This window comes from Paraburkholderia antibiotica, assembly GCF_012927125.1.
GTDB lineage: Bacteria > Pseudomonadota > Gammaproteobacteria > Burkholderiales > Burkholderiaceae > Paraburkholderia > Paraburkholderia antibiotica.
In genome coordinates this window covers 1-57,257 of sequence record NZ_JABBFZ010000017.1, presented here as the reverse complement: position 1 = coordinate 57,257, position 57,257 = coordinate 1, and the positions used below count along the sequence as shown (strand labels likewise).

At 65.1% G+C, this 57,257-nt stretch carries 49 protein-coding genes and 3 tRNA genes (1 of these 52 running past the window's edge); 28 read left to right on the top strand and 24 right to left on the bottom strand.

Translation table 11 applies throughout. The features are described 5' to 3' along the window. Together ssuC and ssuD are read right to left on the bottom strand one after the other, a co-directional pair. Nucleotides 1–348 carry the 5' end (the start) of an aliphatic sulfonate ABC transporter permease SsuC gene (gene ssuC, locus HHL14_RS24255; RefSeq protein ID WP_169500123.1) on the bottom strand. 501 nt of this gene lie to the left of the window's left edge, so only the first 348 of its 849 coding nucleotides appear in the window; its start codon is at nt 346–348; its stop codon lies off the left edge, out of view. Between the two features lie 72 nt (nt 349–420). After that, nucleotides 421–1,581, bottom strand: a complete 1,161-nt coding sequence (gene ssuD / locus HHL14_RS24250) for an FMNH2-dependent alkanesulfonate monooxygenase (RefSeq protein WP_169500122.1) — start codon at nt 1,579–1,581, stop codon at nt 421–423. A gap of 564 nt (nt 1,582–2,145) precedes the next feature. On the opposite strand from ssuD, the gene HHL14_RS24245 reads away from it, so the two are divergent. Next, on the top strand, nt 2,146–2,571 hold the full coding sequence (locus HHL14_RS24245; protein WP_169500121.1) for a hypothetical protein: 426 nt from the start codon (nt 2,146–2,148) through the stop codon (nt 2,569–2,571). A gap of 82 nt (nt 2,572–2,653) precedes the next feature. Here HHL14_RS24245 and HHL14_RS24240 read toward each other — a convergent pair whose 3' ends face one another. Both HHL14_RS24240 and HHL14_RS24235 read right to left on the bottom strand, forming a co-directional pair. Continuing rightward, the gene (locus tag HHL14_RS24240) at nt 2,654–3,790 is read right to left on the bottom strand and encodes an enoyl-CoA hydratase/isomerase family protein (RefSeq protein ID WP_169500120.1); all 1,137 of its coding nucleotides are present in this window, start codon (nt 3,788–3,790) and stop codon (nt 2,654–2,656) included. A 46-nt stretch (nt 3,791–3,836) separates the two neighbouring features. Then, nucleotides 3,837–4,889, bottom strand: a complete 1,053-nt coding sequence (locus HHL14_RS24235; protein WP_169500119.1) for a TetR/AcrR family transcriptional regulator — start codon at nt 4,887–4,889, stop codon at nt 3,837–3,839. Nucleotides 4,890–5,030: 141 nt separating this feature from the next. Here HHL14_RS24235 and HHL14_RS24230 point away from each other — a divergent pair, with 141 nt between their 5' ends. Continuing rightward, nucleotides 5,031–5,996, top strand: coding sequence for an NAD-dependent epimerase/dehydratase family protein (locus HHL14_RS24230; protein ID WP_169500118.1), 966 nt, complete (start codon nt 5,031–5,033; stop codon nt 5,994–5,996). Nucleotides 5,997–6,157: 161 nt separating this feature from the next. Here the strand turns inward: HHL14_RS24230 and HHL14_RS24225 are convergent, their stop codons facing one another. Further along, nucleotides 6,158–6,442: a DUF1488 family protein gene (locus HHL14_RS24225; RefSeq protein ID WP_169500117.1), complete on the bottom strand. Its 285-nt coding sequence runs from the start codon at nt 6,440–6,442 to the stop codon at nt 6,158–6,160. Nucleotides 6,443–6,585: 143 nt separating this feature from the next. Further along, nucleotides 6,586–6,891 carry a hypothetical protein gene (locus tag HHL14_RS24220; RefSeq protein WP_169500116.1) on the bottom strand — a complete coding sequence of 102 codons (306 nt, stop codon included), beginning with the start codon at nt 6,889–6,891 and terminating at the stop codon, nt 6,586–6,588. A gap of 362 nt (nt 6,892–7,253) precedes the next feature. Here HHL14_RS24220 and HHL14_RS24215 point away from each other — a divergent pair, with 362 nt between their 5' ends. Then, complete coding sequence (locus HHL14_RS24215) at nt 7,254–7,445, top strand: hypothetical protein (RefSeq protein WP_169500222.1); 192 nt, start codon at nt 7,254–7,256, stop codon at nt 7,443–7,445. A 92-nt stretch (nt 7,446–7,537) separates the two neighbouring features. Further along, entirely contained in the window at nt 7,538–7,915 is a 378-nt protein-coding gene (locus HHL14_RS24210; protein ID WP_169500221.1) for a hypothetical protein, read from the top strand. A 49-nt stretch (nt 7,916–7,964) separates the two neighbouring features. On the opposite strand, the gene HHL14_RS24205 is transcribed toward HHL14_RS24210, so the two are convergent. After that, nucleotides 7,965–8,297, bottom strand: a complete 333-nt coding sequence (locus HHL14_RS24205) for a DMT family transporter (RefSeq protein ID WP_407945302.1) — start codon at nt 8,295–8,297, stop codon at nt 7,965–7,967. 10 nt (nt 8,298–8,307) lie between these two features. Beyond that, nucleotides 8,308–8,805, bottom strand: a complete 498-nt coding sequence (locus tag HHL14_RS24200) for a heme-degrading domain-containing protein (protein WP_169500114.1) — start codon at nt 8,803–8,805, stop codon at nt 8,308–8,310. A gap of 219 nt (nt 8,806–9,024) precedes the next feature. Between HHL14_RS24200 and HHL14_RS24195 the strand changes: the two genes are divergently transcribed. From HHL14_RS24195 to HHL14_RS24165, 7 genes are all read left to right on the top strand, one after another. After that, nucleotides 9,025–9,101, top strand: a tRNA-Met gene (locus tag HHL14_RS24195). Between the two features lie 675 nt (nt 9,102–9,776). Further along, entirely contained in the window at nt 9,777–10,322 is a 546-nt protein-coding gene (locus tag HHL14_RS24190) for an NUDIX hydrolase (RefSeq protein ID WP_074284429.1), read from the top strand. 9 nt (nt 10,323–10,331) lie between these two features. Then, on the top strand, nt 10,332–11,069 hold the full coding sequence (gene aat, locus HHL14_RS24185; RefSeq protein WP_169500113.1) for a leucyl/phenylalanyl-tRNA--protein transferase: 738 nt from the start codon (nt 10,332–10,334) through the stop codon (nt 11,067–11,069). Nucleotides 11,070–11,172: 103 nt separating this feature from the next. Beyond that, a complete protein-coding gene (locus HHL14_RS24180) occupies nt 11,173–12,018 on the top strand; it encodes an arginyltransferase (RefSeq protein ID WP_169500112.1) in 846 nt (281 codons plus the stop codon). A 91-nt stretch (nt 12,019–12,109) separates the two neighbouring features. Then, entirely contained in the window at nt 12,110–13,132 is a 1,023-nt protein-coding gene (locus HHL14_RS24175) for a quinone-dependent dihydroorotate dehydrogenase (RefSeq protein WP_169500111.1), read from the top strand. A 126-nt stretch (nt 13,133–13,258) separates the two neighbouring features. Beyond that, entirely contained in the window at nt 13,259–14,053 is a 795-nt protein-coding gene (locus HHL14_RS24170) for a cystine ABC transporter substrate-binding protein (protein ID WP_169500110.1), read from the top strand. Between the two features lie 262 nt (nt 14,054–14,315). After that, entirely contained in the window at nt 14,316–14,975 is a 660-nt protein-coding gene (locus HHL14_RS24165; RefSeq protein ID WP_169500109.1) for an amino acid ABC transporter permease, read from the top strand. An 83-nt stretch (nt 14,976–15,058) separates the two neighbouring features. On the opposite strand, the gene HHL14_RS24160 is transcribed toward HHL14_RS24165, so the two are convergent. The 6 genes from HHL14_RS24160 to HHL14_RS24135 form a co-directional block, all read right to left on the bottom strand. After that, a complete protein-coding gene (locus HHL14_RS24160) occupies nt 15,059–16,114 on the bottom strand; it encodes a Gfo/Idh/MocA family protein (RefSeq protein WP_169500108.1) in 1,056 nt (351 codons plus the stop codon). 221 nt (nt 16,115–16,335) lie between these two features. Continuing rightward, nucleotides 16,336–17,055 carry a FadR/GntR family transcriptional regulator gene (locus HHL14_RS24155; RefSeq protein ID WP_169500107.1) on the bottom strand — a complete coding sequence of 240 codons (720 nt, stop codon included), beginning with the start codon at nt 17,053–17,055 and terminating at the stop codon, nt 16,336–16,338. 708 nt (nt 17,056–17,763) lie between these two features. Then, nucleotides 17,764–19,350 carry a mannose-1-phosphate guanylyltransferase/mannose-6-phosphate isomerase gene (locus tag HHL14_RS24150; protein WP_169500106.1) on the bottom strand — a complete coding sequence of 529 codons (1,587 nt, stop codon included), beginning with the start codon at nt 19,348–19,350 and terminating at the stop codon, nt 17,764–17,766. A 118-nt stretch (nt 19,351–19,468) separates the two neighbouring features. Then, nucleotides 19,469–19,735, bottom strand: coding sequence for a hypothetical protein (locus HHL14_RS24145; RefSeq protein WP_169500105.1), 267 nt, complete (start codon nt 19,733–19,735; stop codon nt 19,469–19,471). Then, nucleotides 19,735–21,618, bottom strand: a complete 1,884-nt coding sequence (locus HHL14_RS24140; protein ID WP_169500104.1) for an alpha/beta fold hydrolase — start codon at nt 21,616–21,618, stop codon at nt 19,735–19,737. The genes HHL14_RS24145 and HHL14_RS24140 overlap by 1 nt, the downstream gene beginning before the upstream one ends. Nucleotides 21,619–21,853: 235 nt before the next feature. Further along, nucleotides 21,854–22,864 carry a glycosyltransferase family 2 protein gene (locus HHL14_RS24135; RefSeq protein ID WP_169500103.1) on the bottom strand — a complete coding sequence of 337 codons (1,011 nt, stop codon included), beginning with the start codon at nt 22,862–22,864 and terminating at the stop codon, nt 21,854–21,856. A gap of 244 nt (nt 22,865–23,108) precedes the next feature. Between HHL14_RS24135 and HHL14_RS24130 the strand changes: the two genes are divergently transcribed. After that, on the top strand, nt 23,109–24,578 hold the full coding sequence (locus tag HHL14_RS24130) for an oligosaccharide flippase family protein (protein WP_169500102.1): 1,470 nt from the start codon (nt 23,109–23,111) through the stop codon (nt 24,576–24,578). A gap of 165 nt (nt 24,579–24,743) precedes the next feature. On the opposite strand, the gene HHL14_RS24125 is transcribed toward HHL14_RS24130, so the two are convergent. From HHL14_RS24125 to HHL14_RS24105, 5 genes are all read right to left on the bottom strand, one after another. After that, complete coding sequence (locus tag HHL14_RS24125) at nt 24,744–27,101, bottom strand: NHL repeat-containing protein (RefSeq protein ID WP_169500101.1); 2,358 nt, start codon at nt 27,099–27,101, stop codon at nt 24,744–24,746. A gap of 13 nt (nt 27,102–27,114) precedes the next feature. After that, nucleotides 27,115–28,236 carry a glycosyltransferase family 4 protein gene (locus HHL14_RS24120; protein ID WP_169500100.1) on the bottom strand — a complete coding sequence of 374 codons (1,122 nt, stop codon included), beginning with the start codon at nt 28,234–28,236 and terminating at the stop codon, nt 27,115–27,117. Between the two features lie 272 nt (nt 28,237–28,508). After that, on the bottom strand, nt 28,509–29,684 hold the full coding sequence (locus HHL14_RS24115) for a glycosyltransferase family 4 protein (protein WP_169500220.1): 1,176 nt from the start codon (nt 29,682–29,684) through the stop codon (nt 28,509–28,511). Between the two features lie 11 nt (nt 29,685–29,695). Further along, nucleotides 29,696–31,294, bottom strand: coding sequence for an O-antigen ligase family protein (locus HHL14_RS24110; protein ID WP_169500099.1), 1,599 nt, complete (start codon nt 31,292–31,294; stop codon nt 29,696–29,698). Then, a complete protein-coding gene (locus HHL14_RS24105; RefSeq protein ID WP_169500098.1) occupies nt 31,294–31,827 on the bottom strand; it encodes a GNAT family N-acetyltransferase in 534 nt (177 codons plus the stop codon). The genes HHL14_RS24110 and HHL14_RS24105 overlap by 1 nt, the downstream gene beginning before the upstream one ends. A 388-nt stretch (nt 31,828–32,215) precedes the next feature. Here HHL14_RS24105 and HHL14_RS24100 point away from each other — a divergent pair, with 388 nt between their 5' ends. The 10 genes from HHL14_RS24100 (at nt 32,216) to HHL14_RS24055 (ending at nt 46,159) form a co-directional block, all read left to right on the top strand. Beyond that, nucleotides 32,216–32,467, top strand: coding sequence for an acyl carrier protein (locus HHL14_RS24100; protein ID WP_169500097.1), 252 nt, complete (start codon nt 32,216–32,218; stop codon nt 32,465–32,467). After that, nucleotides 32,464–33,765, top strand: coding sequence for an acyl-CoA dehydrogenase family protein (locus HHL14_RS24095; protein ID WP_169500096.1), 1,302 nt, complete (start codon nt 32,464–32,466; stop codon nt 33,763–33,765). The genes HHL14_RS24100 and HHL14_RS24095 overlap by 4 nt, the downstream gene beginning before the upstream one ends. Then, on the top strand, nt 33,766–34,821 hold the full coding sequence (locus tag HHL14_RS24090; RefSeq protein ID WP_169500095.1) for an amino acid--[acyl-carrier-protein] ligase: 1,056 nt from the start codon (nt 33,766–33,768) through the stop codon (nt 34,819–34,821). It abuts the gene before it with no gap. Next, entirely contained in the window at nt 34,818–35,912 is a 1,095-nt protein-coding gene (locus tag HHL14_RS24085) for a DUF1839 family protein (protein WP_230413173.1), read from the top strand. The genes HHL14_RS24090 and HHL14_RS24085 overlap by 4 nt, the downstream gene beginning before the upstream one ends. Before the next feature lie 53 nt (nt 35,913–35,965). Then, on the top strand, nt 35,966–38,638 hold the full coding sequence (locus HHL14_RS24080; RefSeq protein ID WP_169500094.1) for a glycosyl hydrolase 2 galactose-binding domain-containing protein: 2,673 nt from the start codon (nt 35,966–35,968) through the stop codon (nt 38,636–38,638). 633 nt (nt 38,639–39,271) lie between these two features. After that, complete coding sequence (locus HHL14_RS24075) at nt 39,272–40,006, top strand: Crp/Fnr family transcriptional regulator (protein WP_169500093.1); 735 nt, start codon at nt 39,272–39,274, stop codon at nt 40,004–40,006. Between the two features lie 102 nt (nt 40,007–40,108). After that, entirely contained in the window at nt 40,109–41,494 is a 1,386-nt protein-coding gene (locus HHL14_RS24070) for an undecaprenyl-phosphate glucose phosphotransferase (protein WP_169500092.1), read from the top strand. Between the two features lie 2 nt (nt 41,495–41,496). Then, nucleotides 41,497–42,450, top strand: coding sequence for a glycosyltransferase family 2 protein (locus HHL14_RS24065; protein ID WP_169500091.1), 954 nt, complete (start codon nt 41,497–41,499; stop codon nt 42,448–42,450). 47 nt (nt 42,451–42,497) lie between these two features. Then, nucleotides 42,498–43,691 (top strand): polysaccharide biosynthesis/export family protein, encoded by a 1,194-nt coding sequence (locus tag HHL14_RS24060; RefSeq protein WP_169500090.1) that lies wholly within the window; start codon nt 42,498–42,500, stop codon nt 43,689–43,691. A gap of 26 nt (nt 43,692–43,717) precedes the next feature. Next, nucleotides 43,718–46,159: a polysaccharide biosynthesis tyrosine autokinase gene (locus HHL14_RS24055; RefSeq protein WP_169500089.1), complete on the top strand. Its 2,442-nt coding sequence runs from the start codon at nt 43,718–43,720 to the stop codon at nt 46,157–46,159. Between the two features lie 281 nt (nt 46,160–46,440). Here HHL14_RS24055 and HHL14_RS24050 read toward each other — a convergent pair whose 3' ends face one another. Both HHL14_RS24050 and HHL14_RS24045 read right to left on the bottom strand, forming a co-directional pair. Further along, complete coding sequence (locus HHL14_RS24050; RefSeq protein ID WP_169500088.1) at nt 46,441–46,863, bottom strand: helix-turn-helix domain-containing protein; 423 nt, start codon at nt 46,861–46,863, stop codon at nt 46,441–46,443. 491 nt (nt 46,864–47,354) lie between these two features. Further along, nucleotides 47,355–48,581: a glycosyltransferase family 4 protein gene (locus HHL14_RS24045; RefSeq protein ID WP_230413172.1), complete on the bottom strand. Its 1,227-nt coding sequence runs from the start codon at nt 48,579–48,581 to the stop codon at nt 47,355–47,357. 167 nt (nt 48,582–48,748) lie between these two features. On the opposite strand from HHL14_RS24045, the gene HHL14_RS24040 reads away from it, so the two are divergent. Continuing rightward, a complete protein-coding gene (locus HHL14_RS24040; protein ID WP_169500087.1) occupies nt 48,749–50,011 on the top strand; it encodes a glycosyltransferase in 1,263 nt (420 codons plus the stop codon). 143 nt (nt 50,012–50,154) lie between these two features. On the opposite strand, the gene rpiA is transcribed toward HHL14_RS24040, so the two are convergent. Next, nucleotides 50,155–50,850: a ribose-5-phosphate isomerase RpiA gene (gene rpiA, locus HHL14_RS24035; protein WP_169500086.1), complete on the bottom strand. Its 696-nt coding sequence runs from the start codon at nt 50,848–50,850 to the stop codon at nt 50,155–50,157. A gap of 193 nt (nt 50,851–51,043) precedes the next feature. Between rpiA and HHL14_RS24030 the strand changes: the two genes are divergently transcribed. Beyond that, nucleotides 51,044–51,340, top strand: coding sequence for an RNase A-like domain-containing protein (locus tag HHL14_RS24030; protein ID WP_169500085.1), 297 nt, complete (start codon nt 51,044–51,046; stop codon nt 51,338–51,340). After that, nucleotides 51,337–51,630: a contact-dependent growth inhibition system immunity protein gene (locus tag HHL14_RS24025; RefSeq protein ID WP_169500084.1), complete on the top strand. Its 294-nt coding sequence runs from the start codon at nt 51,337–51,339 to the stop codon at nt 51,628–51,630. The genes HHL14_RS24030 and HHL14_RS24025 overlap by 4 nt, the downstream gene beginning before the upstream one ends. Before the next feature lie 184 nt (nt 51,631–51,814). Here the strand turns inward: HHL14_RS24025 and rlmB are convergent, their stop codons facing one another. After that, complete coding sequence (rlmB, locus tag HHL14_RS24020) at nt 51,815–52,558, bottom strand: 23S rRNA (guanosine(2251)-2'-O)-methyltransferase RlmB (protein WP_169500083.1); 744 nt, start codon at nt 52,556–52,558, stop codon at nt 51,815–51,817. Between the two features lie 208 nt (nt 52,559–52,766). Further along, nucleotides 52,767–55,271, bottom strand: a complete 2,505-nt coding sequence (gene rnr / locus HHL14_RS24015; RefSeq protein ID WP_169500082.1) for a ribonuclease R — start codon at nt 55,269–55,271, stop codon at nt 52,767–52,769. Nucleotides 55,272–55,655: 384 nt separating this feature from the next. Between rnr and HHL14_RS24010 the strand changes: the two genes are divergently transcribed. The 3 genes from HHL14_RS24010 (at nt 55,656) to HHL14_RS24000 (ending at nt 57,131) form a co-directional block, all read left to right on the top strand. After that, nucleotides 55,656–55,742 (top strand) — tRNA-Leu (locus tag HHL14_RS24010). Between the two features lie 230 nt (nt 55,743–55,972). Beyond that, a tRNA-Leu gene (locus tag HHL14_RS24005) sits at nt 55,973–56,059 on the top strand. Nucleotides 56,060–56,249: 190 nt separating this feature from the next. Then, the gene (locus HHL14_RS24000; protein WP_169500081.1) at nt 56,250–57,131 is read left to right on the top strand and encodes a tyrosine-type recombinase/integrase; all 882 of its coding nucleotides are present in this window, start codon (nt 56,250–56,252) and stop codon (nt 57,129–57,131) included. The last annotated feature ends 126 nt before the right edge of the window (nt 57,132–57,257 follow it).

Sequence of the window (57,257 nt, the reverse complement as noted above, 5' to 3'; positions counted from 1 at the left end):
CACGATTTCGGCGGGCTTGAAGAGCCCGGTCGCGAGTCCGAGCACGAGGCCGATGCCGCCACCGATCGCGAAACCCGACACCGCGCGCCAGGTGCTGACCCGCACGTCCGCCCACATTTGGCCCGACTGGATCAGCGCCCATGCGGCCTTCACGACCGCGAGCGGCTCGGGCAGCACGCGCGTCGACAACGCGCCGCTACGCGCGGCGACTTCCCACGCGAGCAGGATCGCGAGCGGCGCGAGCCACGGCAGCAGATGCGCGCCGAAACGACGCAGCGCATCGGTACGCGCGCCGCGCACGGCCAGCGCGTGCGGCTGCGCGCCCGCGCGCAAAGTGGTTTGACTCATGATGCGGTTCTCCTTGCCTGTCGAACGTCGTGCGATGCTGGTGTCACCGCACGACGCACGCGCCGCGCGTGCTCAGCTCGCGCTCGCCGCCTTCGGCAGATAGTTGTTACCGACGATCTCGCCGAACGGTCCCGACAACGGCCCATTCGCGACCTTGGTAAGACGCTCGGGCAGCAACGGGAACACGAGTTCGGCGAATCGGTAGGATTCCTCCAGATGCGGATAGCCGGACAGAATGAACGTATCGACGCCGAGCGCCGCGTACTCTTTCATCAGCGCGGCCACCTGCCCGGGATTGCCGACCAGCGCGGTGCCCGCGCCGCCGCGCACGAGGCCGACGCCTGCCCACAGGTTCGGATAGACCTCGAGCTGTTCGCGCCCGCCGCGTTTGCCACCGTGCAGCGCGGCCATGCGGCGTTGCCCCTCCGAATCCATCTTCGCGAACGACGCCTGGGCCCGCGCGATCGTGTCGTCGTCGAGCTTGCTGATCAGCTTGTCGGCGGCGGCCCATGCTTCTTCCTCGGTCTCGCGCACGATCACGTGCAGGCGGATCCCGAAGCGGATCTGCCGGCCGCGCGCCGCGGCGCGCGCGCGAATGTCGGCGACCTTCTTCGCGACGGCTTCGGGCGGCTCGCCCCAGGTCAGATAGGTGTCGATGTGCTCGGCCGCGATGTCGTGCGCGGCCGCCGACGAACCGCCGAACCACAGCGGCGGATGCGGCTTCTGCACCGGCGGATACAGCGCCTTGCCGCCCTTCGATTGCAGATGCTTGCCGTCGAAATCGATCGCGTCGTTGGTGTGCGACGCGGTGAGCAGCTGGCGCCAGATGTGCAGGAATTCGTCGGTGATTTCGTAGCGCGTGTCGTGATCGACGAACACGCCGTCGCCGGCCAGCTCGGCCGCATCGCCGCCCGTCACGACGTTGATCAGCAGACGGCCGTTCGACAGCCGGTCGAAGGTCGCCGCCATGCGCGCGGCCAGCCCCGGCGACGACAGCCCCGGACGCAGCGCGACCAGGAACTTCAGGCGCTGGGTCGCGGCGATCAGGCTCGATGCGACGACCCACGCGTCCTCGCACGAACGCCCGGTCGGCAGCAACACGCCTTCGTAGCCGAGCGTATCGGCGGCGACGGCGATCTGGCGGAAGTAGTCGTAATCGGCTGCGCGTGCGCCTTGGGACGTACCGAGATAGCGGCTGTCGCCGTGAGTCGGAATGAACCAGAACACATTCATGTTATTTGCTCCTGCCTGTTCTAAACGGAATGGAAACGATGCGCGCGAGCGCCGGCCGCACGCGTCGAACCGGCATCCGGCAACGCGTTGCGACGCAATCAGGGAAACGGAAAAAGGTCGACGGCGTTATGCCGCCCGCAATGGCTCGCGGCTAACGGCTATGCGCCGGACCGACGACAGCACGGCTCACCGCACGCGCCGGCACTGCGGCAACAGGAATTCGGCATCAGGCTCGACATCGCGGCGGCATTCCTCGACCAACGTGCGCGTGACGCGCTCGATTAACGGATGACGGCGGCAGTCGCTGCCGTCTGCATGAGGAAACAGTCTATGGAGCGGTCCCTGGCTTTTGAACGATTTTTTTGAGCTTAGGATTTCCGCTTTCGTGATTAGCCCGGCGCTCGGGCATACGGATGTTGCGCGGAATGTTGCACTCCGGGTGTTGCACTTTATGCACGCGGTGACGGGCAACACCACCCCTGTCGATATAATGGCGCACGTTTCCAATCATCCGGTACGGGTTTTGCGAAGAATTGCGCCACCTGTACTTTGCGGGTGCAATGCATGCAAAAAATTATTCTGCCGTTTGTCGCCGGTTTTCTGGCTTCCCTGTTCTTTCGCGAATCGACGCTGGCGCTGATGCACGCGGCCGGCACCATCGATCCCAGCGGTTTTTCCACCGCCCCCTTCCTGCCGCTCGGATTGCCTGAGTTCATCGCCAACGCGATCTGGAGCGCGTGCTGGGCCGTGCTGATGGCATGGCTGCTGCGCGTCGCGCCGCACCGTCGCGCGCCATGGGTGCAGGCCTTCGTGTTCGGCGGCATCGTGCTGACGGCGGCGAGCGTGTTCGTCGTCGATCCGCTACGCGGTATCTGGCCGAGCGGCAACATGCTGCCGCGCCTCGCGGTCGGCTTCGCGGCAAACGCAATGTGGGGCTGGGGCGCGCTCGTGTTCATGCGCGCCTTCATGGCGAGCGAAGAGGAAGAGTAAGCGCGAGGCACGTGGCGAGCTGCTTCAATCAGCCGGCTTCAGTCAACCGCTTCGATCAAGCCCCTCACGCGCCCCAACCCCATCACCCGCGCAGATCGCGCAACGGATGCTCGTTCGCGGCCCACGGGCTGTCGAACATCTTCGCGACATCGGCGGCGCTCACGTCTTCGATGCGCGCGACACGCCAGCGCGGCGCGTTGTCTTTATCGATGATGCGCGCGCGAATCCCCTCCACCGTGTCGCCGAGCAGAAAGCTCGAACGCGTCAGATCGAGGTCGGTGCGCAGCACGTCGGCCATCGACGCATCGGCGCGCGTCACCACCTCCAGCGAGACCGCCATCGACAGCGGCGAGCGTTCGCGCAACACCGCGATCGTCTGCGCGGCCCACTCGGCCGCCTCGCCGCCGCGCTCGCGCTCCTGCTCGAGCGACGCGAGAATCCGCGCGACATCGGGCAACGCGAAATGCCGGTCGATCCATGGACGCATCTTCGCAAGCGCCGACTCCTCCGGCTGCGGCGTCACCCGATACGCGGCCGCCTCGCGCTCGATGCACTCGACCACATCCGCGCCGCGCTCGAACGACGCGCCACGTAGCGTATCGAGCAGCGCGGGCAACGCGTCTTCGTCGAGATAGGTGTCGGCGAGACCTGCGTAGAGCGCATCGGCCGCGCCGAACGTCTCGCCGGTCACCGCCAGATAGCGGCCGATCGCACCCGGCGTGCGCGCCAGAAACCAGCTCGCGCCGACGTCGGGAAAGAGACCGATACGGGTTTCGGGCATCGCCAGCTTCGTCGTCTGGGTGACCACGCGCAGGCCGCCGGTGCGATGCGCGCCCTGCGAAATGCCCATCCCGCCGCCCATCACGATGCCGTTCATCAGCGCGATGTAGGGCTTCGGATAGGTGAAAATCGCGTGATTGAGGCGGTATTCCTCGGTGAAAAACGTATCGCGCGCCTGCTGGTCGCCGCGTTGCGCGGCTTCGTACATGAAGCGGATGTCGCCGCCCGCGCACAACGCGCGCGCATGCTGGCTGCGCACCACGACCGCCAGCACCTCGGGATCTTCGCGCCATTGATCGAGCGCCGCGTGCATCGCGCGGATCATGCCGGTCGACAGCGCGTTCAGCGCCTTGGGTCTTTCCAGTTCGATGAAGCCGATGCGCTGGATGACGTGGGTCGCGATTTCGTCGCTGACGGCAGGCGAGGCAGACGTGGACATGGAGAGCTGGGCGCGGCGGCGCAAGGTGGAGTGGAACTGAACGTTATCACGCGCTTGCGGCTTTGCGCCGGGTGGGCCGCTTGGGGTGGGGGTCGGCGGGTTCGTCGGTGGACTTTGCAACGGGTTGAGCGGAGGGTTCGTTTGATGCGCTCGCGGCGGATTTCCGCGCGCGCGGCGCCGCTTTACCGGATGGGCGGGGTGGAATTGCCGCGCCCGTCAGCTGCGCGGGTTCGGTCGGCTGCGCTGGCTGTACTGACTGCAGCACGCCGAGCCACGCATCGAGCGTCACGCCGACGATCGTATCGAGCGGCGCGCCCGGAAATATCGGGCACGTGAGGTTCAACGCGACGATGCCGTGCAGGCTTGCCCACAACGCCTCGGCCCATATCGCCGGCTCCAGCGCGGCAATCGATGCCGACAGACGCCCCGCCGCCCGCAACTCGTCGAGCGCGTCGATCATCAGGCGGAGTGCGGCGGCGCCGGGGTCGTCGCCGGTTTCAGCGGCTGGCTTGTCTGCCGTGCCGGTCGGGTCGTCGGGTGAGGTTTGAGCGGGAATGCCGGTCGGTGCTCCGGCTTCGATTGAGGCTTCGATTACGGCTTCGGTCCCCGCTGCAGCCTCGGTTTGGGCCTGCACGCCCGCGCCGCCAGCATCGCTGCCGCCCGCGCCGCGCCCAGCTTCCGCGGCCGCCGCACCCTGCCCCCGCCCATCGGCCGCCGCGCCGGCCGGCCGTCCCAGCGCCGCGCCGGTATAGCTCGGATCCTCCATGAAGATCAGCCGATAGGTCTGCGGATGCTCGACGCCAAACGCGACATACGCGCGGCCGAACGCCTGCAGCCGCTCGGCCGGATCCGCGATTTGCGCAAGCGGCACCAACCTCTCGAGCAACTGCGCGAAACCCTCTTCGCACAAGGCCCGCGCGATCTCGTCGCGGCTCTCGAAATGCAGATACAGCGTGGCCGGCGAATATTCGATCGCGTCGGCAATCTTGCGCATCGACAGCGCGGCGAAGCCTTCGCGCATCACGATGCGCCGCGCGGCATCGAGGATGCGTTCGCGCAGTGCCTGTTTCTGGCGGTTTTTTCGTTCAGCGATTCCCATGTGCGCAATTTTCAGATTGACAAACTGAAAAGTCAAATTAAACTGAACAGCGTTTATTGAACACTGTTCAGTAAATATTCATCTATCATTCGAAACCACTCACATGCGGCAGAAAGTTCGGGCCGCCAGCACGGAGCCGTCATGCAGGCGATGGGAAAAGTCGGTTTATTCGGGGCCGCGGGCGCGGCCGGGCAAAGCATTGCGGCGGCGCTGAGCGCGGCGGGCCGCGACTATCGGGTGGTCGGCCGCTCGCGCGAAGCGCTGCAACGCGCGTTCGGCCACGACCCGCACGCGGAGATCGTCACCTGGAATCCCGACGACCCAGCGTCGATCCGCGCCGCCGCGGCCGGGCTGCAAACCGTGGTCTACCTCGTCGGTGTGCCCTACGACCAGTTCGCCCAGCATCCGCCGCTGATGGAAAAGACGCTGGCCGGCGTGACGTCGGCGGGTGTCGAGCGTCTGATTCTGATCGGCACCGTGTATCCGTATGGCCGCGCGCGCGGCAACCCGATCCGCGAGGATCATCCGCGTGAGCCGCATACGTTCAAGGGTCGCATGCGGCTCGAACAGGAAAAGCTCGTGCTCGCGGCGCACGGCCAGCGGGGTCTCGACACGCTGGTGCTGCGGCTGCCCGACTTTTATGGGCTCGGCATCGAGCGCAGCCTGCTGAACGGGGTCTTCGTCGGCGCGGCGAGCGGCAAGCGCGCGCAGGTGATCGGCCCCATCGACGTGCCGCACGAATTCATTTTTCTGCCGGACGTGGGTCCGGTGGTCGAAAAGCTCACGCGAACGCCGCAGGCCTATGGACGCTGGTGGCATCTGGCAGGCGTCGGCACGATCACGCAGCGCGAAGTCGCGCGACAGGCCTACGCGCTCGCGGGCCGCGAGCCGAAGCTGATGGTGGCGGGCAAAGGCATGCTGCGCATGCTCGGCCTGTTCAATCCATTGATGCGCGAGCTTGTTGAGATGAACTATCTGATGACGGAGCCCGTCGTGCTCGACGATTCCGCGCTAACCGCGCTGCTCGGGCCGATCGAGAAAACCTCGTATCAGGAAGGGATCAGGCAATCTTTTGAGGCGGCGCGTAACGGGCATGTAGCGCAATAGATCGGGCGGCACGTTAGACGGTGCGATGGCAACGTGGGGCGTATAGAACGAACCGAACGACGGGAAGGCGCTGGAAATGCGGTATCGGAGGAAGCGTTGAACCACCGAGGGAACGTCAGGCCACTCGAGCTGGTGATTGATGATGGTCGGCGCGCGGCGCCCTAGCCGCCCACCTGCCCCGGCGGAAAATGGCCGCTCTTCAGAAGTACCGGCGTGCCGTTGCTGATCTGCAGATGCTCGCGCGCGACGGCTTCGATACGTGGACGGCCCACATCGAACGCGCGCAGCCAGCCTTCGAGGTCTTCGCTGTAGGCGCCGAAATGATCTTCGAGCGCTTCGACCGAGATCGCGCACGGCACGGGCTCGCCGTCCACCAGCGCGGAAAAGACCACGGTCAGATTCGAGTCGCGGTAAGCAGGCGCGTTTGGGGGGAAACGGATTTCCATATTCGCCTCGTCAAAAGATTGCAGCGGACAGGCGATGCCGGCGCAATACGCCACCAGCCGCCGACCCCGCGCGGGTTTCGCTATGGTACTCGCGCCGCCGCGGCGGGGTCCAGCCGATGCCGGTCGGTGCCGTCATCGCGCGCTCACTGTCCATCCAGCAACCGGTCGACGTAATCGCGCGCCGCCTGCTCGACAAAGGCAAGCGCCTCTTCTTCGCTGCCGAAACGCTGCCGGTCGCCGAGTTCCAGCAAGGTTTCCATCCGGTGCGGATCGTCGGGGCCGAGTTCGGCGAGACTGACCGAGCCGACGTAGGTGCTGTCGGCATCGGCTTTATTGCCTGAGCCGCCGGACGCGGCGTGCGATGTACTCGACGTGCTGCCGACCGGCACGAGACGCGCGGTGGCGCTGATGTAATACCCGCGATAAGGGCCGCTGACGCGTTCAGCCATGTTCGTCCTCCTCTTTCCGGTTGTTTGACGCGTGCGTTGACTGCCGCGCGACGCGCTGCGCCGGTCACGAACGGTGCGGGTTGCCATCCGTTCAGGCAATCCCGCAGCACCCAGTGCCGATACAAGCGCGCAACGCAACCCGCGCTCGCAGGCTCCTGCATACGCTTACGCACGCCGCGGCAAAATCCGCATCATCAGATAAGGCGCGCCGCGACACGATAAGTTCTGCACGACACGCGAACGGCGCCCGACAACACCGCACAACTTATGCGGACCACACCAGTCGAACAGCCACGACCAGCATGCAACCTGCTATCGCCGGATACCGTTCACGACGCCTTTTGGAGCCCAGCGAGCGCAATATGGGAAAATATTTTCTGCAGAACCACGAACTGCCTGAACCGGAAGCGGCGAACCTGTGGTTTGCCTACGCCGAAAATCACGGCATCGACATCCCGAAAGCGATCAGCATCTGGGAAGACGCGGCCACCGAAGAGGGCGCCGAAGCCCGACGGCTCGTTAACGCCGCGGGCATCACGATCGAAGCGCCCTGACCTGCTGCTTTGGCTTGCCTCCCAACGTACGTCGACGCCCACCGGGCTCCGCCCGGCAGGCCGACTTTATCTGAATGAAAGGACACTTCACGATGCATTTCCCGACGCAAGCGCGGCGCGCCGACCGACTTTCCCGCCTTCGATCCAGCGCTGCGTTTGCCGCCGTGCGTCGCGCGTCGATGTCGGCCGCGCTGCTGCTCGCCGCGGGGCTCGGCGGCTGTGCGTCGTCGAACACGACCACGCTGATCAATCTGCCGAACGGCCAGAGCGGCTTCGCGGTCAACTGCAGCGGCGCCGACGCCGGCTCGAGCTGGGCGTCGTGCTATGTGCAGGCCGGCAAGGCCTGCGGCGCGACCGGCTACGACATCGTGTCGAAAGATAACGACGAAGGCGGCACCGCCGGCGGCAGCGTCACGAACGTCGTGTCGGCGAACGTGAAAAACCGCTCGATGATCGTGCGCTGCAAATAAACGACGCGATCGCCTTACGCGCGGCCAACACCGCGCCGCGCGCAAGCGTTCAATGCGCCTGCATCTTCGAGAACAGATTCAGCACCGCGACGCCGGCGACGATCAGCCCGAGCCCGATGATCGCCGGCAGGTCCGGCACCTGCCGGTACAGCACCAGCGCGACGAGCGTGATCAGCACGATGCCCGCGCCCGACCAGATCGCATAGACGATGCCGACCGGGATGCTCTTGAGCGTCAGCGACAGGCAGTAAAACGCGATGCCGTAGCCGGCCACCACGACCGCGGACGGCAGCAGCCGCGAGAACCCATCCGACGCCCGCATCGCGGAGGTCGCAATCACTTCGGCGACGATCGCAATCGCGAGTAGCGCATACGGAGGCACGCGCATCGCGTCAGGCCTTCGCAAGCGCGAGCTTGCCGTAGTCGTGGCCGAGATGCGCGCACAACGCTTCGACGACCAGTTCGTGATCGGCGCGCTGCGGCAGACCGGACACGGTGATCGAGCCGATCACGCCGGCGCCCTCCACCGTCAGCGGAAACGCGCCGCCGTGCGATGCGTATTCGGTAGCCGGCAAACCGTGCTTGTCGGCGAGCGTCGAGCCGGCGAGCTGCACTTTCAGACCGATCGCGTACGAGCTACGACGAAAATGCGCGACCGTGTTGCCCTTGCGGCGCGCCCAGTCGACGTTGTCCGGCGTCGCGCCATCGAGCAGGCTGAAAAACAGCGGCTGGCCGAACGTGCGCACGTCGATCGCGGCGGGGATGCCGCGCGCTTTCGCGATTTCGTGCAGATAGGCACCGACTTGCCACGCGCGGTCGGCGTCAAAGCGGGGAAACACGAGGGTCTTTTCCTGAACGGCAATTACCTGCAGGTCGTGAGCGATATCCATGGGGTTCGAAGCGAGATCGGAGAGAGGACGCGCTCGCCGTCGAAGAGCCAGGCAAGCCGCGTGGAGAAGCTGAATTCTAGCGCAGCGTTCGATGCCGGCTTTCGCACCGCTTTCCGGTCATTTCCCGTGCGGCCGCGCTCCGCGACGCTCAATGAAGCCAATCCTTACATAGGTGTTGCGTCGGCTGCAGGATTGTTCTATAATCTTTTCTTCGACGGACGCGGGGTGGAGCAGTCTGGCAGCTCGTCGGGCTCATAACCCGAAGGTCGTAGGTTCAAATCCTACCCCCGCAACCAAGAAATCACTGAAGGGTTACAACGCATTGGCGTGTAACCCTTTTTTGTTTTGGTCGGCCGTTTTTCGCGGGTATTTCAGGTGTCTGGTGCCGGGTTTCCGACGAGGTATCCAGCAAATAAGTAGCAATAAACCGGCGCGCTGATCCGGCAGCTTTCGGCCTCAAGCACGCACCAGGAAAAAATAAAAGCAGCAGCCCCCTAGTCCAGCCACACCACGACGACGCAATACAAAACCAGCATCACGGACAACGACACCAGCGCGAAAAAAGAATCCATAAGTCGACAATCCAGCAACGAAACCGCCCGGCCTCGGGCAAAAAAAAAGCGCGTCAGCTAAATGACGCGCCTAAGACTACGAGGCAATGTACAAGAGAGAAAAGATGATCGCAGCGGATGCGGGGGGCTTCCATTGCAACCATCAGGATCGATGCTATCAGCGGATTCGAAAATCGACTGTCAACCAATGTCAGACGGGCCGACACGCCCCATTGCCGACGAATCGACTACAAATTGGCTGCTAATTAACCGTTGCCCGGCGCGGCATCGAGCGATGGAAACCGCCACGCCATCCAGAGTCCACGAGCCGGCCGCTCGCACTGCCCGAGCCTCTGCGATCGCCTCAGAAATGCCTCGCCCCGGTGATAAACTCCTATCACCCTTTCTCGTCCCCTCTCTATGAAATTCTGTTCTGTCTGCGGCCACGGCGTCAGTCTGAGCATTCCGCCGGGCGACAATCGCGAGCGCTTCGTATGCGGCAGTTGCGGCACGGTGCACTATCAGAATCCGCGCAACGTGGTCGGCACCGTTCCCGTGTGGGACGACAAGGTGCTGCTGTGCCGGCGCGCGATCGAGCCGCGCTACGGCTACTGGACACTGCCCGCCGGCTTCATGGAGATGGGAGAGACGACCGCCGAGGCCGCCTCGCGCGAAACGCTCGAGGAAGCCGGCGCGCGCGTCGAAGTACAGAATCTGTTTTCGCTGCTGAACGTGCCGCACGTGCATCAGGTGCATCTGTTCTACATGGCGCGGCTGCTCGACCTCGACATTGCCGCCGGCGAGGAAAGCCTCGAAGTGAAGCTCTTCGAGGAACACGAGATTCCGTGGGACGAGATCGCGTTTCCGACCGTCGGCCAGACGCTGCGCTTCTTTTTCGCCGACCGCGCGGCCGGCAGCTTCGGCCTGCATACCGGCGATATCTTCCGCTCGCTGCGCGAAGGTTGAGCGGCACGCATGGTCCCCTGGCTCGGCGCTGACGATCCGTTTCCGCCCGTCGAACGCGCGCTCGGCGCGACGAGCGGCGCACCCGGCCTGCTCGCGGCGAGCGGCGACCTGCTGCCGTCGCGCCTCATCGACGCTTATCGGCGCGGCATCTTCCCGTGGTATTCGGACGGCCAGCCGGTGTTGTGGTGGAGCCCCGATCCGCGCATGATCCTGCGCCCCGCCGAATTCAAACTGTCGCCATCGCTGCGCAAGACGCTCAAACACGTGTTGCGCGACGACGCATGGGAAATCCGCGTCGATCACGATTTCGCCGGCGTGATGCGCGCGTGCGCGCAGGCGCCGCGCCGAGGCCAGCGCGGCACGTGGATCACCGCCGACGTGGTCGAGGCGTATTCGTCGCTGCATCGACTCGGCGACGCGCACAGCATCGAAACGTGGTTCGAAGGCAAACGCGTGGGCGGTCTGTATGGCGTGTCGCTTGGCCGGATGTTCTTCGGCGAATCGATGTACACCGAGGTCACCGACGGCTCGAAAATGGCGCTGGCCGCGCTGGTCGGCCACTTGCGACGTCACGAAATAGAAATGATAGACTGCCAGCAGAACACGTCGCATCTGGCGTCGCTGGGCGGACGCGAGATAGCGCGCAAGGCGTTCGTCGCGCATGTTCGCGCGTCTGTCGGCGCACCGGCCATTCCGTGGCACTTCGACAAGACCGCCCTGCTCGAGCTCGTCGCGCGAGCGGCATAGGAAGAATCAGGCCGAATCCGGCGCCGCCGCGCATCGAATCGCGGCACCTCAGCCGCCAGGGCGCCGGGTTTGCATTACCAGAGACGCTTCGAGAGCTGCCAACGTGACTCACCCCAACGAGCTGCCTCTTTCTCCGCTTTCCGCGCTGCAATTTTATGCAACGGCGCCCTATCCCTGCAGCTATCTGGACGGCCGCATCGCGCGCTCGCAAGTCGCCACGCCCAGTCACCTGATCAATTCCGACGTCTACACGGATCTCGTCAAGGCGGGCTTCCGGCGCTCGGGCGTGTTCACGTATCGCCCGTATTGCGACGGCTGCCGCGCGTGCGTGCCGGTGCGCGTGCCGGTCGAACGTTTTCAGCCGAATCGCACGCAACGGCGCGTGTGGAAAAAGCACGGCGAGCTGATCGCGACCGTCGCGCCGCTGCACTACGACGAAGAGCATTACACGCTGTATATGCGCTACCAGTCCGCGCGTCACGCGGGCGGCGGAATGGATCGCGACAGCCGCGACCAGTACGAGCAGTTCCTGCTGCAAAGCCGGATCAATTCGCGGCTCGTCGAATTCCGCGAGCCCGCATTAGAAAGCCCCTATATACACTCCGACGCGCACCCCGACGCGCCGGGCGCGCTGCGCATGATCAGCATGATCGACATCCTCGGCGACGGACTGTCGTCGGTGTACACGTTCTTCGAGCCGGACCTGCCGCATGCGAGCTTCGGCACCTACAACATCTACTGGCAGATCGAGCAGGCGCGCAGCCTGAACCTGCCGTACGTGTATCTCGGCTACTGGATTCGCGAGAGTCCGAAGATGGCGTACAAGGCGAATTTCCGGCCGCTGGAAGGACTGATCGACGGCGCCTGGCGCGTGCTCGATCCGTCCAGCATCGATCTGCCGCCGGTCGACTTCGCGATGCATGGCCGGCGCGGGCCGCCCAAGCCGTAGCGGCCATCACCCGCGCAGCCCATCCCGCCTCGCCCGCGTCTAAAGCCGGTAAAATAGCGGGTTCCCATTTTCCGGCCCCCGGCTTCATCCCGTGCTCAGTTCCCTTTACCCGCTTATTCGCGCCCAACTCTTTCGCATGGACGCGGAAGACGCCCACCACCTGACCTTGCGCATGCTCGGCGCCGCCGGTCGCACCGGCCTCGCCAGCGCGCTCGCGGCGCGCGTGCCGGATTCGCCGCGCACCGTGATGGGCCTGACGTTCCGCAACCCGGTCGGGCTCGCGGCGGGTCTCGACAAGGACGGCGCGTGCATCGACGGTCTGGCGGCGCTCGGCTTCGGCTTCATCGAAGTGGGCACGGTGACGCCGCGCGCGCAGCCCGGCAATCCGCGCCCGCGCATGTTCCGTCTGCCGCAGGCGAACGCGGTGATCAACCGGATGGGCTTCAACAACGCCGGCGTCGACCAGTTCGTGAAGAACGTGCAGGCCGCACGCTATCGCGGCATCCTCGGGCTGAATATCGGCAAGAACGCCGACACACCGATCGAGCGCGCCGCCGAAGATTATCTGTACTGCCTCGAGCGTGTGTACCCGTTCGCGAGCTACGTGACGGTCAACATCTCGTCGCCGAATACGAAGAACCTGCGCCAGCTGCAGGGCGCGGGCGAACTCGACGCGCTGCTCGCCGCGCTGAAGGACAAGCAGCAGCGCCTCGCCGACATGCACGGCAAGCTCGTGCCGCTCGCGCTGAAGATCGCGCCCGATCTCGACGACGAGCAGATCAGGTCGATCGCCGACACGCTGCTGCGCCACCAGTTCGAAGGCGTGATCGCGACCAACACCACGCTGTCGCGCACCGCCGTCACCGGCATGCAGCACGGCGACGAAGCCGGCGGCCTGTCGGGCAAGCCGGTGTTCGACGCCTCGAACGAAGTGATCCGCAAGCTGCGCGCCGAAGTCGGCGAAGCGGTACCGATCATCGGCGTCGGCGGAATTTTCTCGGGCGAGGACGCGCGCGCGAAACTGGCGGCCGGTGCGTCGCTGGTGCAGCTTTATACGGGCTTCATCTATCGCGGCCCGGCGCTCGTCGCCGAATGCGCGCAGGCACTGCGTTAAGTCAGCCATCCACGTCGCATAGGCATATAGACATACTCAAACGATATTTAGATTTCGATAGTCTCGTTTGTTATGCTTGCGGCCGTTAAAACGTCAGACGTCCACCGACGCACACAAAGGAACACGATGAAAGTTGGCCTGCTGAAAAAGCTTTTCGCCACCGCGCTGATCGGCGCGTCGCTCACCGCCGTCGCCGCGCACGCGGAAGACCTGCTCGACCAGGTCAAGCAACGCGGCACGCTGCGCATCGGTCTCGAAGGCACCTTCCCGCCGTTCAACTCGAAGGCGCCGTCGGGCGAACTGGTCGGCTACGACGTCGACATCGCCAAAGCAGTCGCCGCGAAGCTCGGCGTGAAGCCGGAGTTCGTCACGACCGAGTGGAGCGGCATCATCGCCGGTCTGCAGGCGGGCAAGTTCGACGTGATCGTCAACCAGGTCGGCATCACCGACGCGCGCAAGCAGACGCTCGACTTCTCGGTGCCGTACACGTACTCGGCCGCGCAGCTGATCCAGCGTAAGGACGACAACCGCCAGTTCACCTCGCTCGACGACCTGAAGGGCAAGAAGCTCGGCGTCGGTCTCGGCACGAATTACATGGACATGGCGAAGGCCGTGCCGGGCATCGACGTGAAGACCTACCCGGGTGCGCCCGAGTATCTGCGCGACCTGGCCGCCGGCCGGCTCGACGCGGCGTTGAACGACCGTCTGATGCTCGCGTACCTGCTGAAGAACTCGCAGCTGCCGCTGCGCACCGGCGCGAACGTCGGCTCGGCGCCGCCGTCGGGCATTCCGTTCAGGAAGGGCAACCCGAAGTTCGCGAAGGCAATCGACGACGCGATGGCCCAGCTCGAAGCTGACGGCACCTTTACGAAGATTTCGGACAAGTGGTTCGGCATCGACGTGAGCAAGCCGATCAAGTAAGACGCACGTCGTGCAACCGGAGGGCGGCATCGTCGGCGATGCCGCCCTTCGCTTTTCTGCGGCAACGGCATGCAAATCGCGGACTACGCGCCGCGAGCCTCAGGCCAACTTAACCACCCCAGGCCGCGCCGATGTATCGCCGACACCGCCGCGCGCCGCCCGAAGCGCGTCGCGTATACCCCGATCTGCGTCGCGCAAGCCGCACGATAACGCGCGCCAAAGTTTATGATGTGCGCTTTGTGCGCCAACCAGTACACCGTCCATGTCCATCACTTCCCTGCTGATTCAATCGCTGCCCGTGCTCGCACAGGGCGCGTTGCTGACGGTCAAGTTCGCGGTCCTGTCGATGATCTTCGGCCTGATCGGCGGCGCCGTGCTCGCGCTGATGGGTATCAGCCACAGCCGCCCGCTGAACTGGATCGCGCGCGTCTACGTGAGCGTGATGCGCGGCACCCCGCTGCTCGTGCAGATCTTCGTGATTTACTACGGTCTGCCGAGCTTCGGCATTTCGCTCGATCCGACGCCGGCCGGCGTGATCGCGCTGTCGGCGAATGTCGCCGCGTACCTGTCGGAAAGCATGCGCGGCGCGATTCTCGGCATTCACCAGGGCCAGTGGCTCGCCGCCTATAGCCTCGGCCTGTCGCGCCGGCAGACGCTGCGCTACGTGATCGCGCCGCAGGCGCTGCGCATCGCGGTGCCGAGCCTGTCGAACAGTCTGATCAGCCTGATCAAGGACACCTCGCTGGTCTCGGTGATCACCGTGACCGAGTTGCTGCGCAGCGCGCAGGAGATCATCGCGTCGACCTATCAGCCGTTGCCGCTCTATCTCGCCGCGGCGGCCGTCTACTGGGTGCTGTGTCAGGTGCTCGAATGGGCGCAGCGCTGGTACGAGCGGCGTCTGTCGCTGCCGACGCGGCACTGAGCACTGCGGCGTTTCTTTATGCGCGCGGTCGTTCTTGCGCGCATCGATTCATTCGCCGCTGCTTCGCCCCTGCCGCGCTCCGCTCACTCGCCGGCGAACTTCAGCCCGAGCGCCGCGCGCGCCGCATCGGCCATCGCGATCATCTGCAGCGACGTATCGTGCGGCATCAACGGACTTTCCAGCCGACCCGCGCGAATCAGTTCGCAGAAGTGCGCGGTCTCGTAGTTCAGGCCACCGCCTTCGAACGGCTCGTCGAGTTCGACGACGCGGCCGTCCGCATAACGGATCGTCGCGCGCGACGGATTCCACCACGGCTCGTGAATCGTCACGTGTCCGCCCTTCGCCATCAGCAGCGCATCGCCCTTGCCATGCAGATCGAGCCCGCAGAATAGCTGCGAAATACCGCGCTCGTGCTGGCTGTTCAGACTCGCGAACGTATCGACACCGCTCGGGCCGAGCCGGCCGAAGGTCTGCACGTCGCGTGGCGCGCCGAGCCAGTCGACCGCGAGAAACATTTCGTAGATGCCGATGTCGAGCAGCGCGCCGCCCGCATGCTCGAACGACAGCGACGGATGATCGTCCGGCACGCCCGGCACCGAGCAGCCCGCGCGCACGAGACCGACCTCGCCGATCGGCTCGGCCGCCAGTTGCGCGCGCAACTTTCTGTAGAGCGGATAGAACGGCGGCTTCATCGCTTCCATGAAGAGCCGTTGCGACGCGCGCGAGACCGCGAGCACGCGTTCGAGCTGCGCGCGATTGATGGTCGCCGGTTTCTCGCACAGCACGTGCAGGCCGGCCTGCAGCGCGGCGATCGCGTAATCGGCGTGGCTGTCCTGGACGGTTGCGATATAGAGCGCGTCGATGCCGCTCGCGAGCAACGCGTCGAAGCTGTCGCACACCGTGCCGCCGAACTCATCGGCGAAAGCCTGCGCCGGTTGCGCGCGACGCGACCACAGAGCGGCGAGCCGCGCGTGCGGCACGTAAGCGAGTCCTTGCGCGAAACGACGCGCAATCCGGCCGGTGCCGACGATGCCCCAGCGAATCTCGCGATTGTCCTGTGATGAACCGGCGTCCGCCGTCGTTGCGTGAGCTGTCGTATGTGCGCTTGCTGCGTGGGATGCCGTCGTCGTGTCTGTCATCGTGTCTGTCAGGGTCCATGCGGTTCGAAACAAGCCGCTATTGTCGCGCATGCCGCACACGAGCGCGTGTCTGCGCGGCGCGGCCGGTTGCATCCCCGGCCATGCCCTTCGACACTCGCACATCCCTACAGATAGTCGCGCGCCCCGCTATCCGCGCATCGACACGCCCGCCACCTCGCCCGACGACAGACGCCCCGGCCAGGCTCATACGCTCACACGCTTCACACGCGCGCCGGCGGCTCCGCCGAAAAGCGGCCGCCGAGCTCCTCGGCGGTGGAATCGATCAACGCGAGCGAGGCCATTTCGGCATCCTTCGGATCGCGCCGCTCGATCGCCTCGACCACCCGCTGATGCGACGCGAGCGCGCTCTCCCACAGCCCGTCGCGATCGCTCATGATCGGATTCACACTGGCCAGCGCGCCGCGAATGATCGCCGCCATCTGCCTGAAGAACTGGTTGCCGCTCGCGATCACGATGCGTGTATGGAACAGTTCGTCGGCGGCCTGGTAGCTGCTCTCGCCGGGACGAATCCCGCGGAACGCCTCGAACGCCTCGCGGATCGCCGCGATCTCGGCCGCACCGCCGCGCGCGGCCGCCTGCGCCGCCGCGCGTGGTTCGATCAGGATGCGGAACTCGATCACGTCGCGCAGAAACATCGGATCAGGCTTCGCGCGAAAGCGCCAGTTGACGACGTCTTCGTCGATCATGCGCCAGTCGCTCATCGGCCGGATGCGCGTGCCGATCTTCGGCCGCACGTCGAGCATGTCGCGCGCGAGCAGCATCGACAGCGCCTCGCGCATCACTGTGCGACTCACGTCGAACTCTTTCGACAGGACGTCCTGCGGCGGCAGTATCGCGCCGTATTTTTCTTCGACGATGCCGGTGACCAGTCCGTCCATCACTTTGCTCACCAGCGAGCGATCCTTGTTTGCCTGTTCCATAACACTCTCCCCGCAGCGGTGTTGACCCCGCGTAGCCTGTTGATTGAAGGGCCCGTACGTACCGTTCTTATGCAAATCGGATCGTTTTACGATACGTTGCTAGCTTCGAAACAGATGCGCCAGTTGGGACACTTCCTGACAGGGTTATCCCTCTGAAGAATTGTTTCGTTCGTGTAACGCGGCCTGTTTCGACGGGCTCGAAGCTTGCTCTTCAAGCGTGCCTGTGTTGAGGGGCTTACATCGTGCGAATACGCACGTTATGAGATGAAATTGTCTGAATTAGGCGAACGTGCGAAAACGCCGTGAAAACGCCATGAACGCACGGGTTCGTTGGAGCGTCGGTCGTTGATACGTCCAGGCGGCCGAGCTGAAGCGCACGCTCGGAGCCGCCGGCTAGCGTGACACGCGCTCAGTGACGCGGCGGCGACCGGCGGGCGCGGGATAGCGCGATCGCTGCATGAGCGTTAGCCCGAGCGCGCTCCCCCCACATGAACGCCCGGGCCACCATCGCGTGAAACGAGTGGCCGCGGCCGCTCGACTCCGCAACCTCGCGACAGTGGCGGCCGCGTAGCACGCCGGGCGCCGCGCACATCGAGAAAGCGCCGTTCGTCGAACGGCGCTCCGGTTGGGTCGAGGGCCGGGTGATTGGCTGGTCTGGTGATCGCGCTGGTTCTGGTCTGGTTTTATCCCAGCGATCGAATCGACGACTCAACGGCCCGACGTGCCGTTGCGCGCCGCGCCGCCGTCGCTGCCCTCACCGCGGCCATACTGATCGTCGAAACGCACGATGTCGTCTTCGCCGAGATAGCTGCCCGACTGCACCTCGATGATCTCCAGCGGCGTCTTGCCCGGATTTTCGAGCCGATGTTTGACGCCGAGCGGAATGAAGGTCGACTGATTCTCCGACAGCAGGAAGCGCTCTTCATCGCGCGTGACGAGCGCGGTGCCGCGCACCACGATCCAGTGCTCGGCGCGATGATGATGCATCTGCAACGACAGCCGCCCGCCCGGCTTCACGACGATGCGCTTCACCTGAAAACGCTCGCCGCGTTCGAGCGAATCGTAAAAGCCCCACGGCCGCCCGACCTTGCGATGTTCCTCGGCCTCGCTGCCCTGCTGCGCCTTCAGACGACCGACGATCGCCTTGACGTCCTGCACGCGATCCTTCGCGGCGACCAGCACCGCGTCGGCGGTCTCGACCACCACCACACCGCTCACGCCGACGCACGCGACGAGCCGGCCATCCGAATGCGCGAAGCTATCGTGCGAGCCGTCGAACATCACGCGACCACGCGCGACGTTGCCGTCCGCATCCTTGCTCGACGCATCCCACACCGAGTCCCACGCGCCGACGTCCGACCAGCCCGCGTTGAGCGGCACCGTCACGCCGACGAGTCGCGCGTCGGTGCCGATGCGCTCCATCACCGCATAGTCGACGGAATCGGCCGGGCACGCGGCGAAGGCGTCGCGCGCGAGATGCAGCGCGCCGTCGCCATCGACGTTCGCGCGCTCGAACGCATCCTTGCAGGCCGCCGCGATCAGCGGGCGACACAGCGCGAGCGCCGCGAGCCACACCGACGCGCGCACCACGAACATGCCGCTGTTCCACCAGTACTCGCCCGACGCGAAGTAACGTTCAGCGAGTTCCGCATCGGGCTTCTCGACGAAACGCTCGATCGCGCGCGCGCCCTGGTTGCCGAGCGCCGAGCCGGTACGGATGTAGCCATAGCCGGTCGCCGCGCGTTGCGGCGGCACGCCGAGCGTGACGATCGCGCCGCGCGCCGCATGCACGAGCGCTTCGTTCAGCGCCGCGCCGAACGCGGCGTGATCGGCGATCAGATGATCGGCGGGCAACGCCACCAGAATCGGATCGTCGCCGTCCGCCGCCGACGCGCGCGCGGCCAGCGCCGCAACCGTCAGCGCCGGTGCGGTGTTACGCGGCACCGGTTCGAGCAGCATGCGCACCGGCTTGCGGTATTGCTCGACGCGTTCGAGCGTCGGCAGCCGTAATTCCTCGCAACAGACCAGGAGCGGCACGGCCGGCGGCGTGGTGCGCGCGGCATCGTGCGCGGCCAGCGTGAACGCGTCGTCGAGTCGGCGCAGCGTCGCTTCGAGCAGCGATTCGTCGCCCATCAGACCGATCAGCTGCTTCGGATTGCGTTCGCGCGACAGCGGCCACAAGCGCGTGCCCGAGCCGCCCGCGAGAATCACCGGCTGCACGGTCAGCGGCGCGGGCGCGCTGGCAGGTCCAGCCTGCGGCACGAGCGGATTACCTGGTTCTACTATTCGGTTCATGATGCGATTCCGTAGAGTTCTAGTCTGTCTGGTTCAAGGGCCGGCATGACGCCAGGAATTGCCTCGCGGTCGCAATCGTTGTCTGTTGGTTTTCCGTTCGTCCGCGCGTCGGTCGAGGTCAGTCGACGCCGAGCGCGGCGAGCGGTTTATGAGTCATGAAGTAAAGCCACCACGCGTCGCCGTCTTCGAGCGGATCGGTCGTGCGGCGGTCGGCGATCCGCTCACGCACGTCGCTGTGCCGATAGCGTTGCGCCGTCGCTCGCGCGCAAAGCGGCCGCGCGTCGCGCCAATCCGCAACCGACGCGCCGCCTACGCCGCCTACGCCGCGTGGACAACCCGCGCCGCCGCAACGACGCACGCGAGCGGCTCGGCGCGCGCTCGCCATCACGCCTCTCCGAACGGACGCAGCCCGCTGTCGGGCGTGGTCCGCCATTGGGTCATGCCCGCTTCCTCGCACTCGCTCTGCGGGTTGCGCGACTCGTCGTCGGTCGTCGCAATAACGGGCTCGCGCAGCTTCGTGAAGCCGCCGCGATAGACGTTCTCGACGTACGACATGATGTTTTCCTGCGCGCCCGACGACAGGATCGCGTGATCGGTATGCTTGCAGAAGGCCACGTGGACATGCTCGAAGCGCCGCATCCGCGCGCCGCGTACGCCGAAGCAGCGTTCGAGTTCCTCGACGCCTTCGTCGAGCACGCCGAACACCAGATGCGTATCGACGCCCTGCTTATCGAGGCTGGCAAACAGATGCCGCTCATCGCTCGCGCCAAGCTCGACGCCGAACCAGCGGTCGAGCCGATCTGCGCAGGTCTCGCCGACCCGCGCGAACAGCCGCACCGTCAACTCGCGCACCAGTCCCAGACCACCGGTCTCGCCCTTGAGCACACGCAGCCACTTGCGCGGCTGCGTCATCGAGCGCATGTAGTTGCGGGTCGAGCCGAACGCGGAGACGGGGATCATCGGCTTGCCGTGTTCATCGCAGACGTTCTTCCATTTGAACTTCTGCACGTTGACGAGCACCGCGCCGAGCACCGCGTCTTCGCGCGCCGCCGCATGCAGACCGACGTACGCGCCCGAGCAGATGCCGACCAGCACCGCGCCCGCGTGACCGCGCGTGGCCAGCCAGCGCGCCGCGCAGGCGGCATCGTCGACGCTCGACTGCGCGTACAGATCGTCGAGGCTCACCATCTCGACCGACGGCATGCTGTCGCCGAGGTAGCCCACATCGATACGCAGCGACGCGATCCCCTGACGCGCGAGGCGCCGCGCGAAATGCACGCCGAAACGCGCATTGCCGATACGCGATACCGCGCCCGTGTTCAGCAGCACCACCGCGGGCGCACGCGCGGCGGCCACGCCATCGGGCAGGCAGTAGATGCCGGCCACCTTGCCGCCGTTCAGCCACACCGGCGTCTCCAGCAGCCCGGCCTCGACGTAGTGGCCGCCCGCCGCATCTTCGCCGCGCTGCGGGATCGCGGCCGGCGTGCTCGCGAGCGGCGCGCCGCCTGCCGCGAACCAGTTTTCGATTGCCTCGAACGCCGCATGCGGCTCTTCGCTGTCGAGCGACTCCAGCATGAAGCGGCTGTATTCGTCGAACGGCCGGCGTTCGATCTCAACGCCATGCTGCGCGTAGTGCGCGGCCAGCGCGTCCATGCGCGCACCGTTCAACGAATCGAGCAGCAGCACGCGCACGGCCGGACGGTTCGTGTCGCGCAACAGTTCGAGCGAGCGCAGGCTGTCGAGCGTGTCGCGATACATCCGGAAACCGTACGCCTCGACGAACTCGTCGGTTTCGGGCTCGACCATGCAATCCATCGCGGCGGGCAATGCCAGCCACTGCCGGTAGTGCGCGCGCAATTCGCGCTGATAATGCTTGCCCGACATCACCGGCGACATCAGCACAAGACCCTGCACGTCGCCCAACTCCTGCGCGGCGAGCGCGGCGAGCGTGCCGCCCAGACGCAGACCGCACAGACTCACGCGCTCGACGCCGGTCGCCGCGCGCAACTGCGTGACCGCCTGCTTCACGCTGTCGATCCACGCGCGCCACAAACCCGCATCGGTCGGGTCGCCGGCCGAATCCCCCGTGGCCGGATAGTCGAAGCGCAACACCGGCATGCCGCGCGCGGCAAGACGTTCGGCGAGCCGGCGCATGCCGCGATATGTGCACAGCGCGTCGTAGCCGAACGGGGAACACATCACAACGCCATCCGGGCCGTCCGCTGGATGCAACCAGCCGAATTTGCCGTCGAAGACGATGGGTCTCACAGTACACTCCTCACGAGATTTTTCTTTCAAGTATTACAACAAAGCTTGCCGCGCGCATATGTGCGTCCCGCCACATTGTTCCGGACTCCGATGCAAGCCCAGCGGCGCAGACGGTATGCGATGCGATGCAGCATGCCGCGCGATGCGAGCGCGACTAATGCGATTCATGCCCCTCACGCGCCCCCCGATTCGCGTGGCACATGACTCACACAACCCGAACGGCGCGCGCTTCGCATTACGCGAGGCGCCCCCGAGCGGGGCTCGCGAACGTCGCGCGCGCGGCGAGCATCAGGTGATAGAGAAAGCGCGCGCGCAACCGCTCGCGCAGCGGATAGTGCTTCGACAACAACACCCGCCATGCACCGGCTGCCTCGCCGGCGCGGGCATACGCGGACGCCGCGCGCGGCGCGATGCGACGCAACGCGTCGGCGCGCGCGGCCTGCGCGGCGGGCGGCACCGCGCTGTCGCGCAGTTGCGCGAACGCATGCATCGCCGGTAATGCGTGCGTGGAAATCGACAACGCAGTCTCGCGCGACACCGACACGAATTCGTCGACGAAATACACGGCGCTCGCCTCGACGCACAGGCGCAAGCCGAAGTCGAAGTCGCACGCGTCGCCGACTTCGCTCCGCGTGCGATAACCAATGCGACGCGCCGCGAGCGTGTCGACCAGATAGCCGTTGTTCGGAAACATCTGATCGATGCCGGCCAGCGCGGGCACCGCGAGCCGGCCGGCTCGTTCTGGCACGCGGCGGTAGTCGCGGTTCAGGCGTTCGGTCGCGTCCGGGCGAGCGCTGCCGTCGTCGGCGATCACGCGCTGGGTGCCGAATGCAGCGACCAGATCGGGATGCTCTCGCCAGCACGCGTCGAGCGTGCTCAAAGCAGTCGGCTCGAGCAGATCGTCGTCATGCAGCAGCACGAGGCGCGCGCCGTGCGCACGCGCGAACAGCCGGTTCACGTTGGCCGCCTGACCGAGCCGCGGCGCATTGCGCCGGTAGCGGATCGGCCGGTCGCAACGCGCGTGCCACGCTTCGACGACCCGCTGCGCGCTGTCGTCGCGCGAATCGTCGCCGACCACGATTTCGAACTCGCGATACGTTTGCGCCGCACAACTGGCGAGGGCCTGCTCGAGCAGAGCGGCCCGATTGCAGGTGGGAATGCAGATCGAGATCAGCCGCGCCCTTGCTGCACTTGCCGCGTTTTCTGCCTGCGCCGCGCCGCTCTGCCCGTGATTCAGTTCAACCATGCCAACTCCGGAAGCCGGTTCGTGCGACAGCCCGTGGCCGGGCGGCACGTTACCTTAAGACAATTGACATTTAACCCCCTCCTGTTAGTGCCTATCTGTTCGGCCACCCACACAGGCACGCGGCACACCAGGGCAAGATGCAAGACTCGCGGCGAATCGCCACCGCGCGCCGTGGCGCGCCCGCGCGGCCGCCGTGCCGGGAAAAATCACACGATTGCAAGCCTCATCGGTCGGACTGCGAACTATGGAAAGAAGTATCGTCAGGAACATCTTCATCAACTTTGCCGGAGCCGTCGCACCGACCTTCGTTTCCCTCGTGACCGTGCCGGCCTATATCCATCTGCTGGGTGCCGCGCGTTACGGCGTGATCAATCTGGTCTGGACGCTGATCGGTTACTTCAGCGTGCTCGATCTCGGCACCAGTCTCGCCACCGAAAACCAGATCGCCAAGGCACGCGCCGCCACCGACGATTCGATCGAGCGCATCTTCTGGAGCGCGTGGTTCATGAATCTCGGTACCGGCATCGTCGGCGGCGTGCTGATCTATGTCGGCACGATCATCTACATCACGCACGGCGTGAAAATCGAACCGACCTTCCAGCACGAAGTGATGGCGAGCCTGCCGTGGATCGCGGCGGCCGTGCCGATCGCCAACGTCTCGTGGGTGTTCGCGGGCTCGCTCACCGGCGTCGAGAGCTTCACCAGCTATAACATCAATCAGACGATCGGCACCGCGCTGTTCCAGCTGTTCCCGCTCGCGGCGATCTTCATGTTCTCGGCGTCGCTCGCGGTAGTGATTCCGGCCTGTGTGATCGCACGCTTCGTCGGCGGGTTGATGCTCGGCGTCGCGGCGTTTCGCGCGCTCGGCATTCGCCGCCTGCGTCTACCGCAATGGCACCTGATGGCCGAGCTATTCCGCTACGGCCGCTGGATGCTGATGTTTTCCGGCGCCAACATGATCGCGTCGACGCTCGATCGCGTGCTGATCGGCGCGCTGCTCGGCGCGCGCTTCGTCACCTACTACGCGACGCCGCAGAACCTCGTCACGCGCCTGAACCTGCTGCCGGGTGCGATGGCGCGCACGCTGTTTCCGCGTCTGTCGGCAGCCTCGCGCGCCGATGCCGATGCGCTCGCGCATAGCTCGCTCGCGTTTCTGAACGGCGCGTTCACACCCTGCGTGATCGTCGCGCTGTTCGCGCTGAAGCCGTTTCTGCTGCTGTGGCTCGGCCCGACGATGGCCGCGTCGGCGCCGGTCGCGAGCGTACTGATACTCGGCGTGTGGCTCGCCGGCCAGTCGAGCCTGCTCGGCATCCTGATCCAGGCGCAGGCCAACCCGGCGTTCGTCGCCGGCGTGAGCTGGCTGCAACTGCCGTTCTTCGCCGGCGCGCTCTGGTGCGCGATCCACTGGTTCGGGCTCATGGGCGCCGCGGTCGTGGTCGTGCTGAAAGCGCTGCTCGATTATTCGATACTGCTTGCGTTCGCGAAGCTGCACGTGTGGTCGATCGTGCGCAATATGCTCGCGCACCTCGCGTTCCTGATCGTCGCGCTCGTACTGGCGGATTCGATCGGCGCGCTGCCGGTGGCGATCGTCGTCGGGCTCGCGTTGACCGCCGCGAACTTCGGCATGTCGCTGCATGGGTCGAGCGAATTGCGGGCCGCGTTTTACAAGGCATGGACACGCTTCGTGCCGTCGACGAAGCAGGCCGAGGGCTAGCCGCGCTGCGTTGCGTTGCCTCGCGTTGCGCCGTGGCACGCGGCGCTTGCGAAGAGTTGGCGTTCGGAGATTCGGTGCGCGTCGCGTTGTGACACGCGAGATCGTGCCGTCAGGTCGACGATGCCGTTGCCACCCGTTTGTGCCGGATGAGCCACACGAGCGTCTTCATCGGTTCGCGACTACTCCGGAAGGATCGCGAGAAACAGTCGAGACGGTGGCGGCCGCCGTCGCAGGCGTGAAGCGATACATCAACACCTTGCCGTGCGCGTCTTCCTCGACGAACACCAGGTATTCGCCCGAGTCGAGACGATGCGCGGTGATCGGCATCGGCACGTCGGTCCAGCCGCTCGTCTCGCCCACCTCCTTGCCCGGCGCGAACCGGCCGATCTCGCGCCCGTTCGCGCGGTCGTAGACGCGCACGATCGCGCTGCGCGCTTCGACCGCGAACAGATAGTCGCCGGCCTCCGCGAAGCCGCTAAGAGATAGCGACGCGGGCTTGCTGAGACTGGGCAGATCGATCATGTAGCGCAGTACCGGTTGGCCGCTGCTCCAGTGGTCGTAACGCGCGAGCTGCGTCCCCAGGCTATTCCAGTTGTCCTGATTGAACGGACGCGCGGGCGTCGAACCGGCGATGAACATGACGTCGTCGTCGGCCGAATAAATCAGGCGGGCGATGTGATTGAACGGCGCGGGAAACGGATACTCGCGCATCGCATCGTACCGGTAGACCGGATTGCCGAGCTTGTCGAAACCCTGCAACGGAAAACGGCGGATGCCCTTTGCTTCCGTGCCCTGCCAGATGTCGCCATGACGGTCGACCCACCAGCCGCGCAGAAGCGGCGCATCGCCGCGGCTCGGGCTCTGATCGAACGCGGCGGCGGAGAAGTCGCCGTTGCCGCCGATGTCGCGCCAGATCCATTCGCCGTGCGCCGGCTGGTTCGGCGGCCATGCGCCGTCGATATGCTCCTGCGTGAAAAAGCCCGCCGGAATCGCCGTCTCGCGGTCGGCGGCGAAGCGGTAAATCCGTAAGTACGACGAGTACATATCGGTCGTATAGAGCAAGCGGTGGCCGCGCACGTCGCGCACCATCGGCATGCCGCGCTGGCCGCCCAGGTAGAGATGAAAGTACGGGTCATACGGATAGCGGAAGCGGTCGGCGGTGTAGCCCGCATACGCCCACTCTTCGCCGGGCGCGCGCGACAGATCGAGCGTGAAGCGTTTGCTGCCGCTATACACGGAAGGCGACTCGCCGTCGACGAACTGCGCACCGTCGATGAACAGGAGTCCTTGCAGACTGAAGCGCTGCGCGCCGTCGGGCGTATAGCTTTCGAGCAACGCGCCGTCGTAGGTGCTGGGACCGGTGCCGATTGGACGCGGCCCCGCGCCGTTCATCGACACGTACAGATTGCCCGCGCGGTCCACGCCGACGCCGGTCAGGCCGTTGAACCGGCGCGGCCCTACCGCGCCCGCGCGACCCGAGTAGATGCCGCCCTGCTCGCCGAAACTCGCGGATAGCCGCATGGCGGTGCGGGTGGTGTTTGTAGCGCCCAAGGTGCCTGCCGGATCGGCGGTGAAAATCAGAATCTGCTGGCGCGCGCCGTTATCGGCGACTAGCACGCGGCCGTGCGTATCGACCGCGAGATCGACCGGCACCACGCCGTCGGGCAGCGTCAGCTCGCCGAGGCGCGCGCCGTCGCGCGAACGATGCACGACGCGCCTCGCCGTGTCGCCGCGGCTGTTTTCGATGATCCACAGCGAGCCATCCGTCGCGAGCGCGATACGGCCCGGCTCATGCACCGCGAACGCGCCGACCGGCTGCATGGTTTGCGCGTCGAACACCTGCACGCGATTGTCGAGCGCGTTCGAGACGAACAGACGCGTCTCGTCGGCGGCTAGACCGCGAATCGCGTAATCGGTTTTCGCGGCATAGCGCGAGATCGGCAGAAACGCGAGACGGCTGCCGCCTGGAAACTTCAACTGCCCGGCGAACGGCACGCCGTCGCGGATATCGGCGCGGCTGCGACGCGACACGCCGCTCAAGACTTCGCCTTCGGGCGGCGTCGGCCGACGCTTCGCTTCCTCGTTGCCAAGGCTCACGATCGTCTGCGCGGCGTACACGTAGTCGTCGTTCGCGGCGATCGCGTCGCCACCCATCATGCCCCAGCCGTGCGACTCGCCGCCGTGACGCACGAGTTCGCCGCCACGGTACTGGCCGAGTTCGCCGCCGCCCTCGTCCCATGGCGCATTGGTGAACACGTCGCCGTCGGGCGTGACCGCGAGCGCCTGCACGTCGATCTGCATCCAGCGCTGATCGCCGTAACCCCACGTATTGCCGATCCACGAGGTTCGCCACGTCAGCGACCGATGCGTGGCCGCTGCCCGCATGGCATCGCGGCGATCGGGCGACACCCCATGCCCGCTCGCATCGTCACCACCCGACGCCGCGAGCAGCGCGACGAGCGGCAACGCCAGCGCGGCCGCGCACACCAGCCGCTCGACGGTCTTGCGGGCAGGACGTTGCATCGCGACGGCCGGCTCAGAACACGCTGATCGCTTCGCGATAGACGTCGGCGACCTGCGCGGCCACGACCGGCCGGTCGAAATGACGGCGCGCATACGCGCGGCACGCGTCGCTCGTCGGCAACACGCGCTGGCCGAGCAACGCCTCGGCGATGCCCTCGCCGATCGACTTGTAGCCGCCCGACGGCAGCACCAGTTCGGCCGAGAGCGGCGCCACCGCTTCCGGCAGACCACCGACCGGCGTAACGAGCACCGGCGTGCCGGCCGCGAGCGATTCGATCGTCGTGAGTCCGAAGCCTTCGAGCGACACGGTCGGCACAATCGACAGATCGGCTGCTCGATACCACAGCGGCACGTCGTCGTCGGGCACGAAGCCGGCGAGCCGCACGTGCCCGTCGAGTCCGCGCGCGCGGATACGCGCCTGCAACTGCGCTTCGAGCGGTCCCTTGCCGGCGATCGTCAGCAGCACGTCGGGCAGTTGCGGCTTGACGACCGCCATCGCGTCGATCAGGTCCTCGAGACCCATGCGCGACACCAGCCGGCGAATGCAGAACAGCAGCGGCCGGTCCTGCGGCAAGCCGAGCCGCTCGCGCGCCTCGCGTTTGCCGAGATCGATATCGAAGTGCCCGATGTCGACGCAGCCCGGCACGAGCCGAATACTGTCCTCGGGCACACCGTAGGTCTCGTGCAGCAGCCGCCCGAACGCGCGCGACAGCACGATGTGGCGCGTCGCGCCGCGATATACGAAGCGTTCGAGCGCGACGCGCGCGGCGCGCGACCAGCCGCCTCCACCGCCCGGATGCGATTCCGCGCCCCACGGCCCGTGAAAATGCACGACCTTTGGCACGTGGCGAAATACGCCGACGGTCGGCGCCGCGTACAGCGCGAAATGCGACGCGACGACGTCGGGCATCTTCGCCGCGCGCAGCGACAGCGACTGCATGCGCGAACCCCACAGCCGCGTATGCAGTTGCGCCTGCGCGTCGGCGAACGACCACACGCGTCCACCCGACGCGTCGAACACGCCGGGGCTACCGGCCACCATGCCGCGTACGCCGACGCCCTGCGCGGGCAGCGTATCGATCAACGACTGATACATGCGGTCGAGGCCGCCGGGCCGTTCGTTGAACCAGTGCATGCCGATCTGCAGCGAATCGATCGCAGGCTTCGTCGGGCTGGTTTGCGCAGTGTTTTTCGGGGTGTCTTTCGTGAAGTCCGGCCTGATCCTGCCAGCGGCATCCTTCGACGTCCCGCGGGTCGCGTCGCCGACGCTCCGCCTGGCGGTTCCCTGCGCAGCGCCCTGGGTCACGCCTTTGACGGCGCCTTCGACTGCTGCTTCAACGGCTCCGTTAGCTGCTCCTTTAATCATCCTTTCACGACTCCCCTTCGCGGTCCTTCGCATCGTCCTGCTCATAGCTTCACCGATGCCGTCGCGCGCGCCGGCACCGCCTGCGCATGACGCTGCGCATACACCTGCGCGTAGACGGCGAGATAGCGCTCGGCCATCGCCTGCCAACTGAGCGTCGCCGCGACGCGGCGCGCGGTTTGCCCGAGACCTCGGGCGTAAGCGGGGTCGCTCGCGAGCCGCACGATCGCGGCGGTGAGCGCCTCGGCGTCGTCCGGGTCGTCGAGCACGATGCCGCTACCGGACGTAATCACCTCGGCGCCGCCCGCGGTGCGCACCGTGATCACCGGCAATCCGACCGACAGCGCTTCGAGCAGCACCAGCCCCATCGGCTCGTAGCGCGACGGAAACACGAACGCATCGACCGAGCGCATCAGCGCGGGCATGTCCATCACCATGTCGGTGAAATGCACGCGCCCGCTCAAGCCGAGCGATTGCACGAGCGCCGGATACGGGCTGTTGTGCAGAATCCCGGCCACCGCCAGATGCACGTTGGCGGGCGTCGCCACGAGCGCGTGCAGCACCGTGTCGAGGTTCTTGCGCGACATCCGCAGATCGCCCGCGAACAGCAGCATGAACGGCGCCTCCGGCAGACCGAAGCGCGCGCGCTCGGCGGGGCCCGGCGTGAATTCGTCGACGTCGACGCCGTTATGGATCACCTGCATGCGCGATGCGTCGATGCCTAACGCGCCCACTTCGCTCGCGACTCGCTGCGAAACCGGCACGATCACTTCGGCGTGACGAAATGCCCACTTCTCGCAGACGATATTCAGCAGTGTGTAGATCACCTGATACGCTTGATAGAAGCCGCGCAGCAGACGGAACGGAAAGAAGCCGCAGCGATACCAGCCGTCGTGCACGAAGTGCGCCGCGTTGACGTCGGCGCGCGCCCATGCGATGAAGCCGTTCACGTGCACGATGTCGAACTCGTCGCGATGCGCGCGAATCCACGCACCGCTGCGCCACGCGAACATCTGGTATTGCAGCAGCCGGCTCGGCAGCCGGCTCGGCGCGATCGGCACGAAACGCACGCGCGGATGGTCGAGCAGTTCGGGGGCCGCCTCGGAAGCGAGCAGCGTCACGCGATGACCGGCCGCCAGCGCGGCCTTCACGATCTCGTAGTTGACCCTTCCCTGCCCATCGTTTTTCTTCACCGCATGGGTGACGATCAGAATCCGCATGCTGTTGTTTTTCATCCTGCTGTGTGGGTGCTTATCGTTGTCGTTGTGCGTTGTTGGCGCTTCGGGTCCGGCGCGGCGGCCGCGCGATTCGCGCCGCGGCCTTCGCGCGCATAGCGCAGCGAAATCACCGGCAGCGTCGCGCCGATGAAGAAAAGCATTCCCGCGACCGCGGTCAGCGTGTTGACGAACACCATCTGCGAGACGATCCCGAGCGCGACGCCGACGCCCGCATTCGCGAACAGGTCGCCGGGGCGCTGACGGCTCGCGCGAAACGCGCGCCACAGCAGCATCAGCACGCCGCTCACGTACAGCAGCGTGCCGGGCCAGCCCATCACGTACGGCACTTCCATCAGACCGCTGTCGAAGTCGGTCATCGTCTGCACCGCCGAGTTGTCGGAGAGCTTGGTGCCGACGCCGGTCGTGCCGAGCCCCTGCCCCGCGATATTGGTCAGCGCGGACGCGAAGAACGTCTTGTAGAACTCCGAGCGCACCTGATAGCTGTCGTCCTGACCGAGGTTCTGCATGCTGTCGAAGCGTGCGAGCACCGGCGTCGCCACCTGATCGACCATCATCAGCGGCGCGACCATCAGCGCGAGACCGAACACCGCCGCGAGCATCCGCAGACGGTTCCTGCCGTCGAGCATCGCGAACGAATAGATCAGCGCGACCGCGAAGCCGCCCCACGCGCTGCGCACGCTGGTGAGCAGCAGCACCGGCACGCCGATGCAGCCGAGCACGATGCGCATGCGCCCGCGCGCGGCGAGCGAGGTCAGCAGAATCGACATCAGCGTGACCGCGAACGGGCCGCACGAATTCATCGTGCTGCTCACGCGCATGCCAAACGGCACCGCGTGCCCTTCGGATTGCATCTTCGACGACATCAGCCAGAACGCGTCCCACGGCATCGGCGAGACGAATTCGACGAGGCCGTACACGCTCATCAGGAGTCCGCCATAAATGAAAGTCTTCAGCAGCACCCGGTGATAGTCCGGATAGTGACGCCACGTGACGATCAGATAGAACGACACCAGCACCGGATAGAGCCAGTTGATCAGCGTGAAGGTCGCGCCGAACGGTCCCACCTGCGCCGCGCCGACCACGAACGCATAAAACAGCGCGATCACGATCAGCACGAGCGGCGCGGCACGCCGCTGGCCGAGCTTCGACATGTGCTTGAGCAACGTCAACCCGGTCAGCGACACCGCCGCGAGCGGCGCGATCATGATCGGGCTTTGCGCGTTGAACGCGCCGTCGACGAAATCGGCGAGCCGCCGCACTTCCGGCGACAGGAAGAACAACCAGCAGACAAAACCCAGGTAATGCGCGGGCGAGCGCAGATACAGCACCAGTGCGACGCCGATCGCGCCCGCCGGATACAGATATTCGACGAGACGCCCCTGATGCAGCAGGATCAGCGCGAGGGTGATGCCGAACAGCAGCAGCGGCAGACGCAACGGATAGCGCAGACCCGGCGCCGCGTCGTCCACCGACTTCGAGGCGGGGGAAGAAGCCGACGCGACCTCGGCCGGCGAAAGCGTCGCACGCGTTCTGTCTGACGACTGCGGCACGCCGAGCCGTGCGCTCGACGGCGTAACAAGCACACGCGGCATTACAGCAGCTCGAAGGTATTCACGAACGGCGCGTCGTCGCGCACACGGCGCCGCGAACCGAAGCGCGGCGGCGTACCGCGCAGCTGGCGTGTGAGGCCGATAAACGGCACGCCGTGCTCGAGGTACGGCCCCTCGGTCTTACGAAAGCCGAACTGCTCGTAGAAGTCGCGCAGACCGAGCGGCGCGCTCACCCGCGTGGCGCGGCCCGGCCAGCGTTCGGCCACCGCATCGAGCACGCGCTCGATCAGCATCTCGGCGGTGCCGTCGCCGCGCCGCAGCGGGCTCGTCAGCACCTTGTCGATCATGACCTCCGGATCCTCGGAGTCGCCGGGCTGCACGCGCGCATAGGCGAGAATCGGCATCGGCCGCGCCATGTCTTCGGTTGCGAAGACGTGCAGCGCATGCTCGTCACGACCGTCGGCATCGAGGCAGACGTGCGACTGTTCGACCACGAACACCGCGCTGCGCGCGCGCAGCACGACGTACAACTCACGCGCGGATAGCTGCTCGAATTCCAGCGTTTTCCAGTTCATCAAGCTCCTCCAGCGGTCAACGGATTGCGGGACCGCACCCTGCCCCGCAGACCGGATGACGGGCTCGGGCATGACGGTCCATCGTCACGGGCTACACGGTACGTCCGCGAAACGCGTGTTTCCGTGCGGCATCGCACTGACGCTGGGCTTTGACAATTCTTAAATACCAGCTACCAGCGCACGGCCCACAATGCGCCCGTTGGCGGGGATGGCTCGAGGGGTGTCATCACCGCACGACGGCGCCGCGGCGCCATGTGCCAACACCGCGCGGCTTGCACGCCGCCTGGACCGATTACAAGCAAAACCATCACGACGAAAAGCGACGTGCTGCGATCGTTTTACGTCGGCATTAACCGTTAGACCTTTGGACCAGAAGGGGACCACCCAAATGAAGACAGCCCTGAGACGTATCCTTTCCGAATCCGCCCGCCTGGACGTTCCGGTAGAGAGTCTCCCCGACGACGCCGATCTTTACGCCGCCGGCCTCTCGTCCCTCGCGACCGTACATCTGATGCTCGCGATGGAAGACGAATTCGACGTTGAGATTCCCGACCGCATGCTCACGCGCCGCCTGTTCTCGAGCATCGACGCGATGGCGGCCGCGATCGCCGAACTGCAGCAGGCAAAGGCGGCAGCATGAGCGCGCCGCTGCTGGACCCGGCCGCCGTGGCGGCCGCAACCGGCACGCCCGCCGCCGGCATGGAGGCCAGCAACAGCGCGAGCGTCGCCGCGCTGACCTCGCTCGCTCCCGAACCCGCATGGCGTGCCGCGGCGCATCGTTGCGCCGCGATCGCCGCGCATCACGCCGACGCGGTCGATCGCGACGCGCGCTTCCCGGTCGAGGCTTTCGACGCGCTCAAGCGCGAACGTTTGCTCTCGGCGATGGTGCCCGCCGCGTACGGCGGCGCGGGCCTCGCGCTGGCCGAGATCGGCGCGATCTGCGAGATCCTCGCGCAGGGCTGCGCGTCGAGCGCGATGATCTATGCGATGCATCAGATCCAGGTCGCCTGTATCGACGTCCATCGCGGCAATTCCGCATGGCATGCGCGCCTGCTCGAGCAACTGGTCGAACAGCAATGGCTGCTCGCATCCGCGACCTCCGAGGAAACGATCGGCGGCAACCTGCGCACCAGCGCCTGCGCGATCGAGTTCGATGGTGCGTGCTTTCGGATCGAAAAGCTCGCACCGACGATCTCGTACGGCGCCGCCGCCGACGTGATCCTCGTGACCGCGCGGCGCAGCGCCGACGCGGCCGCCGCCGACCAGGTACTGGCCGTCGCGCTGCGCGCCGACCTCCAGCTCGACAAGCGCGGCATGTGGGACTCGCTGGGCATGCGCGGCACCTGCAGCGAGGGCTTCCGGCTCGTCGCCGGCGGGCTGGCCGAACAGGTCCTCGCGACGCCGTTCGCCGACATCGCCGACCAGACCATGCTGCCGGTTTCGCACACGCTGTGGGCGTCGGTCTGGACCGGCATCGCCGCCGACGCGGTCAATCGCGCGAAGGCGTTCTTCCGCGCCCAGGCGCGCGCGAAGCCCGGCACGATGCCGCCGGCCGGCCTGCGGCTCGCCGAGGCGGTCGGTCTGCTGCAGATGATGCAGGCGCGGCTATCGGTCGCGTTCGAGGCCGCGCGCAATGCGCGTCAGTCGTGCCACGACGAGCCCGGCCAGCAGGCCGACGCGCCGCTCGCCGCACAACTCGGCTTCGCGGCGGACATGAACACGCTGAAGACCAGCATCTCAACCACCGCGCTGCAGGTCGTGCAGGAAGTGCTGATGATCTGCGGCATGGCGGGCTACAAGAACGGCACGCCGTATAGCGTCGGCCGGCATCTGCGCGATCTGCACTCCGCGCCGCTAATGATCAACAACGACCGTATCGCACAGAACACCGCGAGCCTGTTGCTTGCGCAACGTCCGGCCGCACCGGGGAGACATTGAATGAATCTGATGACCGACGCCGCGGCCGCGGCGGCCGCCGACGCCGCCGAGTTGGGGCCTTCGCTGACGCTGCGCGACGAGATGCTGGCCGCCGGCCTGCTGATCGATACCGGCGAGAATGGCCTGTATGGCCGCAGCCAGACTTTCGAAGACGTGCTGGACCGTTTGAACGTCGCGATCACGCAACTGGGCAAAGATCAGCAGCCCGAAGTACTGCGCTTTCCGCCGGCGATGCGCCGCACCGACTTCGAGGACAGCGAGTATCTGAAGAGCTTTCCGAATCTCGCCGGCACGATCCATTCGTTCTGCGGCAACGACATGGGTCACCATCGTCTGCTGCGCGCGCTCGACGATGCGATGGCCGAACGCGACGACGACCGCGACGACGCGTGGATGGAGCAGCAGAAGCCGACCCGCGTGGTGCTGACGCCGGCCGCGTGCTATCCGATCTATCCGGTGATGGCGCGACGCGGGCCGCTGCCCGCCGAGGGCCGCACCGTCGATGTGCTGTCGTACTGTTTTCGCCATGAGCCCTCGCTCGATCCGGGCCGCATGCAGATGTTCCGGCAGCGCGAATACGTGCGGCTCGGCAGTGCCGAACAGGTGATGGCGTTCCGGCAGATGTGGATCGAGCGCGGCGAGCTGCTCGTCGAGCTGCTGAAACTGCCGGTCGAAGTGGATCTCGCGAACGACCCGTTCTTCGGCCGCGGCGGCAAGATCGTCGCCGATAGCCAGCGCGCGCAGGCACTGAAGTTCGAGCTGCTGATCCCGGTTGCGGATCCGCGCGGCAAGACCGCGTGCCTGTCGTTCAACTATCACATGGACCACTTCGGCGCGATCTGGAAGATCGTCTGCGACGACGGTTCGGTCGCGCATACCGGCTGCGTCGGCTTCGGCATGGAGCGCATCACGCTCGCGCTGTTCCGTCATCACGGGCTCGACGTGAACGCGTGGCCCGACGAGGTGCGCGCGCTGCTGTGGGGCGACACCGAAGCGCGCGTCGCCCACGCGATGCAGATGACACAGACCGCAACCGCCGGCGGGGACCCCGCATGAATTCGCCGTCGACACCGGCGAGCGGCGACACGCTGGCGAGCTCGCCGCTGCCGCGGCGCGCGGGCAGCGTGCCGGCTCATGCGCCCTATCAGGTGCCCTCCGGGCTCGCGCCGCGCGTCGGCGCGAGCCTGTACGAACACGTGCAGCACGTGCCGCACGTGCTGCATCAGGGCGAGCGCGTGTGGCAGGAGACCAACTGCTACGTCGATCTGTGGATCGAACTGCTGCATGGCTTCGGGCTCGATCCGCGCGCGGCGCTGGCGTTCACCGTCACGCAGGATTTCGAGGGCGATCAGTTCACCTTCTTCAAGTTTCCTCTCGACGATCTCGACCGGCTCTACGGCATTCAGGTCCAGGAACTCGCAATCTACGACTCGCTCGAATCCCGTGTGCTCGCGCAAACGTTACGCGGCCATACGGTGCTCGCCGAAGTGGATGGCTATTACCTGCCCGACACGCGCGCGACCTCGTATCGCCGCGAGCATCCGAAGACCACCATCGGCATCGACTTCGTCGACATCGCCGCGCGTCGCATCGGCTACTTCCACAACGCCGGTTATCACTGGCTCGAAGGCGAGGATTACGACGGCGTGTTCCGCAAGCTGCCGCATTTCGCCGGGCAGCCCGACCTGCTGTTTCCGTACGTCGAGTTCGCCAAGCAGGCGCGGCCGGCGCTCGAAGGCACCGCGCTCGCGGATACGTCGGCGGAACTGTTGTGCGTGCATCTGGATCGGCGCCCGCTCGTCAATCCGATCTCCCAATGGCGGGCCGCGTTTCCCGCGCATCTCGACACGCTGTTCGAGCGCGACGAGGCGTACTTCCATCTGTACTCGTTCAATCTGATGCGCCAGCTCGGCGCGAATTTCGAGTTTCTGTCGAAGTATCTGCTGTGGCTGTTCGCGCAGGGCTTCGAGATCCCGCCGACGATTCCGGCGGCCGCGCAGCGGATCGCGTCGGAGTCGATGGTGATGCAGTTCCGGCTGGTCCGCGCGATCGCGCGTGGCCGCCGCGACACTTGCGAGGACTGCTTCGACGTGCTCGAAAGCGCCTATGAAAAGACACTGCCGCCGCTAGCCGCGCTGGTGCGTTAGCGGGTGCATTACCGCGCGCGGCTCACGCCGCGCGGTATTTCCGGGAATTTGCCGTGGATGTATCGACACTCGATCCGGCGGCTGACGAAGGCGGCGCCGACCGCCCGCTCGCAGCGCCCGCGATCAGCGAAGTAGCTTCAGGGGGCACGCCGGACGCATCGGCCGAAACGAACGACGCCTTGGCGCTTTCGCTTTCGTTGTGGCCGCAACGACTCGACACCGGCTGGCAATGTCTGAGCACGCCGCCGCATGCGTATGCATCGCCCGCCGACTTGCCCGCGCAAGGCTGGCTCCCCGCCCAGGTGCCCGGCACAGTCGCCGGCGCCCGTCGCGCCGCCGGTCTGCTCGACTTCGATCACCCGCCTCCATTCGCATTCGACGATCACTGGTATCGGCTCACGTTGACCGGCACCGGTCGTCGACGTCTGCGCTTTCATGGCCTCGCGACACTCGCCGAAGTGTGGCTCGACGGCGTCAAACGACTCGACTCCGAATCGATGTTCGTTGCCCATGATCTGGACATCGAACTGAATGGCCACGCGACGCTCGCGCTGTGTTTTCGCTTTCTGACGCCAGCGTTGGCGGCAAAACGCTCGCGTGCGCGCTGGCGCCCACGGCTCGTGTCGCCGCCGACGTTGCGCAATGTTCGTACTACGCTGCTCGGCCACATGCCGGGCTGGTGTCCGCCGATCCAGCCGGCCGGTCCCTGGCGTCCGATCGAGCTGCTCGGCGACGCGCCGCACGCGTTCGACACGATTGATCTGACCAGTCGGCTCGAGCATGAAGATGGGGTTGTTTCGTTGACGTTACGTTTCGTGCATCCCCATGACGCCACCGCCTGCCGCGCGACATTTTCATGCGGCGATCACCTCGCGTCGCTGCGCTGGGACGATGCGCACACGTTGAGCGGTGAAGTGCGCGTGCCGGATGCGCAGCGCTGGTGGCCGCATACGCATGGCGAGCCCGCTTTATATCCTCTCACGTTGCAGCTCGAAGACGGCCGCGTAAGCGCTCATGCATTGGGTTCGATCGGTTTTCGTCGTATCGAAGTGGAGCGCGGCGAGGATGGTCTCGGCTTCGCATTGCGCGTGAACGATGTGCCGGTGTTCTGCCGCGGCGCCTGCTGGACCAGCGCCGACCTCGTCACGCTCACCGGCACCGAAGCGCAATTGCGCAACGCGTTCGAACTCGCGCGCGCGGCCGGCATGAACATGCTGCGCGTCGGCGGCACGATGTTGTACGAATCCGATCTGTTTTATGCACTCGCCGACGAATACGGCCTGCTGATCTGGCAGGACTTCGCGTTGGCGAATTTCGACTACCCGATTGACGCTGCCTTCAGCACGCTGATCGAAAGCGAGGCGAGTCAGTTTCTCGCGCGTACGCGGCGTTTTGCGTCGCTTGCCGTGCTGTGCGGCGGCAGCGAAGTCGAGCAGCAGGCGGCGATGTTCGGCCTGTCCGAGGCGAAGCGTGTCCAGCCGCTCTTCACCGAATTACTGCCCGCGCTCGTCGCGCGCGAACGCGCGGACGTGCCCTACGTGAGCAACTCGCCCTCGGGTGGCGTATGGCCGTTTTCGACTAACGAAGGCATCACGCACTACTACGGCGTCGGCGCCTATCAGCGCCCACTCGACGATGCGCGTCGCGCGCGCGTGCGTTTCGCGGCCGAATGTCTGGCGTTTGCCAACATCCCCGACGACGCGACGCTGCACGACGTGCTCGGCACGATCCACACGCACGATCCGCGCTGGAAAGCCGCCGTGCCGCGCGACCCCGGCGCGGGCTGGGATTTCGACGACGTGCGCGACCATTATTTGCAGACGCTTTACGGCATCGAGCCCGCGCGGCTGCGCTACGAAGACCCGGCGCGCTACCTGGCGCTGTCGCGCGCGGTGGTCGCCGAACTGATGGGCACCGTGTTCGCCGAATGGCGGCGCGCGGGCTCGACGTGCGGCGGCGGCCTCGTATGGCAGTTGCAGGATCTGCGCGCCGGCGCGGGCTGGGGCCTGATCGATGCGACCGGACGGCCCAAGAGCGCGCTGCACGGCCTCGCGCACGCGTTGCAGCCGCTCCAGGTCACGTTCACCGACGAAGGCCTCAACGGTCTCGACATTCATCTGATCAACGAACGTGCGCAAACGTTTTGCGGCGAGCTGGAACTGGTCTGTCTGCGCGACGGCAGCGTCAAGGTCATGTCGGCGCGCCGCGCGGTCGAACTCGCACCGCGCAGCATGGCCTGCCTGAGCGCGGCCGAGTGTCTCGGCCAGTTCTTCGACTTCACCCACGCATACCGCTTCGGGCCACGTCCCCACGATGTCACGATCGCGACGCTGCGCGACGCGGCGAGCGGCGCCATCGTTTCCGAAGCGTTCCATCTGCCCGAACCGCGTCTGCAGGAGCGTCATGATCTCGGTATGACGATTAGCGTCGAGCCGCGCCACGCGGCGGACGGCACGCCGTACGGCTGGCAGCTCGCGATCGAGACGAAGCGCTTCGCGCGCTTCGTGCACATCGTCGATCCACACTATCGGGCCGCGCGCGACTGGTTTCATCTCGCGCCGAACCAGGCCTGCGTGGTGCCGCTGATTCCGCTCGCACCTGGCTTCGCCATAGGCGAATTGGTTGCGCCCGCATCCAACCCGCGCTTTAAAGCGGATGAAACATTCGCCGCACCGGCCGGCGAAGTGCACGCGATCAATGCGACATCCGCCATCTTCTACGGTTAGGGTTATTCCGCGCTAGTCGCATCCACGCGAATCGCATCGAAGCTCGCGTTACGCGAATTTAACTGTCTGTTCTGTTAAATCAGTGTTGGCTCCCATCTGACTTTTTCCGCTCCATCGACGCCCCGTAAGGGGCCTCGGTGCGACGGCGCACGCAATGGGTTTAACACTTCTGAATCATTTCCGGCACCTAACGAAGAAGGCATCAAAACGTGCATACGGCGCGAAGTTCAATTCTGAGACAGCTTCGACAGCCCCCTGTTTTGCGGCGCAATGCCCGTCATATCAAGGGATTCGGTTAAACGCAAAGCTTTCATCCGATGCATTGCCCGCTGCGGGCGGGTGTGCAGATTTGAAACAAAAAGCCGCTTTTAGCCACGTCCTGAAGCGGTACAACATCCGCCGCACCGCATCAGCACTCGTTTTCCCTAACGTTGGCACGGTCCTCGCTATTAGATAACCGCGACACAGTGCCACCGCGACCGGAGCAACAACAAGGGCGGCGGAGCACAGGCCAAAACGGGGCCGATCCCGATCTTCCTCGCTGCTTGCCAGGCAGCATGTCATGAGGATGCGGGCATCGGATCAAAGAATCTGAAAGACGCGCAACGCGCGGCTTTCACGCGAGGACCGATCATGTTGACACTTCAATCCGATCTGCACGGTAACCATCTGCTAGGCGCGTTGCCGTCGCACGAATGGCAGGCGCTGGCTCCCCACCTCGAACTGGTCCATCTGCGCACCGAGCAGTTGCTGTGCGACTCCGGTCAACGCATTCATCACGTGTACTTCCCGACCACCGCGATCATCTCGATGCTGTCGACGATGGAAGACGGCAGCTCCGTCGAGATCGCCGCGGTCGGCCGTGAAGGCATGACCGGCGTGCCGGTGCTCACCGGTGGCGAAACCATGCCGAACCGCGTGCAGGTGCAATGCGCGGGCTTCGCGTATCGCATGAGCGCGCAGGCACTCAAGCAGCAGTTCGCACGCTCCGACTTCCTGCGTCGCCTGATGCTGCTGTATATGCACGCCCTCCTCACCCAGGTCGCGCAGACCGCTGCCTGCAATCGTCACCACGCGCTCAACAAGCAGCTGTGCCGCTGGCTGCTGATCGAAGTCGACCGCGTCGCGTCGAACGACCTGACGGTCACGCAACAGCTGATCGCCGACATGCTCGGCGTGCGCCGCGAAGGCATCACCGAAGCGGCCGGCAAGCTGCACGACGAAGGCCTGATCCATCACAGCCGCGGCCACATCAAGGTACTCGACCGCAAGGGTCTCGAAGCGCGCGCCTGCGAATGCTACGGGCTCGTCAAGCGCGAATTCGATCGTCTGCTGCCGCGCCTGCACCAGGCCGAGACCGTCGAATAAGCTCGCCTTTTCGTTGCATCGCTAGCGTTGCGTTGTCCGCGCGGCATCGTCTGCGCCGCGGCGTTCGCGTTGCCTCGTCCGATTACCGGGATTGATTCAGATATGTTCAGGAATACTGCGCGATGTCTCGACGCACTCTTCGTGATTGCGGGCGGGCTGCTCGCCCATTGGATGCGTTTCTCGACACCGATCGCGCTATCCGATACCCAGCGACTTCTGATCGCGTTCAACTGCGTGCTCGTGCTGCTGCTGTTTCCGGGTTTCGGTGTCTATGAGACCTGGCGCGGCAAGGCACTCGGGCCCGTGCTCGCGAGAATCGCGGCCGCGTGGCTGACGGTGGTCGCGACCGCGCTCGTGCTGGCGTTCACGCTGCATCGGATGGATACGGTGTCGCGCCTGTGGTTCGGCTATTCGACGCTGATTTCGGGCGCGCTAATCATTGCCGCGCGCTGCGTCATGCATCTGGTGTTGCGCTCGCTGCGCCGCCGCGGCATCAATGCGCGCACGGTTGCGATTGTCGGCGCGCCAGGCTTTGCGCGCACCTTGCTCGCCCATCTCGAACACGCGACGGACGCCGGCTTCAAACCGGTGTGCGTATTCGACACCAGCGTGGAAGGCCACGATGCGTACGGTGCGCGGCTGACCCGCCTGCCGGTGCTGACCGATCTGAAGGCGTTCGCCGCCAAGGTGCGCGACGAACAGGTGAACGAAGTGTGGCTCGCGTTGCCGCTCTCCGAAGAGCGCACGATCTATCGCTTCACGCGCGCGTTTCGCGACGACTTCGTCAATCTGCGCTTCATTCCCGATGTGCGCAGCCTGTCGCTCTTCAATCACACGATCGTCGATGTGGTCGGGCTGCCCACGCTCAATCTGAGCGCGACGCCCTTCACGCCGCCGCAGATGTGGCCGAAGCTGATGTTCGACCGCCTGTTCGCCGCGCTCGTGCTGCTCGCGCTGTCACCCGTGTTCATCGCGCTCGCGCTCGCCATCAAGCTGACCTCGCCGGGACCGGTGTTCTTTCGCCAGATCCGCAAGGGCGTCGACGGCCGGCCGTTCGGCATCTACAAGTTCCGTTCGATGACCGTGCATCAGGAAGCGCACGGCCAGATCACCCAGGCGACGCGCAACGATGCGCGCGTGACGAAGCTCGGCGGTTTCCTGCGCCGCACCAGCCTCGACGAGCTGCCGCAATTCCTGAACGTGCTGCTCGGGCAGATGTCGGTGGTCGGCCCGCGTCCGCACGCGATCGAACACGACGATCTGTACAAGGACCAGGTATACGGCTACATGCACCGCTATCGCATCAAGCCCGGCATCACGGGTTGGGCCCAGGTTAACGGCTATCGCGGCGCGACCACCAAGGTCGAAAAGATGGAAGCGCGCGTCAAGTTCGATCTCTTCTATATCCATAACTGGTCGTTCTGGTTCGACATGAAGATCGTTTTCATCACGATCTTCAAGGGCTTCGTCGGCCGTAACGCCTTCTGACCATGCCAATACAGGAATCGCATCTGAAAGTCTCGGTGATCGTGCCGACCTACCGGCGCACCGCCGATCTGGCCCGCTGCCTCGCCGCGCTCGACGCGCAGCAGCGCCGCGCCGACGAGGTAGTCGTGATCGTGCGTCACGACGACTACGCAACGCTCGACTGGCTGCGCACGCGCGAAGCGACCCAGCCCGATCCGCGACGCTGCGTCGTGCTCGTGCGCAAGCCCGGCGTCGTGGCCGCGTACAACCTCGGCATCGAAAGCGCGAGCGGCGACGTGCTCTGCTTCACCGACGACGACGCCGCTCCACATAGCGACTGGATCGCGCGGATCGCGAAGAGCTTCCGGAGCAATCCGAAGCTCGGCGGCATCGGCGGGCGCGACATCGTGCACGAGCGCGGCGGCATCCTCGAAGGCCGCAAGCCGCACGTGGGCCTGGTGCGCTGGTACGGCCGCACGATCGGCAATCATCACATCGGTCACGGCGCCGCGCGCGAAGTGCAGGTGCTCAAGGGCGTGAACATGGCGTTTCGCCGCGACGCGATCGGCTCGCTGCGTTTCGACCCGCGGCTGCGCGGCACCGGCGCGCAGGTCCACTGCGAGATGGCGTTCAGTCTCGATCTGCGGCGCCGCGGCTGGACCCTCGTCTACGATCCGGCGCTGCTCGTCGAGCACTTCCCCGCCGCCCGCAGCGACGAAGACCAGCGCTTCTCGTTCAACGACACGGCGTTCTACAACGCGTCGTTCAATCTTCGACTCATCATGTGCGAACACCTGACGCCGCCAGGCCGATGGGCGTTCGTCGTGTACTCGACGCTGATCGGCGATCGCGCGGACCCGGGGTTCCTGCGCGCGTTGTCGCTGGCATTCGAGCGCGGCGGACTCGCACTCTCGCTGCATAAATGGCGAGTCGGTTTACGCGCAATGCGCGGAGCTTGGCAGGAAGCGGTGCGCTAAGGTCTGTTGTCAAAGGATCGCCGGACCGCTTTCTGAAGGACCGTTACATGACTATCAAAACAATGGCCGCGGCCCTCGCGGCCGTATCGCTTTGCGCCTGCTCGCTGGCGCCCGGACCGTATCTGGACACCAACCGACTCGCACCGCCGGCGCCGCCCGAGCAGACCGCGGAGAAGTTTCCGGTGCACATGATCGACGTCGACTATTTCCGCAAGGAACGCGCGGCGGCGGTGCCGTCCGTCTGTCCGTTGTCGTGCCTGACGCCGAAAACGCGCGCCGGGTACGAATACCGCGTCGGCATCGGCGACCAGTTGACGATCATCGTCTGGGATCATCCGGAGCTGACCGGCGGCACGGGGATTACGAGTCTGCCGCCGCTGCCGACGGCGATCACGCCGTCGCCAGGCCCGTCGCAGACGCAGGGCGCGACACCGCTCGCGTCGGCGCCGATCTCGACGGGTAGCGGCGAAGGCGGTCTCACGGTGCGCGTCGCCAGCAACGGCACGATTTTCTTTCCGCGCGTAGGCCGCATCAAGGTGGTTGGCAAGAGCATGCAGCAGGTGCAGGAAGCGCTGACGCACAGCCTGTCGCGCACGGTTCGCAATCCTCAACTCGACGTGCGCGTGTCGGGCTTCAACAGCCAGTCGGTGCAGGTGACCGGCAATCTGCGCACGCCTTCGTCGGAAGCGATCACCGACTCGCCGCTCACCGTGCTCGACGCGATCAACCGCGCGGGCGGCGCACTGCCCGACGCCGATCTGCAGAACGTCGGCGTGACCCGCAACGGCCGGCGCTATACGGTCGACATCGCGTCGCTGCTCGAAACCGGCAATCCGCAGCAGAACGTCCTGCTCCAGGACGGCGACATCATCGACGTGCCGGACCGCTCGAATAGCCGCGTGTTCGTGCTCGGCGAAGTGAACAAGCCGACTTCTCTGCCGATGAACCGCGGCCGCCTGACGCTCGCCGACGCGCTGACCGGCGCGGGCAGCCTCGACGTCAAGACCGGCGACCCGCGCTTCGTCTACGTGGTGCGCGGCGCCGACAAGACCTTGACGCCCGACGTCTATCAGCTCGACATGACCCAGGTCGACGCGCTGATGCTGATGACCAAGTTCGATCTGCAGCCGAAGGACGTGGTGTATGTGCAGGTGTCGAGTTCCGCGCGCTTCAACCGTGCGCTCGAACAGATCACGCCGACCCTGCAGTCGTTGTTCTACACGGTGCAAATGTCCAGATAAATCGCTTCCCGCGACGGAGTATCACCATGAGTACGTATGACATGCAGGACTACGGCCCTGCGCCCGGCAACAGCGAAGACGATGCGGTGATGCGCGACCTGCTGCGCATCGTCGTCGGACAGATCGGCTGGGTGATCGGCATCGCGGCGAGCGTGATCGTCGCGGCGGTGATCTACGCGAAAGTCGCCACGCCGGTCTATTCCGCCGACGCGCTGTTGCAGGTCGACACCAGCAACAGCGGCGGCCAGAACAACACGAAGTCGTTCTCGCTGTTGCCGTCGAGCGATCCGACGCACACCGACGCGGAGATCGAGATCATCCGCAGCCGCACAGTGGTCGAGCCGGTGGTCGACCAGTTCGGCCTGAACTTCAGCACGGGCGCGCGGACCCTGCCGGTGCTCGGCCATCTCACCGCGCCGTTCGCGCGGCCGGGTCATCCACTGCGCGCGCTGTTCGGCATGCGCTCGTATGCGTGGGGCGGCGAGCAGTTCGAGGTCGAATCGATCAGCGTGCCGAAAACGCTCGAAGGCGCGCGCCTGACTTTGCGGGCACTCGACGGCGGCAGTTTCGAACTGCGCGACGGTAGCGGCACGCTGCTGCTGACCGGCGTGGCCGGCGTCGAAGCGCGCGGCAACGGCATTACGTTGCGGGTGAAAACGTTGGTCGCGCGGCCGGGCACCGAGTTCTACGTGACGCGCCATAACCAGCTCGACGCGGTGTCGTCGCTCGCGAACAGTTTGCAGGTGTCGGAAAAGGGCCACGAAACCGGCGTCGTGCAACTGTCGTATACGGGCACCAATCCGCGCGCGATCACCGACATCGCCAATGCGGTCGCAGCGTCGTATCTGAAGCAGCGTACCGAACGCGCGCAGGAAGAAGCGAGCCATATGCTTGAGTTTCTGAATAGCGAATTGCCGCATCTGCGCGACGAGGTGAAGCACGCCGAAACCGCGTTGTCCGAGTACCAGGCCAAGGCCGGCTCGTTCCAGCCGACCCAGGAAGCGGGCGTGTATCTGCAAGGTGGCCTCGATTACGAAAAGCAGATCGCGGCGCTGCGTATCCAGCGCTCGCAACTGCTGCAGCGTTTCACCGAGCAGGCGCCCGAGGTGCAGCAGGTCGACGCGCAGATCGCGGCGATGTCGCGTGAAAAAGCGCGCTTCGAGGATCACTTCACCACGCTGCCGAGTTCCGAACGTAATGCGCTGGCATTGCAGCGCGATGCGAAGGTCGCCGACGAAATTTACGTCGCGCTGCTCAACAAAATCCAGGAGCTGTCGATTTCGCGCGCGGGCACGGTCGGCAACGTGCACATCATCGACGAGGCGCTGGTGCCGTCGCAGCCGATCCGGCCAAAGTCCGCGCTGATCATCGGCGCGGGCACGATGCTGGGGGTTCTCGCCGGCATCGCGTTCGCGTTCTGCCGCCACAAGTTCCTCACTGGCGTGAGCGACCCGGAGTTCGTCGAACGACGCTTCCAGTTGCCGATCTTCAGCTCGATCACGTTCAGCCCGGAACAGGCACGTAGCGACCGTCAACTGAGCACGCTACGCGCGGCCGCGTTGCCGGCGCCGCGCTCGAGGCCGACCGAAGTGCCCGCCGGGCCGGCGGGTCGCCTCGCCGCGCTGAAAGATCCGCTCGCCGGTCTCGCAAACCTGCTGCGCCCGCGCTCCGCCGCCAGCGCCACGACCAACTGGCCCACGCGCCATACCGTCCCGGTCGGCACGCAGACCGTGATCGCGTCGGGCAAGACGCCGATGCGCTCGCTGCTGGTGAAAACGCATCCGTACGACACCACCGTCGAAGGTTTGCGCAGCCTGCGCGCGAATCTGCAGTTCGGCCTGCTCGACGCGCCGAACCGGATCGTCGCGATCACGAGTCCGGCGCCCTCGGACGGCAAGAGCTTTCTGTGCGCGAATCTCGCGACGCTGATCGCCGAATCGGGCAAGCGCGTGCTGTTGATCGACGCCGATCTGCGCCGCGGCCGGCTCGCGCAATATCTCGGCCGTTCGCCGAACGGCGGTCTGAGCGAGCTGCTGACGGGTCAGGCCGACCTCGAAGCCGCCGCGCGCACGACCGGCGTGAACGGTCTGCACTTCATCGCGTCGGGCGCTTATCCGCCGAATCCGTCGGAGATTCTGACCTCGCCGCGCTTCGCCGAAATCCTCGCGCGTCTCGAGCAGGAGTTCGATCTCGTGATCGTCGATACGCCGCCGCTGCTCGCGGTCGCCGACGCCGCGGTGATCGCCAATCTGGCCGGCTCGACGGTGCTCGTAATTCGCGCGGGCGCGCATACCGAGACTCATGTCGCCGATGCGCTGAAGAAGTTGCGGCGCGCGCGGGCACGCGTGATCGGTGGCGTGATGAATGCGATGCCGGCGAAGAGTCACAACCGCCAGGGCACCTATGACTATGCGTACGCGTACACGTATTCGGCGGGCGATCCGCCGGATATTCACGCGCCGCGCTAATCTCGCATCGAGCGGTGCCGACGTTCGGTGCCGCTCGATGTTGCTCGATGCGGTTCCAATCGGTTCAAGCCGGCTCCAGCCGGTTCAAATGCAAACGCCAATGCCGGCGGCTCGTTCAGGAGCCGCCGGCATTGGCGTTAATGTCGTCGTCAGGCGCGATCGATCGAGGTCAGGCGCGCTCGACCATGATCAAACAGGAACAGGCATGACCGGGCGCGGGCAGGCGCGACGAATCACGCCGTAATACGCGGATTTCGCCGCTTCGCCGTGCCGCCCCATCCTCACAGAAACGCGCTGACGTCGGTCTGGAATCGCACCGCGAGCGCTTTCGCGACCTTCTTGCTGATCGCGCGACGTCCCGCGAGGATATCGCTCACCACGGTCGGCGACGCGATGCCGGCCAGATCCTTCTGCTTGAGCCCATGCGTGGCCAGCAGATGCCGCAGCACTTCGCGCGGCTCGGTCTGCGGCAGCGTCACGTGGCGCGCCTGCCAGTGACCGACCAGCTCCGCCACGATCGTATGCAGATCGACGAGTGGATCCTGCTCCTTGCCGCTCAGATGATCGGACAGCGAATTGGCGACGCGCACCATCTGCTGATAATCCTCTTCGGTGCGAATCGGTGTAATCGGCAACTGGTCCCGCAGCGCGGCCCAGGTTGCGGAGATGTCGGGAAACGGTCCCGGAAGGCGATCGGCATTCATGGGTTTAAATTCATCCTCGTCCAAAAACCGTCCGCGTCAGACGCCCATCGGCGGCGCCCGGATGACGGCTGCCCGTTATAGTGAATCGCCGTTGCACGCTGCGCTGCCCCACCGCAAGAATGGCGGCGAGACGGTCCAGCGTCCATACCGGCGAACGTCTGCTTCAGGTCGTGATAGGCACTCGAGGCATGCGGTGCCCGTCAAATGTCACGTCAATTGCGCGTGGAGCGCACCCCGATGCTGTTCAGGAAGTCCAACCCTGCCTAGCTGGCGAGGATCCGCCGCGGCCGGCCTTGCATGTGGAGCACGCATCACGCGTGATACCCGCTCCAGAGCCCGGCCCAACCGGACGCACCGACACCAATAGCCGCCGGACGCGTTGGCCCGCACGGCTCGTTACTACGCGTTGCGAAGTCACTGCATCAACATGAGACTCCTGGTTCTCCTACGAAAACTTTGTGTGTTTCTGAAACATCGCGCCGACACCGGCCTCAATGCCCCCAACCGCCGTTCGGCGTCGCATCGCCCGACCAGCCGAGCTCCTGGGTGGCGAGAGTGGCGAGATCGTGCTCGCCCCGCGCCACCGTCTCGGTGCGCTCGCGCAGCCCCTCGGCCGAGATCGTGCGGGTGACCTCGGCCATGAACGCGCGCCGGAACACCGCCGCCGAAAACCGCTCGGCATTCGCGCGGCAGGCCGTCGGCGTGATGTACACGCCGAGTCGCTCGAAGCGATCGATCGCGTCGAGCATCGAAACGACCGTTTGTTGCGCGAAAAAAACTCCGGTGGGATGCGCCTCGCCAACCGGCACCACCGTTTCCAGCGCGCCGCCCTTGCCAAATGCAATCACCGGTGTGCCGCATGCCTGCGCTTCGAGCGGCACGATGCCGAAATCCTCTTCGGCCGCGAACACGAACGCGCGCGCGCGTTGCAGATAATCCTTGAGTACATCGAACGGTTGATAGCCGAGAATCGACACGTTCGGGCCGGCCTTGGCGCGAATCGATGCCATCTGCGGACCGTCGCCGATCACGACCAGCTTGCGATGCGGCGTCGCGTTGAACGCCTCCACGATCAGGTCGATACGCTTGTACGGCACCATGCGCGACGCGGTCAGATAGAAATCCTCTTTGTCGGTGCGCAGTTCGAATTCGGTCACGTCGACGGGCGGCGGAATCACCACCGCATCGCGGCGATAGGTTTTCATCACACGCCGCGCGACGAATTGCGAATTCGCGATCAGACGATCGACGCCGTTCGCCGAATGCGCATCCCAGCTACGCAGATAGTGAAGCATCACGCGCGCGGCCCACGACTTCGGTCCGCTCAGCAGATTCGCTTCGCGCAGATACTGATGCTGCAGATCCCACGCATAGCGCATCGGCGAATGCACGTAGCTGACGTGCGTCTGATCGGGACCGACCAGCACGCCCTTTGCAACCGCATAGGAACTCGTGATGATCAGGTCGTAGCTCGACAGGTCGAACTGCTCGACCGCGAGCGGCATCAAGGGCAGATACGCGCGATAGCGCTTGCGCGCCAACGGCAGACGTTGAATGAATGACGTGGTGACCGGCTTGCCACCCAACGGCCTGCGATCCTCGAGGAAGTCGACGAGGCTGAAAATATCGGCGTCGGGGAAACATTCGATGATCTGCTCGAGCACCTTCTCGGCGCCGCCGGGTGCGACGAGCCAATCGTGCACGATCGCCACTTTCATATTGCTTCCTACCTGTCATAAAACGCCACAACGGCTTAGCAGCAGTGTATGTGCCCCATTCCTCGCTGTGCGTGCGCGTGCCCACATTCGACGCGCGACAGTACGCGAATAATGCGGAGTATTCGTTCGCCGCCGCGAACTCACGGCCTTGATTACTTCGCTTTCCTATGCGCCCTACGCTCGACGCTTCACCTCTCGCCGCCTCGCTGGTGCAGTCCACGCTGACCGATCCGGGCACCCCCTCCGCAACAACGCCTGCCACTCACGCCGCCGCCATGCCCAGCGTGCTGTTCGTCGATCAGAGCGGCCAGCTCGGCGGCGCCGAATTCGCGTTGCTGCAACTCGCCGGACATTGCACCGCGCGCAGCGAAGTCGTGCTGCTCGCCGATGGCCCGTTCCGCGCGCGTCTCGAAGCGCTCGGCGCCCGCGTGCAGGTGATCAGCGACGCGCGCGTGTCCGGTGTCATGCGGCAGGCATCGATGCTGAACTGCCTGCGCGTAGTGCCAGGCCTTTTCCGCCAGGTACGCGCGATCGCCGCGCGCGCACGACAATTCGACGTGCTGTTCCTCAATACGCAAAAAGCGCTGGTGCTCGGCGCGCTCGGCAAACCGCTGCATCGTCGGCCGGTGATCTGGTATCAGCATGACATCCTTACGCGCGAGCATTTCGGGCGAATACAGTTAAGCATTGTCAAATGGCTCGTGCGACTGGCGGTCGATCACGTGGTAGTGAATTCGCAGGCGTCGGCGCGTTCGCTCGCGGCGCTGACTGGCATCGATGCCGATTCGGTGCCCGTCATCTACAACGGCATCGATGCGCGCGCGTTCGATCGCGTGGATGGCCGCGATGTGGCCGCGTTGCGCGCGCGGCTCGGTTTGCCGCGCGATGCATGGCTCGCCGGTCTGTTCGGCCGGCTCGCGCCGTGGAAGGGACAGCACGTCGCGCTCGACGCACTGGCCCGTTTGCCCGACGTGCATCTGGTGCTGGTCGGCGCGCCGCTATTTGGTGAGGATGCCTACGCACAACGTCTGCACGAACAGGCGGCCGCGCTCGGCATTGCGGATCGCGTGCACTTCGCGGGCTTTCAGGACGACGTGCCGGCGTGGATGAAAGCGATGGACGTGATCCTGCATACGTCAACGGAACCGGAGCCGTTCGGACGCGTGATCGTCGAAGGGATGGCCGCGGCGCGGCCGGTGATCGCTGCCGCGGCGGGCGGCGTGACGGAGATTGTGCGTCATCGTCGCAACGGCTGGCTCGTCAAGCCGGGCGACGCGAGCGCGCTCGCCGACGCGATCGGTACCTTGCGCGCCGACCCCGAACTGGCCGCGCAACTCGCAACGCAAGCGCTCAGCGATGCGCGTTCCGAGTTTTCGGTGGAGCGTTATTTACAGCGGATGACGCAGGCGATCAGACAGGCTGCGCGTTGAGGAACATGCGGTGCGGATGTGATAACGAAGACGCGCGAAGGCGCGGTGCGTGGGCCCGCAGAAAAGATGGCCCCGCACCGCGCATTGCGCTAGACGTACTGCCCGCCGCATGAAAAACGGCGGCAAATAAAAACGCCCTCTATTTAGTTCTGGCCGTACGTGATCGTCTGCACGCCGGTGTCGGTGCCGAGCAGGCACAGGTTCGCGCCGCGGCCCGCAAACAGACCCACCGTCACCACGCCCGGCCATGCGTTGATGTGCGTCTCGAGCGTGCGCGGATCGCTGATGCTCAGGCCTTTCACGTCGATGATTTCGTTGCCGTTGTCGGTGATGAACGGCACGCCCTCTTTCGTCACGCGCACGACCGGCACGCCGCCGAGCGCGGTCACGCGACGGCCGATCGCGGTGCGTGCCATCGGCACGACTTCAATCGGCAGCGGGAACGTGCCGAGCGTGTCGACCACCTTGCTCGCGTCCGCGATGCAGACGAACACTTCCGACACCGACGCGACGATCTTCTCGCGCGTCAGCGCGCCGCCGCCGCCCTTGATCATCGCGCCGCCGTGATCGATTTCGTCGGCGCCGTCGACATACACCGGCAGCGAGTCGATCTCGTTCAGGTCGAGCACCTTGAAGCCGTGCGATTGCAGACGCGCGGTCGTGGCGAGCGAACTCGACACCGCGCCGCGATAGCGGGATTTGCTGGCGGCCAGCGCGTCGATGAAGCAGTTCGCGGTGGAGCCCGTGCCGACGCCGATCACCGAGCCTTGCGGCACGTTGGCGTTCACGTAATCGGCGGCGGCCTGGCCGACCAGTTGCTTGAGTTCGTCTTGAGTCATGGGGATGCGGGCAAACGTGAAAAATCGTTAGTTTACCGGATGGCGCGGGATGGGCCGTGATTGAGTCGTGGTTTCCCTCAGATCGAGTCGCACTCGCGCGAGCCTGGATACCGTTTTGAGCGCGCGTTGGATCATGCGGTGATGCTTCGCGCCACGCCTGGAAAGCACTGGATATCGCTGGATATCGCGGCATATGCCAGGACAACTGGAGTCGGAAAGAGACGTAGTATCGTCGTTTCGGAATTTGGCGACGGCGGAATGGGCGATATCGCGAGTAATGGAGTCTAATGCGTCGAGAATCAGAGACTGGGCCCAATCGAACCCGAGGCGCCTTTTGATTCTCCATCAGGATGTCGGCTACAAAGCTGGCTACGGAGTCGTCCGAGCAACAGGAGAATTCAAATACACGAGTACAGTCCGGGTTGCCATTAAATTTGAAAAGCACAACGGAATGCCCTACTACGTTCTCACATCGTATCTACTGAAATGATTGACGAAACATCCTACCCACGATTCTTTGCATTGTTCGGTGGCTATCTGAATCAGGATTCGGATCTTTGGGGAGACACGCTGGAGGAGGTCGTTTCCTGCTTCAGGAGAGACAGCTCGCCCGAAGATATCCGGGATACGCTAGCCGAAATTGAGAAATTCAAGGCAGAAGCGGGCAAAAAACTTGATGAAAAATTTTATGATGCATATGGATTTGATTTCAATCCCGTCCTGTGGGGATACACAACCAGTTCCTTTTTCGATGAACTGAAGAGAATTCTCACTGCGTAATCTGAATTACCCGACAGGTCGACAGGACACAGTTGACTTTCGGGCATCGCCGACCAATCGCAAACAGCGCTTCCGCGCGCAAGGCAGCCCTCAAGCCCCAACAACAAAACGCCCGGCAACACTAAGGTGTCCCGGGCGCCATCAACCAGCCATCCATCGGCCAACAACAAAAGCCGAACAGAAATTACTTCCTCACCGCCCGCTGCCGCACCGCCTCGAACAGACACACCCCGCTCGCCACGGAAACGTTCAGGCTCTCCACCGTCCCCGCCATCGGAATACGCATGACGATGTCGCAGGTTTCCTGCGTCAGACGTCGCATGCCCTCGCCTTCGGCACCCATCACGATCGCCACCGGACCATCCAGCTCCGTCTCGTAGACGCTCTTCTGCGCCTCACCCGCGGTACCGACGACCCACACGCCCGCGTCCTTCAGCTCGCGCAGCGTACGCGCCAGGTTCGTCACCGTGATGTACGGCACCGTATCGGCCGCGCCGCTCGCAACCTTCGCGGCCGTCGCGTTCAACCCGACCGCGCGATCGCGCGGCGCAATCACCGCATGCGCGCCGGCCGCGTCGGCGACCCGCAGGCAGGCGCCGAGATTGTGCGGATCGGTCACGCCGTCGAGCACGAGAATCAGCGGCGAGCCGGTGATGCCGTCGAGCAGTTCGGCGAGGTTCTGCGCGAGCGGCAGATCGCCGGCGCGCGCGACCACGCCCTGGTGGCGCTCGGTGCGGGCCAGCCCCCACAGACGCGTTTCGTCGGCGGCGATCAGGCGCACACCGGCTTCCTTCGCAGCGTGCAGGAATTCGGTCATCCGCCGGTCCTTGCGCGTCGCGTCGTAGTAGACATCCTCGACCGTCGACGCATCGTGCCGGATACGCGCGGTCACTGCGTGGAAACCGTATAAAACCTTGTGACGTGCCATGACTGAACAACCTTTGATTGGGCGCGCGTCGATGCGCGCCGCAGTGATGAAGATAAAACCGGATACCCGTGCGTGCTTTCCCGCAGTAGCGCCTGCCGCGCCACTCCGCCGTGCCCGCACTGAAACAGCAACCCGATAAAACGCAGACCGCGCGCAACCGGCACGTCTTCACGTACCCGCTGCGCGCGGTATCGGTACGGCAATGGCGTCAGCGCTTCTTGCGTGCCTGCTTCGATGCCGCCTTGGCCGGCGCGCCATGCTTCTTCGCCGCGCCGCGCGCCGCGCGCGCTTCCTTGACCGCCGCGCTTTGCGGCGGTGCGGCCTTCCTGCGCCGCGGCCCCGGCACTGCGTCGTGCTCCGGTGCCGACAATGCGCGCACGCGCGGACCACCGCCGTCGCCTGCTGCCGCGCCCTTGTCGAGCGCAACGCCGCGCGCCGTCGGCGGCTTGATCGGCGTATCGCGCACGAGACGGAAGTCGATCTTGCGCGCGTCGAGATCGACGCGGCTCACCTGCACGCGCACGCGATCCGACAGCCGATAGCGAATGCCGGTGCGCTCGCCGCGCAGTTCGTTCTTGATCTCGTCGTACTGGAAATAGTCCGAACCCAGTTCCGTCACATGCACGAGACCTTCGATGAACAGCGAATCCAGTTGCACGAAGATGCCGAACGACGTGACGCCGTTGACCATGCCGCCATACTCTTCGCCGAGCTTGTCGCGCATGAAATAGCACTTGAGCCACGCCTCGACATCGCGTGACGCTTCATCCGCACGGCGTTCGTTCGCCGAGCAGTGCAACCCGAGTTCTTCCCAGATCGCGACGTTGTTCCCGCGGGCGCGCGGGCCGCGTTTTTCCTCGTCGGCCTGCTGCATCGCGCGGGCGCGCGGCGACAGCGCGGTATTCAGCTCGATACCGTGCGACGGCTGCGGCTGATACTTGCGGCCCTGCAGGATCGCGTAGATCGCGCGATGCGTGAGCAGGTCGGGATAGCGGCGAATCGGGCTCGTGAAGTGCGCGTACGCCTCATACGCGAGACCAAAGTGACCGATGTTGTCGGGACTGTAGACCGCCTGCTGCATCGAGCGCAGCAGCATCGTCTGCAGCATCGACGCGTCGGGCCGGTCGCGAATCTGCGCCATCAGCGCTGCGTAGTCGCTCGCATGCGGCGTGTCGCCACCGCCGAGCGTGAGGCCCATGCCGCGCAGGAAAGTGCGCAGATTCTCGAGCTTTTCCGCGCTCGGACCCGCGTGCACGCGGAACAGACCCGGATGCTTGTTGCGCTTGAGGAAATCCGCCGCGCACACGTTCGCGGCCAGCATGCATTCCTCGATCAGCTTGTGCGCGTCGTTGCGGGTGCGCGGCACGATCTGTTCGATCTTGCCCTGCGCGTTGCAGACGATATACGTCTCGGTCGTGTCGAAGTCGATCGCACCGCGCTTCTGGCGCGCCGCGAACAGCGCCTTGTAGACGCCATACAGATTCTGCAGCTGCGGCAGCAACGCGGCGCGGCGGGTCGCCTCCGGCCCCTTGGTGTTTTTCAGCACCGCGGCGACTTCCGTGTAGGTGAGCCGCGCGGCCGAATGCATCACGCCGGGATAGAACTGATACGCCTTCACGTCGCCGCGCGCGGTGACGATCATGTCGCACACGAGCACGCAGCGGTCGACCTGCGGATTGAGCGAGCACAGCCCGTTCGACAGTTTCTCCGGCAGCATCGGGATCACGCGACGCGGGAAATACACCGACGTGCTGCGCTCGATCGCATCGGTGTCGAGCCCGCTTTGCGGCTGCACGTAATGCGACACGTCCGCGATCGCGACGATCAGGCGGAAGCCGTCGCCACGGCCGACCTTGACCGGCTCACAATAGACGGCGTCGTCGAAATCGCGCGCGTCCTCGCCGTCGATCGTGACAAGCGGCACGTCGCGCAGATCGACGCGATGGCGGATATCGGTCGGGCGCACCTCGTCGGGCAGACGCGCGGCTTCGTCGAGCGCGGCCTGACCGAACTCGTGCGGCACACCGTATTTGCGCACCGCGATTTCGATTTCCATGCCGGGGTCGTCGATATCGCCGAGCACTTCGGCCACTCGGCCTAACGGCTGCGAATGACGGCTCGGGAAATCGGTCAGCTCGACCACCACGACCTGGCCGACCTTGGCCTTGCGGGCGTTCTGCGTGATCAGGATGTCGTGGCCGATGCGCTTGTCTTCGGGCGCGACGATCAGCGCGCCGTTCTCGTTCAGCAATCGGCCGATCACGCGCTTGTTCGCGCGGTCCGTGACCTCCACGATGTGCCCTTCCGGGCGCCCGCGCCGGTCATAGCCGACGATGCGCGCAAGCACGCGGTCGTTGTGCATGACCTTCTGCATCTCGCCGTTGGGCAGGAACAGATCGTCCTGGCCGTCGTCGCGAATCAGGAAGCCGTAGCCGTCGCGATGACCCTGCACGCGGCCCGCGACGAAGTTCGACGGATGTGTCAGTTGATAGAGATTGCGCTGATCGAGCCGGATCTGGCCGTCGCGCTCCATCGCGCCGAGACGCTTGAAAAATCCTTCGCGCTCCTGACGCTTGATCGACAGCGCTTCGGCGATGTCGTTCGCGGCAAGCGGCGTTTCACTCGTGCGCAACACGCCGAGGATTTCTTCGCGGCTGGGAATCGGATACGGAAATTTGCTCAAGGGCTTGTCGATGGTTTTTTCTCGTTGCATGGACGTCGGTCGGCGATGGAGTCCGGCCTGGAAGGCGTTGGTGTCATGCGTGCAGCCACTCAACTGCATCTGCATCGCGCGTGTGCTGCGTCGGTCATTGCACCTGCTGCTTCTGCTCTGCTGCGCTCGCACCGGAAGCTGTCCGGGTCCGGCTCGATCAAGGCTGAGTCGACGCGCGTATGGACACTGGATGCACCGTGCCAACGAACTACTGCGAGGCATTCTAACACCCGTGCCGCATGCCAAGCGGGCCGTCGGCGGCCGTTCGCGGACGTCGCTGCGGGGGTAAAGAGAGGCATCGAGCCGACATCGAAAAGGCTTGGGCGAAACGCTTGACAGGCCTGAATCTGTCGCTATAATGTCGGTCTTCGCTGTTCATCACCTGCCCAGGTGGCGAAATTGGTAGACGCACTAGGTTCAGGTCCTAGCGGTGGCAACACTGTGGAGGTTCGAGTCCTCTCCTGGGCACCAGATTCAGAATAGAGCCGCCTTCTGGCGGCTCTATTTTTTGTGTAGGGTTTTGTGTAAGACCCGGTAAAGCGATTGGCTGTTTCAGATCGTCGAGTCGGATAAGCAGGACGGTGGTTCGTGAGCGAGAGCAGCACTTCGTTACGCGATTCAACCGGGCGGATGAGAAAGTTTGAAGCAGGGATTGACAAACTTGATCGTCACGCTAAAATAGCGGTCTAGCTTGAAGACGTGCCCAGGTGGCGGAATTGGTAGACGCACTAGGTTCAGGTCCTAGCGGTGGCAACACCGTGGAGGTTCGAGTCCTCTCCTGGGCACCATTTAAGCATCCAGAGACTTCCAAGAAGGTCTTCTGAACACCCGAAAAAGCCCGCCACTGTGGGCTTTTTTGTTTTTTTGCCTCCCACGCCATCTACTGAAAACCAAGGCAAGCCAGCGCCAAAGTGGTACATTTTTCGGTACATCCAAAGTTCGAGTTACCCGGATGTACCAATACCCAAGGTGCCTGCCATGCCTCTGACAGCCAAGCAAGTCGAAGCGGCCAAACCGTCGAGTCGCGACTATATCCTCAATGACGGTGATGGGCTATTCCTGTTCGTTGCGACCAGCGGGACGAAGAGCTGGCACTTCCGATACAGTCTTGCCGGCAAACGCGCCCGCGTTTCGTTCGGGGTGTACTCCACCATCTCGCTGCAACGCGCCCGCGAGCTACGAGCTCACGCCCTCATCCAAATTTCTCAAGGCCTTCACCCGAAGCCCCGTCAGAAATCAAAGGCGAGCGATGATGACACGTTCAAAGCGGCGGCCGAGCTCTGGTACAAAGGCAAGGAAAACGCTGGTCGGGCGCCAGGGACGTTAAATAAATTCCGCACCTATCTGGATAAGGACATCCTTCCCGAGCTGGGAAACAAACGCTTGCCAGAGATCACTCGCGCCGACTGCGCCCGCGTACAGGAACGCATTGAGAAGCGGAATGCGTTAAACGTGTCCAGAAAGGCGCGAGGTTGGCTACGTGAGATCTTCAGCCATGCCATCGCTCGCGGCAAATGCGAGTACAACCCCGCTTCAGAGTTGAAGGTTATTGCCAAGGAAGCCCCTAAGTCCAAGCGTTACCCGCATCTGCTTGAACCTGAACTCCCTGACTTTCTGCGGGCGCTTGACCGATCAACCAGCCGTTTCATCCAACGCACTGCCGCCTGGATGACCATCTGGACCGCCAGTCGCCCTGGCATGGTTCGCTTTGCAGAATGGAGCGATGTCAACCTCGATGCTGCCTTGTGGACCATTCCCCAGGAAAAAATGAAGATGCGTCGCGACATCGTCATTCCCCTACCAGAGCAACTCGTTGCGCGACTGCGGGAACTGTACAAGCAAACCGGACAGCAGCAATAAGAAGTGGGCGCGCAAATTCGGACGGTCGGATAAGTGGAACGCTCGGGGCCTGAGCCGGCGATAATGCCGACAAAGGAACCAGGAAGATGACGAAGAGAACCCGACGGACGCACTCAGCCGCGTTCA

What these genes read in the sequence shown, in the direction of transcription:
- ssuD (WP_169500122.1), bottom strand. Translation starts at nt 1,581, where the DNA reads ATGAATGTGTTCTGGTTCATTCCGACTCACGGCGACAGCCGCTATCTC.
- HHL14_RS24245 (WP_169500121.1), top strand. Translation starts at nt 2,146, where the DNA reads ATGCAAAAAATTATTCTGCCGTTTGTCGCCGGTTTTCTGGCTTCCCTG.
- HHL14_RS24240 (WP_169500120.1), bottom strand. Translation starts at nt 3,790, where the DNA reads ATGTCCACGTCTGCCTCGCCTGCCGTCAGCGACGAAATCGCGACCCAC.
- HHL14_RS24235 (WP_169500119.1), bottom strand. Translation starts at nt 4,889, where the DNA reads ATGGGAATCGCTGAACGAAAAAACCGCCAGAAACAGGCACTGCGCGAA.
- HHL14_RS24230 (WP_169500118.1), top strand. Translation starts at nt 5,031, where the DNA reads ATGCAGGCGATGGGAAAAGTCGGTTTATTCGGGGCCGCGGGCGCGGCC.
- HHL14_RS24225 (WP_169500117.1), bottom strand. Translation starts at nt 6,442, where the DNA reads ATGGAAATCCGTTTCCCCCCAAACGCGCCTGCTTACCGCGACTCGAAT.
- HHL14_RS24220 (WP_169500116.1), bottom strand. Translation starts at nt 6,891, where the DNA reads ATGGCTGAACGCGTCAGCGGCCCTTATCGCGGGTATTACATCAGCGCC.
- HHL14_RS24215 (WP_169500222.1), top strand. Translation starts at nt 7,254, where the DNA reads ATGGGAAAATATTTTCTGCAGAACCACGAACTGCCTGAACCGGAAGCG.
- HHL14_RS24210 (WP_169500221.1), top strand. Translation starts at nt 7,538, where the DNA reads ATGCATTTCCCGACGCAAGCGCGGCGCGCCGACCGACTTTCCCGCCTT.
- HHL14_RS24200 (WP_169500114.1), bottom strand. Translation starts at nt 8,805, where the DNA reads ATGGATATCGCTCACGACCTGCAGGTAATTGCCGTTCAGGAAAAGACC.
- HHL14_RS24190 (WP_074284429.1), top strand. Translation starts at nt 9,777, where the DNA reads ATGAAATTCTGTTCTGTCTGCGGCCACGGCGTCAGTCTGAGCATTCCG.
- aat (WP_169500113.1), top strand. Translation starts at nt 10,332, where the DNA reads ATGGTCCCCTGGCTCGGCGCTGACGATCCGTTTCCGCCCGTCGAACGC.
- HHL14_RS24170 (WP_169500110.1), top strand. Translation starts at nt 13,259, where the DNA reads ATGAAAGTTGGCCTGCTGAAAAAGCTTTTCGCCACCGCGCTGATCGGC.
- HHL14_RS24165 (WP_169500109.1), top strand. Translation starts at nt 14,316, where the DNA reads ATGTCCATCACTTCCCTGCTGATTCAATCGCTGCCCGTGCTCGCACAG.
- HHL14_RS24160 (WP_169500108.1), bottom strand. Translation starts at nt 16,114, where the DNA reads ATGACAGACACGACGACGGCATCCCACGCAGCAAGCGCACATACGACA.
- HHL14_RS24155 (WP_169500107.1), bottom strand. Translation starts at nt 17,055, where the DNA reads ATGGAACAGGCAAACAAGGATCGCTCGCTGGTGAGCAAAGTGATGGAC.
- HHL14_RS24150 (WP_169500106.1), bottom strand. Translation starts at nt 19,350, where the DNA reads ATGAACCGAATAGTAGAACCAGGTAATCCGCTCGTGCCGCAGGCTGGA.
- HHL14_RS24145 (WP_169500105.1), bottom strand. Translation starts at nt 19,735, where the DNA reads ATGGCGAGCGCGCGCCGAGCCGCTCGCGTGCGTCGTTGCGGCGGCGCG.
- HHL14_RS24135 (WP_169500103.1), bottom strand. Translation starts at nt 22,864, where the DNA reads ATGGTTGAACTGAATCACGGGCAGAGCGGCGCGGCGCAGGCAGAAAAC.
- HHL14_RS24130 (WP_169500102.1), top strand. Translation starts at nt 23,109, where the DNA reads ATGGAAAGAAGTATCGTCAGGAACATCTTCATCAACTTTGCCGGAGCC.
- HHL14_RS24125 (WP_169500101.1), bottom strand. Translation starts at nt 27,101, where the DNA reads ATGCAACGTCCTGCCCGCAAGACCGTCGAGCGGCTGGTGTGCGCGGCC.
- HHL14_RS24120 (WP_169500100.1), bottom strand. Translation starts at nt 28,236, where the DNA reads ATGCACTGGTTCAACGAACGGCCCGGCGGCCTCGACCGCATGTATCAG.
- HHL14_RS24115 (WP_169500220.1), bottom strand. Translation starts at nt 29,684, where the DNA reads ATGCGGATTCTGATCGTCACCCATGCGGTGAAGAAAAACGATGGGCAG.
- HHL14_RS24110 (WP_169500099.1), bottom strand. Translation starts at nt 31,294, where the DNA reads ATGCCGCGTGTGCTTGTTACGCCGTCGAGCGCACGGCTCGGCGTGCCG.
- HHL14_RS24105 (WP_169500098.1), bottom strand. Translation starts at nt 31,827, where the DNA reads ATGAACTGGAAAACGCTGGAATTCGAGCAGCTATCCGCGCGTGAGTTG.
- HHL14_RS24100 (WP_169500097.1), top strand. Translation starts at nt 32,216, where the DNA reads ATGAAGACAGCCCTGAGACGTATCCTTTCCGAATCCGCCCGCCTGGAC.
- HHL14_RS24095 (WP_169500096.1), top strand. Translation starts at nt 32,464, where the DNA reads ATGAGCGCGCCGCTGCTGGACCCGGCCGCCGTGGCGGCCGCAACCGGC.
- HHL14_RS24090 (WP_169500095.1), top strand. Translation starts at nt 33,766, where the DNA reads ATGAATCTGATGACCGACGCCGCGGCCGCGGCGGCCGCCGACGCCGCC.
- HHL14_RS24085 (WP_230413173.1), top strand. Translation starts at nt 34,818, where the DNA reads ATGAATTCGCCGTCGACACCGGCGAGCGGCGACACGCTGGCGAGCTCG.
- HHL14_RS24075 (WP_169500093.1), top strand. Translation starts at nt 39,272, where the DNA reads ATGTTGACACTTCAATCCGATCTGCACGGTAACCATCTGCTAGGCGCG.
- HHL14_RS24070 (WP_169500092.1), top strand. Translation starts at nt 40,109, where the DNA reads ATGTTCAGGAATACTGCGCGATGTCTCGACGCACTCTTCGTGATTGCG.
- HHL14_RS24065 (WP_169500091.1), top strand. Translation starts at nt 41,497, where the DNA reads ATGCCAATACAGGAATCGCATCTGAAAGTCTCGGTGATCGTGCCGACC.
- HHL14_RS24060 (WP_169500090.1), top strand. Translation starts at nt 42,498, where the DNA reads ATGACTATCAAAACAATGGCCGCGGCCCTCGCGGCCGTATCGCTTTGC.
- HHL14_RS24055 (WP_169500089.1), top strand. Translation starts at nt 43,718, where the DNA reads ATGAGTACGTATGACATGCAGGACTACGGCCCTGCGCCCGGCAACAGC.
- HHL14_RS24050 (WP_169500088.1), bottom strand. Translation starts at nt 46,863, where the DNA reads ATGAATGCCGATCGCCTTCCGGGACCGTTTCCCGACATCTCCGCAACC.
- HHL14_RS24045 (WP_230413172.1), bottom strand. Translation starts at nt 48,581, where the DNA reads ATGAAAGTGGCGATCGTGCACGATTGGCTCGTCGCACCCGGCGGCGCC.
- HHL14_RS24040 (WP_169500087.1), top strand. Translation starts at nt 48,749, where the DNA reads ATGCGCCCTACGCTCGACGCTTCACCTCTCGCCGCCTCGCTGGTGCAG.
- rpiA (WP_169500086.1), bottom strand. Translation starts at nt 50,850, where the DNA reads ATGACTCAAGACGAACTCAAGCAACTGGTCGGCCAGGCCGCCGCCGAT.
- HHL14_RS24030 (WP_169500085.1), top strand. Translation starts at nt 51,044, where the DNA reads ATGCCAGGACAACTGGAGTCGGAAAGAGACGTAGTATCGTCGTTTCGG.
- HHL14_RS24025 (WP_169500084.1), top strand. Translation starts at nt 51,337, where the DNA reads ATGATTGACGAAACATCCTACCCACGATTCTTTGCATTGTTCGGTGGC.
- rlmB (WP_169500083.1), bottom strand. Translation starts at nt 52,558, where the DNA reads ATGGCACGTCACAAGGTTTTATACGGTTTCCACGCAGTGACCGCGCGT.
- rnr (WP_169500082.1), bottom strand. Translation starts at nt 55,271, where the DNA reads ATGCAACGAGAAAAAACCATCGACAAGCCCTTGAGCAAATTTCCGTAT.
- HHL14_RS24000 (WP_169500081.1), top strand. Translation starts at nt 56,250, where the DNA reads ATGCCTCTGACAGCCAAGCAAGTCGAAGCGGCCAAACCGTCGAGTCGC.